This window comes from Mesorhizobium sp. WSM4884, assembly GCF_029625675.1.
Classification (GTDB): domain Bacteria; phylum Pseudomonadota; class Alphaproteobacteria; order Rhizobiales; family Rhizobiaceae; genus Mesorhizobium.
Genome location: NZ_JARTVO010000023.1, coordinates 1 through 56559 on the forward strand (window position 1 = coordinate 1; position 56559 = coordinate 56559).

The 56559-nt window shown below is 65.2% G+C and carries 55 protein-coding genes (1 of these 55 only partly in view); 40 read left to right on the top strand and 15 right to left on the bottom strand.

Going from position 1 to position 56559, the window contains the following annotated elements; genetic code table 11:
- Nucleotides 1-123: 123 nt before the first annotated feature.
- Nucleotides 124-1734 (bottom strand): phosphoenolpyruvate carboxykinase, encoded by a 1611-nt coding sequence (locus P9236_RS26185; RefSeq protein WP_278077532.1) that lies wholly within the window; start codon nucleotides 1732-1734, stop codon nucleotides 124-126.
- 340 nt (nucleotides 1735-2074) lie between these two features.
- Here P9236_RS26185 and P9236_RS26190 point away from each other — a divergent pair, with 340 nt between their 5' ends.
- The 15 genes from P9236_RS26190 to P9236_RS26260 all read left to right on the top strand — a co-directional run bounded on the left by P9236_RS26190 (nucleotide 2075) and on the right by P9236_RS26260 (nucleotide 20896).
- A complete protein-coding gene (locus P9236_RS26190) occupies nucleotides 2075-2776 on the top strand; it encodes a response regulator transcription factor (protein WP_006201274.1) in 702 nt (233 codons plus the stop codon).
- 116 nt (nucleotides 2777-2892) lie between these two features.
- On the top strand, nucleotides 2893-4677 hold the full coding sequence (locus P9236_RS26195; protein ID WP_278077533.1) for a sensor histidine kinase: 1785 nt from the start codon (nucleotides 2893-2895) through the stop codon (nucleotides 4675-4677).
- A 51-nt stretch (nucleotides 4678-4728) separates the two neighbouring features.
- Nucleotides 4729-5190: an HPr kinase/phosphorylase gene (locus P9236_RS26200; RefSeq protein WP_278077534.1), complete on the top strand. Its 462-nt coding sequence runs from the start codon at nucleotides 4729-4731 to the stop codon at nucleotides 5188-5190.
- Nucleotides 5191-5354: 164 nt separating this feature from the next.
- Nucleotides 5355-5756, top strand: a complete 402-nt coding sequence (locus P9236_RS26205; protein WP_126086530.1) for a PTS sugar transporter subunit IIA — start codon at nucleotides 5355-5357, stop codon at nucleotides 5754-5756.
- Nucleotides 5753-6049: an HPr family phosphocarrier protein gene (locus P9236_RS26210; RefSeq protein ID WP_278077535.1), complete on the top strand. Its 297-nt coding sequence runs from the start codon at nucleotides 5753-5755 to the stop codon at nucleotides 6047-6049. Before P9236_RS26205 ends, P9236_RS26210 begins: the two co-directional genes overlap by 4 nt.
- Nucleotides 6050-6314: 265 nt before the next feature.
- Entirely contained in the window at nucleotides 6315-7715 is a 1401-nt protein-coding gene (gene ahcY, locus P9236_RS26215) for an adenosylhomocysteinase (protein ID WP_278077536.1), read from the top strand.
- 189 nt (nucleotides 7716-7904) lie between these two features.
- Complete coding sequence (locus P9236_RS26220; RefSeq protein ID WP_278077537.1) at nucleotides 7905-10472, top strand: PAS domain-containing sensor histidine kinase; 2568 nt, start codon at nucleotides 7905-7907, stop codon at nucleotides 10470-10472.
- Between the two features lie 6 nt (nucleotides 10473-10478).
- The gene (gene tsaE / locus P9236_RS26225; RefSeq protein ID WP_278077538.1) at nucleotides 10479-11990 is read left to right on the top strand and encodes a tRNA (adenosine(37)-N6)-threonylcarbamoyltransferase complex ATPase subunit type 1 TsaE; all 1512 of its coding nucleotides are present in this window, start codon (nucleotides 10479-10481) and stop codon (nucleotides 11988-11990) included.
- On the top strand, nucleotides 11987-12709 hold the full coding sequence (locus tag P9236_RS26230) for a nucleotidyltransferase family protein (RefSeq protein WP_278077539.1): 723 nt from the start codon (nucleotides 11987-11989) through the stop codon (nucleotides 12707-12709). Before tsaE ends, P9236_RS26230 begins: the two co-directional genes overlap by 4 nt.
- The gene (addB, locus tag P9236_RS26235) at nucleotides 12706-15840 is read left to right on the top strand and encodes a double-strand break repair protein AddB (RefSeq protein ID WP_278077540.1); all 3135 of its coding nucleotides are present in this window, start codon (nucleotides 12706-12708) and stop codon (nucleotides 15838-15840) included. The genes P9236_RS26230 and addB overlap by 4 nt, the downstream gene beginning before the upstream one ends.
- On the top strand, nucleotides 15837-19349 hold the full coding sequence (addA, locus tag P9236_RS26240) for a double-strand break repair helicase AddA (protein WP_278077541.1): 3513 nt from the start codon (nucleotides 15837-15839) through the stop codon (nucleotides 19347-19349). The genes addB and addA overlap by 4 nt, the downstream gene beginning before the upstream one ends.
- A 74-nt stretch (nucleotides 19350-19423) precedes the next feature.
- Nucleotides 19424-19747 (top strand): thioredoxin, encoded by a 324-nt coding sequence (gene trxA / locus P9236_RS26245; RefSeq protein WP_278077542.1) that lies wholly within the window; start codon nucleotides 19424-19426, stop codon nucleotides 19745-19747.
- Between the two features lie 129 nt (nucleotides 19748-19876).
- On the top strand, nucleotides 19877-20158 hold the full coding sequence (locus tag P9236_RS26250; protein ID WP_095810622.1) for a cupin domain-containing protein: 282 nt from the start codon (nucleotides 19877-19879) through the stop codon (nucleotides 20156-20158).
- Nucleotides 20159-20237: 79 nt separating this feature from the next.
- On the top strand, nucleotides 20238-20486 hold the full coding sequence (locus P9236_RS26255) for a type II toxin-antitoxin system VapB family antitoxin (protein ID WP_278077543.1): 249 nt from the start codon (nucleotides 20238-20240) through the stop codon (nucleotides 20484-20486).
- Nucleotides 20483-20896: a type II toxin-antitoxin system VapC family toxin gene (locus P9236_RS26260; protein ID WP_278077544.1), complete on the top strand. Its 414-nt coding sequence runs from the start codon at nucleotides 20483-20485 to the stop codon at nucleotides 20894-20896. The genes P9236_RS26255 and P9236_RS26260 overlap by 4 nt, the downstream gene beginning before the upstream one ends.
- Before the next feature lie 81 nt (nucleotides 20897-20977).
- Here the strand turns inward: P9236_RS26260 and P9236_RS26265 are convergent, their stop codons facing one another.
- The 6 genes from P9236_RS26265 to P9236_RS26290 all read right to left on the bottom strand — a co-directional run bounded on the left by P9236_RS26265 (nucleotide 20978) and on the right by P9236_RS26290 (nucleotide 26587).
- Entirely contained in the window at nucleotides 20978-21397 is a 420-nt protein-coding gene (locus P9236_RS26265) for a VOC family protein (protein ID WP_278077545.1), read from the bottom strand.
- Nucleotides 21398-21428: 31 nt separating this feature from the next.
- Entirely contained in the window at nucleotides 21429-22754 is a 1326-nt protein-coding gene (locus P9236_RS26270; protein WP_278077546.1) for a folylpolyglutamate synthase/dihydrofolate synthase family protein, read from the bottom strand.
- A gap of 62 nt (nucleotides 22755-22816) precedes the next feature.
- Nucleotides 22817-23743, bottom strand: coding sequence for an acetyl-CoA carboxylase, carboxyltransferase subunit beta (gene accD, locus P9236_RS26275; protein ID WP_278077547.1), 927 nt, complete (start codon nucleotides 23741-23743; stop codon nucleotides 22817-22819).
- A 38-nt stretch (nucleotides 23744-23781) separates the two neighbouring features.
- Nucleotides 23782-24621, bottom strand: a complete 840-nt coding sequence (gene trpA, locus P9236_RS26280) for a tryptophan synthase subunit alpha (protein WP_278077548.1) — start codon at nucleotides 24619-24621, stop codon at nucleotides 23782-23784.
- A 2-nt stretch (nucleotides 24622-24623) separates the two neighbouring features.
- Entirely contained in the window at nucleotides 24624-25844 is a 1221-nt protein-coding gene (trpB, locus tag P9236_RS26285) for a tryptophan synthase subunit beta (RefSeq protein ID WP_278077549.1), read from the bottom strand.
- A gap of 83 nt (nucleotides 25845-25927) precedes the next feature.
- A complete protein-coding gene (locus P9236_RS26290; protein WP_278077595.1) occupies nucleotides 25928-26587 on the bottom strand; it encodes a phosphoribosylanthranilate isomerase in 660 nt (219 codons plus the stop codon).
- Between the two features lie 110 nt (nucleotides 26588-26697).
- On the opposite strand from P9236_RS26290, the gene P9236_RS26295 reads away from it, so the two are divergent.
- A complete protein-coding gene (locus P9236_RS26295; protein WP_278077550.1) occupies nucleotides 26698-26916 on the top strand; it encodes a hypothetical protein in 219 nt (72 codons plus the stop codon).
- Between the two features lie 201 nt (nucleotides 26917-27117).
- Here P9236_RS26295 and P9236_RS26300 read toward each other — a convergent pair whose 3' ends face one another.
- From P9236_RS26300 to P9236_RS26315, 4 genes are all read right to left on the bottom strand, one after another.
- Entirely contained in the window at nucleotides 27118-27876 is a 759-nt protein-coding gene (locus tag P9236_RS26300; RefSeq protein WP_278077551.1) for a M48 family metallopeptidase, read from the bottom strand.
- 120 nt (nucleotides 27877-27996) lie between these two features.
- Nucleotides 27997-28479: a DUF2852 domain-containing protein gene (locus P9236_RS26305; RefSeq protein ID WP_278077552.1), complete on the bottom strand. Its 483-nt coding sequence runs from the start codon at nucleotides 28477-28479 to the stop codon at nucleotides 27997-27999.
- Nucleotides 28480-28593: 114 nt separating this feature from the next.
- Entirely contained in the window at nucleotides 28594-29736 is a 1143-nt protein-coding gene (locus P9236_RS26310) for a benzoate/H(+) symporter BenE family transporter (RefSeq protein WP_278077553.1), read from the bottom strand.
- 3 nt (nucleotides 29737-29739) lie between these two features.
- A complete protein-coding gene (locus P9236_RS26315; protein WP_278077554.1) occupies nucleotides 29740-30510 on the bottom strand; it encodes an alpha/beta hydrolase in 771 nt (256 codons plus the stop codon).
- Between the two features lie 227 nt (nucleotides 30511-30737).
- On the opposite strand from P9236_RS26315, the gene infC reads away from it, so the two are divergent.
- The 8 genes from infC to P9236_RS26355 all read left to right on the top strand — a co-directional run bounded on the left by infC (nucleotide 30738) and on the right by P9236_RS26355 (nucleotide 37696).
- On the top strand, nucleotides 30738-31274 hold the full coding sequence (gene infC, locus P9236_RS26320; RefSeq protein ID WP_126057137.1) for a translation initiation factor IF-3: 537 nt from the start codon (nucleotides 30738-30740) through the stop codon (nucleotides 31272-31274).
- 210 nt (nucleotides 31275-31484) lie between these two features.
- A complete protein-coding gene (locus P9236_RS26325; protein ID WP_278077555.1) occupies nucleotides 31485-32132 on the top strand; it encodes an isoprenylcysteine carboxylmethyltransferase family protein in 648 nt (215 codons plus the stop codon).
- A 182-nt stretch (nucleotides 32133-32314) separates the two neighbouring features.
- Nucleotides 32315-32518, top strand: coding sequence for a 50S ribosomal protein L35 (gene rpmI / locus P9236_RS26330; protein ID WP_027166935.1), 204 nt, complete (start codon nucleotides 32315-32317; stop codon nucleotides 32516-32518).
- Nucleotides 32519-32554: 36 nt separating this feature from the next.
- The gene (rplT, locus tag P9236_RS26335) at nucleotides 32555-32956 is read left to right on the top strand and encodes a 50S ribosomal protein L20 (protein ID WP_071100686.1); all 402 of its coding nucleotides are present in this window, start codon (nucleotides 32555-32557) and stop codon (nucleotides 32954-32956) included.
- A 131-nt stretch (nucleotides 32957-33087) separates the two neighbouring features.
- Entirely contained in the window at nucleotides 33088-34215 is a 1128-nt protein-coding gene (gene pheS / locus P9236_RS26340; protein WP_278077596.1) for a phenylalanine--tRNA ligase subunit alpha, read from the top strand.
- On the top strand, nucleotides 34212-34649 hold the full coding sequence (locus P9236_RS26345; protein ID WP_278077556.1) for a GFA family protein: 438 nt from the start codon (nucleotides 34212-34214) through the stop codon (nucleotides 34647-34649). Before pheS ends, P9236_RS26345 begins: the two co-directional genes overlap by 4 nt.
- Entirely contained in the window at nucleotides 34646-37054 is a 2409-nt protein-coding gene (gene pheT / locus P9236_RS26350; RefSeq protein WP_278077557.1) for a phenylalanine--tRNA ligase subunit beta, read from the top strand. The genes P9236_RS26345 and pheT overlap by 4 nt, the downstream gene beginning before the upstream one ends.
- A 39-nt stretch (nucleotides 37055-37093) precedes the next feature.
- Nucleotides 37094-37696, top strand: coding sequence for a nucleotidyltransferase family protein (locus tag P9236_RS26355; RefSeq protein WP_278077558.1), 603 nt, complete (start codon nucleotides 37094-37096; stop codon nucleotides 37694-37696).
- A gap of 50 nt (nucleotides 37697-37746) precedes the next feature.
- Here the strand turns inward: P9236_RS26355 and P9236_RS26360 are convergent, their stop codons facing one another.
- Nucleotides 37747-38742 carry an aldo/keto reductase gene (locus P9236_RS26360; RefSeq protein WP_278077559.1) on the bottom strand — a complete coding sequence of 332 codons (996 nt, stop codon included), beginning with the start codon at nucleotides 38740-38742 and terminating at the stop codon, nucleotides 37747-37749.
- A 96-nt stretch (nucleotides 38743-38838) separates the two neighbouring features.
- Here P9236_RS26360 and P9236_RS26365 point away from each other — a divergent pair, with 96 nt between their 5' ends.
- The 5 genes from P9236_RS26365 (at nucleotide 38839) to P9236_RS26385 (ending at nucleotide 44018) form a co-directional block, all read left to right on the top strand.
- Entirely contained in the window at nucleotides 38839-39729 is an 891-nt protein-coding gene (locus P9236_RS26365) for a LysR family transcriptional regulator (RefSeq protein WP_278077560.1), read from the top strand.
- A 305-nt stretch (nucleotides 39730-40034) separates the two neighbouring features.
- Nucleotides 40035-40604, top strand: coding sequence for a cytochrome b (locus P9236_RS26370; protein ID WP_278077561.1), 570 nt, complete (start codon nucleotides 40035-40037; stop codon nucleotides 40602-40604).
- Between the two features lie 67 nt (nucleotides 40605-40671).
- Nucleotides 40672-41247, top strand: coding sequence for a YceI family protein (locus P9236_RS26375; protein WP_278077562.1), 576 nt, complete (start codon nucleotides 40672-40674; stop codon nucleotides 41245-41247).
- 93 nt (nucleotides 41248-41340) lie between these two features.
- Entirely contained in the window at nucleotides 41341-42327 is a 987-nt protein-coding gene (locus P9236_RS26380) for a Gfo/Idh/MocA family oxidoreductase (RefSeq protein WP_278077563.1), read from the top strand.
- A gap of 32 nt (nucleotides 42328-42359) precedes the next feature.
- Complete coding sequence (locus P9236_RS26385; RefSeq protein WP_278077564.1) at nucleotides 42360-44018, top strand: FAD-binding dehydrogenase; 1659 nt, start codon at nucleotides 42360-42362, stop codon at nucleotides 44016-44018.
- A gap of 32 nt (nucleotides 44019-44050) precedes the next feature.
- Here the strand turns inward: P9236_RS26385 and P9236_RS26390 are convergent, their stop codons facing one another.
- Nucleotides 44051-44416 carry a VOC family protein gene (locus P9236_RS26390; RefSeq protein WP_278077565.1) on the bottom strand — a complete coding sequence of 122 codons (366 nt, stop codon included), beginning with the start codon at nucleotides 44414-44416 and terminating at the stop codon, nucleotides 44051-44053.
- 146 nt (nucleotides 44417-44562) lie between these two features.
- On the opposite strand from P9236_RS26390, the gene P9236_RS26395 reads away from it, so the two are divergent.
- From P9236_RS26395 to P9236_RS26445, 11 genes are all read left to right on the top strand, one after another.
- Nucleotides 44563-44883, top strand: a complete 321-nt coding sequence (locus P9236_RS26395) for a hypothetical protein (RefSeq protein ID WP_278077566.1) — start codon at nucleotides 44563-44565, stop codon at nucleotides 44881-44883.
- Nucleotides 44884-44936: 53 nt separating this feature from the next.
- Nucleotides 44937-45821 (top strand): sigma-70 family RNA polymerase sigma factor, encoded by an 885-nt coding sequence (locus tag P9236_RS26400; protein WP_278077567.1) that lies wholly within the window; start codon nucleotides 44937-44939, stop codon nucleotides 45819-45821.
- 186 nt (nucleotides 45822-46007) lie between these two features.
- Nucleotides 46008-46598: a Pr6Pr family membrane protein gene (locus tag P9236_RS26405; protein ID WP_278077568.1), complete on the top strand. Its 591-nt coding sequence runs from the start codon at nucleotides 46008-46010 to the stop codon at nucleotides 46596-46598.
- A gap of 99 nt (nucleotides 46599-46697) precedes the next feature.
- On the top strand, nucleotides 46698-47279 hold the full coding sequence (locus tag P9236_RS26410; RefSeq protein ID WP_278077569.1) for a TMEM175 family protein: 582 nt from the start codon (nucleotides 46698-46700) through the stop codon (nucleotides 47277-47279).
- Nucleotides 47280-47518: 239 nt separating this feature from the next.
- Complete coding sequence (locus P9236_RS26415; RefSeq protein ID WP_278077570.1) at nucleotides 47519-47824, top strand: helix-turn-helix transcriptional regulator; 306 nt, start codon at nucleotides 47519-47521, stop codon at nucleotides 47822-47824.
- Nucleotides 47824-49839, top strand: coding sequence for a hydrogenase 4 subunit B (gene hyfB / locus P9236_RS26420; protein WP_278077597.1), 2016 nt, complete (start codon nucleotides 47824-47826; stop codon nucleotides 49837-49839). Before P9236_RS26415 ends, hyfB begins: the two co-directional genes overlap by 1 nt.
- The gene (locus P9236_RS26425) at nucleotides 49830-50786 is read left to right on the top strand and encodes an NADH-quinone oxidoreductase subunit H (RefSeq protein ID WP_278077571.1); all 957 of its coding nucleotides are present in this window, start codon (nucleotides 49830-49832) and stop codon (nucleotides 50784-50786) included. Before hyfB ends, P9236_RS26425 begins: the two co-directional genes overlap by 10 nt.
- Nucleotides 50786-51448, top strand: a complete 663-nt coding sequence (locus P9236_RS26430; protein ID WP_278077572.1) for a hydrogenase-4 component E — start codon at nucleotides 50786-50788, stop codon at nucleotides 51446-51448. The genes P9236_RS26425 and P9236_RS26430 overlap by 1 nt, the downstream gene beginning before the upstream one ends.
- On the top strand, nucleotides 51445-52896 hold the full coding sequence (locus P9236_RS26435) for a hydrogenase 4 subunit F (RefSeq protein ID WP_278077573.1): 1452 nt from the start codon (nucleotides 51445-51447) through the stop codon (nucleotides 52894-52896). Before P9236_RS26430 ends, P9236_RS26435 begins: the two co-directional genes overlap by 4 nt.
- A 19-nt stretch (nucleotides 52897-52915) precedes the next feature.
- Nucleotides 52916-54439, top strand: coding sequence for an NADH-quinone oxidoreductase subunit C (locus tag P9236_RS26440; protein WP_278077598.1), 1524 nt, complete (start codon nucleotides 52916-52918; stop codon nucleotides 54437-54439).
- 21 nt (nucleotides 54440-54460) lie between these two features.
- Entirely contained in the window at nucleotides 54461-54985 is a 525-nt protein-coding gene (locus P9236_RS26445) for an NADH-quinone oxidoreductase subunit B family protein (RefSeq protein ID WP_278077574.1), read from the top strand.
- 40 nt (nucleotides 54986-55025) lie between these two features.
- On the opposite strand, the gene P9236_RS26450 is transcribed toward P9236_RS26445, so the two are convergent.
- Nucleotides 55026-56087 carry an FAD:protein FMN transferase gene (locus tag P9236_RS26450; protein WP_278077575.1) on the bottom strand — a complete coding sequence of 354 codons (1062 nt, stop codon included), beginning with the start codon at nucleotides 56085-56087 and terminating at the stop codon, nucleotides 55026-55028.
- Nucleotides 56084-56559 carry the 3' portion of a nitrous oxide reductase accessory protein NosL gene (locus tag P9236_RS26455; RefSeq protein ID WP_278077576.1) on the bottom strand. The gene runs 103 nt beyond the window's last position, so only the last 476 of its 579 coding nucleotides appear in the window; its start codon lies off the right edge, out of view — the gene reads right to left on this strand; it ends in the stop codon at nucleotides 56084-56086. Before P9236_RS26455 ends, P9236_RS26450 begins: the two co-directional genes overlap by 4 nt.

A 56559-nucleotide genomic window follows, 5' to 3' on the forward strand; every position in this document is an offset into this window, starting at 1 on the left:
ACCGATTTGCCAAGCTCAATCAACCCCCAAAACAAAACCCCGCCGAAAATCGACGGGGTTCGTCAACAGTCTGAAGGGCCGGCTTGCGGCCGGGCCCTGGAAGAAAGATGCCTGCGGCTGTGATTATTCGGCCGCTTCCTGCAGGCGAGGAGCCGCGCCCATGATGGTTGCATCGACATACTTTTCGAACTTCTCGAAATTGACCGCGAACATGCCGACCAGCTTCGCGGCTTGCCGGTCGTAGGCCAGCTTGTCGGCCCAGGTCGAGCGCGGATCGAGGATGGCGCCGTCGACGCCGGGGACCGCCACCGGCACCTCGAAGCCGAAATTGGCGTCGGTGCGGAAAGCGGCGGCATTGAGCGAGCCATCAAGAGCGGCCCCGAGCAGGGCGCGCGTCTCCTTGATCGGCATGCGGCGGCCGGTGCCGTAGGCGCCGCCTGTCCAGCCGGTGTTGACCAGCCAGCAATCGACGCCGTGGCCGGCGATCAGTTCGCGCAGCAGCTTGCCGTATTCGGACGGATGGCGCGGCATGAAGGGCGCGCCGAAGCAGGTCGAGAATGTCGCTTCGGGCTCGGTGACACCCCTCTCCGTCCCCGCGACCTTCGCGGTGTAGCCGGAGAGGAAGTGGTACATCGCCTGCGCCGGCGTCAGCCTGGCGATCGGCGGCATGACACCGAAAGCGTCGGCGGTCAGCATGATGATGTTCTTCGGATGACCGGCGCGGCCGGTCCTCGAGGCATTGGGAATGTAGTCCAGCGGATAGGCGCAGCGGGTGTTTTCAGTGAGGCTGCCGTCGTCGAAATCCGGTACGCGGGCAGAGTCGAGCACCACATTCTCCAGCACCGTGCCGAAACGCTGCGTCGTGGCGAAGATCTCCGGCTCCGCCTCGGCCGACAGCCTGATGGTCTTGGCGTAGCAGCCGCCTTCGAAGTTGAAGATGCCGTGCGGGCCCCAGCCGTGCTCGTCGTCACCGATCAGCGTGCGCGCCGGGTCGGCGGAAAGCGTCGTCTTGCCGGTGCCCGACAGGCCGAAGAAGACGGCCGCATCGCCGGCGGGTCCCTCATTGGCCGAGCAATGCATCGGCATCACACCCTTTTGCGGCAGCAGGTAGTTCAGCACGGTGAACACCGACTTCTTCATCTCGCCGGCATAGGACGTGCCGCCGATCAGCACGATCTTGCGGGTCAGATCGACCGCGATCACCGTCTCGGCGCGGGTGCCGTGGCGGGCCGGGTCGGCGCGGAATGACGGCAGGTCGATGATGGTCATCTGAGGCAGGAAGCGTTCGAGTTCCGAAGCTTCCGGGCGGATCAGGAGATTACGGATGAACAGCGAATGCCAAGCGAGCTCGGTAACGACCCGGACCGGCAACCGGAACTCCGCGTCGGCACCGCCGACGAGGTCCTGCACATAGAGATCCCTGCCCGCAGCGTGGGCGCGGAAATCGGCATGGAGCGCCTCGAACTGCGCCGGCGAGATCGCCTTGTTGTTATCCCACCAGACATGCGGGCCGGTGTTGTCGTCGCACACCACGAACTTATCCTTCGGCGAGCGACCGGTGTGCTGGCCGGTCTCGGCAACCAGCGCGCCCTGCACCGTCAATTTCACCTCGCCGCGGCGGATCGCTTCCTCATAAAGCTCGGCGGCGCCGAAATTGTAATGCACCATGCCCGTGGTCTTCAGGCCGATGGCGCCAATGGCGCAGTCGGGGTTGCGTTTGCCGGCTTCCGACATCAAGTTTCCTCTCTGGATTTGGCCGCGTTCGACCGGTGGGTTTTCGGAGCCGCAGATGGGCCGATAAGGTTCAGAACCAGAAAAGCCAAATGATATCAAATCATTAATCGATTTAAAAAATTTGAAAGTTGTTTAAATCGTTTAGATGTGCAAAAACTCACTGAGGTTGCCCAAAGGATTGGCACGCTTTGTTCGTCCAATCCCGTGTCGGGTGCGATCGTATGTAGCGGCAGGCCGCCCGTGACTTCGGAGAGGGGCCATGCCACATTTTGTACCCAATTTGTCCACAAAAGCCCCTTCTCGACGACAGAAGGGACAGCTCATGAGGGAGCCGCTTGAAATGGCAACTATCGCGCTTGTCGATGACGACCGCAACATTCTGACTTCGGTCTCGATCGCCCTCGAATCCGAGGGTTACCGCGTCGAAACCTACACGGATGGTGCGTCGGCGCTGGAAGGCCTGGCGGCTCGCCCGCCGAACCTTGCCATCCTCGACATCAAGATGCCGCGCATGGACGGCATGGAGCTGTTGCGCCGGATGCGCCAGAAATCCGACCTGCCGGTGATCTTCCTGACCTCGAAGGACGACGAGATCGATGAATTGTTCGGCCTCAAGATGGGCGCCGACGACTTCATCCGCAAACCGTTCTCGCAGCGTCTTTTGGTCGAGCGGGTGCGCGCGGTGCTGCGCCGCACCAGCGCCCGTGAGGCAGCCGCCAAGGCGCCCAGCCAGCAGGCCCGCTCGCTCGAGCGCGGCCAGCTGGTGATGGACCAGGAGCGGCACACCTGCACCTGGAAGGGCGAGCCGGTGACGCTGACGGTGACGGAGTTCCTCATCCTGCATTCGCTGGCGCAGCGCCCCGGCGTGGTAAAAAGCCGTGATGCGCTGATGGATTCGGCCTATGATGAGCAGGTCTATGTCGACGACCGCACCATTGACAGTCACATCAAGCGGCTGCGCAAGAAGTTCAAGGCCGTCGACGACGACTTCGAGATGATCGAAACCCTGTACGGAGTCGGATACCGGTTCCGCGAAGCTTGAGATAGTGAATGGTCAATGGTGAATAGTGAATGGTGCGAGCGGCCCACTGGCTCTATCTTAAGCGCCCCATTTTTCCATTCACCATTCATCATTCACCAAACAGGGACTGCTAGTTGATGGCAGTGGAAGTAGAGCGAGGCAGGCGGGCGGGCGCGGCGAAGCGCCCGTCGCGGATCGTGCCCGCGTTCGTGTCGAAAATCACGGTGCCGATGCGCCGGTTTCTCGGCCACCACATCTTCTCCAGCCTGACGCGGCGCATCCTGTTCCTCAACCTGGCCGGCCTCGCCGTGCTGGTCACCGGCATTCTCTACCTCAACACCTTCCGCGACGGGCTGATCGACGCGCGCGTCGAAAGTCTGATGACGCAAGGCGAGATCATCGCCGGCGCCATCGCGGCCTCGGCGACGGTCGAGACCGACTCGATCAGCATCGATCCGGAAAAGCTGCTCGAGCTGCAGGCCGGCGAAAGCCTGGGGCCGGGTTCCGACCAGCTCGACAATCTCGACTTCCCGATCAATCCCGAGCGCGTGGCGCCGGTGCTGAGACGGCTGATCTCGCCGACCCGCACGCGCGCCCGCATCTATGACCGCGACGCCAACCTCCTGCTCGATTCGCGCCATCTCTATTCGCGCGGCCAGATCCTGCGTTACGACCTGCCGCCCGTCGACGACGAGCAGCCGGATCTGTTGGAGCGCGTCGAGAAATTCGTCTTCGACTTCTTCCGCAACAAGGACCTGCCCGTCTATCACGAACAGCCCGGCGGCAACGGCGCGGCCTTCCCCGAGGTGGTCAAGGCGTTGACCGGCAGCCCCTCGACCATCGTGCGGGTGAGCGAGCAGGGCGAGCAGATCGTCTCGGTGGCGGTGCCCATCCAGCGCTTCCGCGCCGTGCTCGGCGTATTGATGCTGTCCACCGAAGGGGGCGACATCGACAAGATCGTCGCGGCCGAACGCAAGGCGATCCTGCGCGTGTTCGGCATCGCGGCCCTCGTCACCGCCATCCTGTCGATGCTGTTGGCCTCGACCATCGCCAATCCGCTGCGGCGGCTCTCCGCCGCCGCCGTCCGGGTGCGGCGCGGCGTCAAGAGCCGTGAGGAAATCCCGGACTTCTCCGACCGGCAGGACGAGATCGGCAACCTATCGATCGCCGTGCGCGACATGACCAACGCGCTCTATGCGCGCATCGAGGCGATCGAAAGCTTCGCCGCCGACGTCTCGCACGAGCTCAAGAACCCGCTGACCTCGCTGCGCAGCGCCGTCGAGACGCTGCCGCTGGCCAAGAACGAGAATTCGCGCGGGCGGCTGATGGAGATCATCCAGCACGACGTGAAGCGGCTCGACCGGCTGATCACCGACATTTCCGACGCCTCGCGCCTGGACGCCGAACTGGCACGCGAGGATGCCTCCGCGGTCGATCTGAAGAAGTTCATCACCGATCTCATCGCGGTCTCGCGCGAGACGACGCGCAACAAGAAGGCGGTCGAGATCGAGCTCAAGGTCGCCAAGCTGCCGCAGGGCATCAAAGGCTATGTCGTGACCGGCCACGATCTCAGGATCGGCCAGGTCATCACCAACCTGATCGAGAACGCCCGCTCCTTCGTTCCCGAGGAACACGGCCACATCACCATCTCGCTGGCGCGCGCCGGCAAGTTCAACATCGTCACCGTCGACGACAACGGCCCGGGCATCAGGGCCGAAAAGATCGACCGCATCTTCGAGCGCTTCTATACCGACCGGCCCGCCGGCGAGGCTTTTGGCCAGAATTCCGGCCTTGGGTTGTCGATCAGCCGCCAGATCGTCGAGGCACATGGCGGCACGCTGACGGCGGAAAACATCCCCGGCACCAAGCCGGGCGAGATCAAGGGCGCGCGCTTCGTGGTGACGCTGCCGGCCGAAGGCTGATCTCCGGTTCCCCAGTCTTCACGATACCAAGGGAGATACCAGGACACGATCATGCCCGACCCTGCGGCGAAGCCTGAAAACATCCACGGAACGGCGATCCTGATCGGCGAGTGCGGCGTCCTCATCACCGGGCCGTCCGGCGCCGGCAAGACGACGCTGGCGCTGACGCTCATCGACCATTGCCGGATCCGTGGCCTGTTTTCGCGGCTGATCGGCGACGACAGGCTGCTTGCCGCCCCGCATCACGGACGGCTGGTCTGCCGGGCGCCGGCCACCATCGCAGGCCTAGCCGAAGTGCCGGGCTTCATTCCAAGTCCGCTGCCGTTCGAACCGGGCGGCGTGATCGACCTCCATATCCGGCTGGTGCCGAAAGGGGAAATGGCCCGTTTCCAAGAAGAGATCAGCGAGCCGGTCGCCGGCTGCGCGGTGCCGCGCATCGACCTTGCCGAACGCAATGCCGCCACGGCCGTGCCGGCCGTGATGGCGCGGCTCTCGATACAGCCTTTTTCATGAGGCGGTCCGGATTTTTTGCTGCAATGCGTCAAAATGGCCCGGGCCGTCGCAATTTTGGGCTTGTCAACCGGCCGTGCGTCGACAAGATAGCGCTCCCGCCGCCTGGAATGGTTGGCGAACATAAAATACGCCTGTGAAGCGGCGATGACGGGAGCCACCAAAGAATGATCGGACTCGTGCTCGTGACGCACGGTCAACTCGCCACCGAGTTCCGGCATGCCGTAGAACATGTGGTGGGGCCACAGGACAATTTCGAAACCGTGGCGATCGGCGCCGACGACGACATGGAGAAGCGCCGGGCCGACATCGTCGACGCGGTGGCGCGCGTCGACAGCGGCGCCGGCGTCATCGTGCTCACCGACATGTTCGGCGGCACGCCGTCCAACCTCGCCATCTCGGTGATGGAATCGGGCCGCACCGAAGTGATCGCCGGCATGAACCTGCCGATGCTGATCAAGCTTTCTTCGGTCCGCAAGGGCGACAACATGGCTGCCGCGCTCGACGAGGCGCAGGCCGCCGGCCGCAAATACATCAACGTCGCCAGCCAGCTTCTGAGCAGCAAATGAACGCCCAGGCACCGCAGAGGGACGAGGTGGTGCGGGAGTTTCCGATCGTCAACCAGCGCGGCCTGCATGCCCGCGCCTCGGCCAAATTCGTCCAGGTCGCCAGCGGCTTCGACGCCACCATCCATGTCGAGAAGGACGGCGTCAAGGTCGGCGGCACGTCGATCATGGGCCTCATGATGCTGGCGGCAAGCCCTGGTTATTCGATCCGCGTCACCGCCACCGGTCCGGAAGCCGGCCCGGCCATGGATGCGCTGGAGCAGCTGGTCGCCTCGCGCTTCGGCGAGGAAATCTGAGTTTTTAGTTATGCATGTCGTTGCCCCAAAACCGCTGGGCACTTTTGGGCGACATGCTGTTTTGTCTGTGCATGTCGTTGCCCCCAAAGACCGCTGCGCACTTTTGGGCGACATGCATTGATGCAAAGACATGCACGAATAAAGATTTCTTTATATCCCATTGTCGTTTGACGGCCGATCTGCTAGTCAGGCCGGCAATCCGCGCCCCTTCATGCGCCGTCCCGGCGCCGGCGCGCCTTTGAGACAATCACACCGGAGCACTGCCATGACGGGTAGCAAGGACTATGTGGTCGCCGACATCTCGCTTGCCGGCTGGGGCCGCAAGGAGATCGAGATCGCCGAAACCGAAATGCCGGGCCTGATGGCCTGCCGCGAGGAATTCGGCGACAAGAAGCCGCTCAAGGGCGCGCGCATCACCGGCTCGCTGCACATGACGATCCAGACGGCGGTGCTGATCGAGACGCTGAAGGCGCTGGGCGCCGATATCCGCTGGGCCTCCTGCAACATCTTCTCGACCCAGGATCATGCCGCCGCTGCCATCGCCGAGGCCGGCGTTCCCGTGTTCGCCATCAAGGGCGAGTCGCTGGAGGACTATTGGAACTACACCGACCGGATCTTCCAGTGGGCCGACGGCGGCACTTCCAACATGATCCTCGACGACGGCGGCGACGCCACCATGTACATCCTGCTCGGCGCCCGCGCCGAGGCCGGCGAGGACGTGCTGTCCGATCCCGGCAGCGAAGAGGAAGAGATCCTGTTCGCCCAGATCAAGAAGCGCATGAAGGCTTCACCGGGCTTCTTCACCAAACAGAAGGAAGCTATCCGCGGCGTCACCGAGGAGACCACCACCGGCGTCAACCGGCTCTATCAGTTGCAGAAGAAGGGCCTGCTGCCCTTCCCGGCGATCAACGTCAACGACTCCGTCACCAAGTCGAAGTTCGACAATAAATACGGCTGCAAGGAATCGCTGGTCGACGGCATCCGCCGCGGCACCGACACCATGATGGCCGGCAAGGTCGCCGTGGTCTGCGGCTATGGCGACGTCGGCAAGGGCTCGTCGGCTTCGCTGCGCGGCGCCGGCGCCCGCGTCAAGGTGACCGAGGTCGACCCGATCTGCGCGCTGCAGGCGGCGATGGACGGCTATGAGGTCGTCACGCTGGAAGACGCGGCCCCCACCGCCGACATCGTCATCACCACCACCGGCAATAAGGACGTCGTCACGCTCGATCACATGCGGGCGATGAAGGACATGGTGATCGTCGGCAACATCGGCCACTTCGACAACGAGATTCAGGTGGCGTCGCTGCGCAACCTGCAATGGACCAATGTCAAGCCGCAAGTGGACATGATCACCTTCCCGGACGGCAAGCGGATGATCCTTCTGTCCGAAGGCCGGCTGCTCAACCTCGGCAATGCCACGGGTCATCCGAGCTTCGTCATGTCGGCCTCGTTCACCAACCAGGTGCTGGCGCAGATCGAGCTCTTCACCAAGCACGGCCAGTACCAGAACCAGGTCTATGTGCTGCCCAAGCACCTCGACGAGAAGGTGGCGCGGCTGCATCTCGACAAGCTTGGCGCGCGCCTGACGGAGCTGTCTTCCGAGCAGGCGGCCTATATCGGCGTGACGCCGCAGGGTCCATACAAGCCGGAACACTACCGCTATTAACCAAAGCGAAAATATCTACAATATATTGAAGCCGGGTGTTGACATTCCGCCCGGCTTCACTTTTTGCGCCTATGATTCTTCACGCCGATTCCGGCAGGCGTTATTGTTGTGATTCGCGGTCCGGGGACATGAAGGGCCGGGGACGCATTCAGGGCGGTCCTGCATTCAAGCGGCGAAGAGGACCAAGACATGCCGGGGGATAACCCGCTACGCGCGGGAACGGCCGTTTCCGGCGGCCACGAGGATTCGATCACGACCGGCTCCGCCGCGACGGGCGGCGGTTTCCCGTGGCGTGCGGGCGCGCGCCTGGGCGCGTTTCTTGCCGCCGCCACGCTTGCCAGCCCATTGCTTGGCCTTGCGGCGCGTGCCGATACCGTCATGGCGCAAAAGGCAGCTCCGCCGCTCAGCACGGTCGAAGTGATGCAGCTAGCGATGTTCGCCGGTGTCATGGGGGCGGCACTTGTCTCGGCCATCTTCCTGATCCGCGAGCGGGCGCGGACGGCATCGCAAAATGTCCAGCTCAGGGCGCGCATCGCCGACGTGAACGCGGCCCTGCAGCGCTCGGAGGCCCTGCTCAATTTGCGCGACCAGCGCGTCGTCGTGTGGTCCTCCGAGAGCAAAAAGCCGGAGCTGATCGGCAGCCTGCCGCTGGAAAGCGGCGCGCCGGACGAGAGGTCCGCCTTCCTCGCCTTCGGCCGCTGGCTGATGCCGCGCTCGGCCGCGGCGCTCGAGAACGCCATAGCTGGGCTCCGCGACAAGGCGAAGGCCTTCGACCTCGTCATCGAAACGCAGGCGGGCATGCCGCTGGAAGTGCATGGCCGCAAGAGCGCCGCGCATGTGCTGGTCCGCTTCATCTCGCTGTCGGAAACGCTGCGCAGCCAGGCGCGGCTGACGATCGAAAACCAACGGCTCAGCGCCGACTACGACACCATGCTCGGTCTGCTCGATGCGCTGAAGATGCCGACATGGCTGCGCTCGGCCGACGGGCGGCTGACCTGGGTCAACCGCGCCTATGCCGAGGCGGTGGAAGCGGAAAGCGCGGGCGCCGCCGTGCGCGAAGCGAAGGAGTTCCTCGGCGGACAGGCGCGCGAGCAGATCACCGAGCAGCACAAGTCGCGTCCTGTCTTCGAGCAGAATCTGTCGACGGTGATCGACGGCGATCGCCGGATGTTTTCGGTCACCGATTTCGCCAGCGCCGACGGCTCGGCGGGACTGGCCTGCGACATCAGCGCCATCGAGACGATCCGCGCCGAATACGAGCGGACGGTGCGCAGCCACGCCGACACGCTCGACCAGCTCAACACGGCCGTGGCGATCTTCGATGCCGACGAGAAGCTGCGCTTCTTCAACCAGGCATTCCAGAAGCTGTGGGGTCTCGACAGCGGCTTCCTGCACAGCGCCCCGTCCAACGCGCTGCTGCTCGACCGGCTGCGCAGCGACGGCAAGATCGCCGAGCAGCCGGAATGGCGGCGCTGGAAGGAGAATTTGCTCGGCGCCTATCGCGCCGTCGAATCGCAGGAGCATTGGTGGCACCTGCCGGACGGCAAGACGATCCGCGTGCTGGCCAATCCGCAGCCCAAGGGCGGGGTCACCTGGGTATTCGAGAACCTGACCGAGAAGATCGATCTCGAAAGCCGCTACCAGACCGCCGTGCGCGTGCAGGGCGAGACGCTGGACAATCTGGCGGAAGGCGTGGCGGTGTTCGGGCCGGACGGTCGGCTTCGCCTGTCCAACCCCGCCTTCGTCGCGCTGTGGGGATTGTCGCCGGACGCGATCAAGCCGAACGTGCACGTCTCGGCGATCCGCGACCTTTGCGACCAGCGCGCTTCCGACAGCCCGTGGGGCGGCTTCGTCGCCGCCATCACCGGCTTCGACGACGAGCGCCGCGACCGCCACGGCCAGACCGAACTCGTCAACGGCACGGTGTTGAGCTATGCCGTAATCCACCTGCCCAACGGGCAGGTGATGATGACCTTCGTCGACGTCACCGACACCGTCAATGTCGAGCGGGCGCTGAAGGACAGAAACGAGGCGCTGGAGAAGTCCGACCAGTTGAAGAACGAGTTCGTGCAGCACGTCTCCTACGAACTGCGCTCGCCGCTGACCAACATCATCGGCTTCACCGAGCTTTTGTCGCTGCCCGCGACCGGGCCGCTGACGCCGAAGCAGCGCGAATATGTCGAGCATGTCGGCTCGTCGTCCTCGGTGCTGCTCACCATCGTCAACGACATACTGGACCTGGCGACGGTCGATGCCGGCATCATGCAGCTCGACATTTCCGAGATGAGCATCGACAGGACCATCGCGGCGGCCGCCGAGCTGGTCGCCGACCGGCTGGAGGAGCACCAGATCAAGCTCGAGGTCGACGCGGCGGCGGCGCCGAAGAGCTTCCATGGCGACGAGATCCGCGTCCGCCAAATCCTCTACAATCTCCTGAGCAATGCCGCGAACTATGCGCCGGAGGCGAGCACGATCAAGCTCACCTGCCGTCGGCTGACGGAAGGCGTCGAGTTCTCCGTCCACGACGACGGACCCGGCATGCCGCCGGACGTGCTGGAATCGGTCTTCCGCCGCTTCGAGCCGCGCGCCAATGGCGGCCGCCGGCGCGGCGCCGGGTTGGGGCTCTCGATCGTCAAGAGCTTCGTCGAGTTGCATGGCGGAACGGTGCGCATCGAGACCGGCATTGACAAGGGCACGACGGTCATCTGCACCTTCCCAGACACGCCCTTGGGCGGCATCCGCGAAGCGGCCGAGTAACGCGCTTTGGCAAAGACGATATTGGAACGTTTTCTCGCCGACGAGGCGGCGACGGCAAGGCTTGGCGAAGACCTTGCCATGGCGCTGCGGGCAGGCGACGCGATCGCGCTCAAAGGTGATCTCGGCGCCGGCAAGTCGACGCTGGCGCGAGCCCTGATCAGGGCGCTTGCCGATGATGCCAGCCTCGAAGTGCCGAGCCCGACCTTCACGTTGGTGCAAAGCTACGAGACGCGGATACCGGTCCATCATTTCGACCTCTATCGCCTCTCCTCGCCGGACGAGCTCGACGAACTCGGCCTCGACGACGCGCTTTCGCAAGGCGCAGCGCTGATCGAATGGCCGGAGCGGGCCGGAGACCAGCTGCCGGCGAAGGCGCTCGAGGTCGAGCTTGCCGAACAAGGCGCCGGCCGGTCGGCAAGGATCTCCGGGCAGGGACCCAGCTTCGAGCGCGTGGCGCGCTCGCTCGCCATGCGCGACTTTCTGACCTCGGCCGGATGGGGCGAGGCGAGCCGTCGTCATTTCGTCGGCGATGCGTCCGCCCGTTCCTACGAGAGCGTCTCGCTTCCGGGCCAGACGCCGCGCGTGCTTATGAACTCGCCGCGCCTCGTGCTCGGTCCACCGGTGCGCGACGGCAAGCCCTATGCGGTGATCGCCCACACCGCGCAATCGGTCACCGCCTTCGTCGCCATCGACCGGGCACTGCTCGCCGCCGGCATCAGCGTGCCGGTGATCCATGCCCAGGACCTCGACCAAGGCTTCCTGCTGCTCGAACATCTCGGCTCGGAAGGTTTCCTGGGCAGCGACGGCCAGCCGATCGCCGAACGCTACGAAGCAGCAGCGGAACTGCTCGCCATAATGCATGGCAAGGTGTGGCCGGGCCGCATGGAGGCCGCACCGGGCGTGTTCCACGACGTGCCGCCTTTCGACCGTGAGGCGATGCTGATCGAGGCCGACCTTCTGGTCGACTGGTATGTGCCGATGGTCACCGGCAAACCGGCAAGCGATCAATTGCGGGCCGGCTACCACAAGGAATGGAGCGCGCTGCTCGACCGGCTTGCGGGCAAGGAACACACGCTGATGCTGCGCGATTTTCATTCGCCCAACATCATCTGGCGTGAAGAGCGTTCGGGCCTCGATCGGCTGGGCATCGTCGACATCCAGGACGCGCTGATCGGGCCAGCCGCCTATGATGTCGCCTCTTTGGCCATGGACGCGCGCGTCACGGTCTCACCGGCAATCGAGCGGCGGACGGTCGCGGCCTATGCCGCGGCGCGGCGCGCGGCAGGTCCATTCGACGAAGCAGGCTTCGCGGAGGCCTATGCGATCATGGCGGCGCAGCGCAATTCGAAGATCCTCGGCATCTTCGTGCGGCTCGAAAAGCGCGACGGCAAGCCTTACTATCTCAAACATCTGCCGCGCATCCGCGATTATCTGAGGCGGGCGCTGGCGCACCCGGCGCTTGGCCAGTTGAAGGAGTTTTACGTGGCCCACGGCCTACTGGAGGAACGCTCGCCATGAAGCCGAAGACGGCGATGGTGCTTGCCGCGGGCCTCGGCAAGCGCATGCGGCCGATCACCGACACGATGCCGAAGCCGCTGGTGAAGATCGCCGGCAAGACTTTGCTCGACTGGGGGCTGGACAGCCTGGAAGCTGCCGGCGTGACCAGGGCCATCGTCAATGTCCACTATCTGCCTGAGCAGATCATCGCCCATGTCGCCGGCCGCCGGGTGCCGAAGATCGTCATTTCCGACGAGCGCGAAGCCTTGCTGGAATCGGCGGGCGGCATCGTCAAGGCGCTGCCGCTCTTGGGCAGCGAGCCCTTCTATATCATCAATGCCGACACCTTCTGGATCGACAGCGGCGAGCCCAGCCTCGATCGCCTTGCCCTTGCATGGGACGCCGCCAGAATGGATATTCTGCTGATGCTCACCGATCTCGACTCAGCGACAGGACACTGTGTCGGCACCGACTTCCTGGTGGCGCCGGATGGCACGCTCCGGCGTTCGAAGGGCGATCCGGCCGGCCTGATCTATGCCGGCGCCGCAATCATTCATCCGCGCATCTTCAAGGACGCGCCGACGGGCTCGCACTCGCTCAACGTCTATTTCGACAAGGCGATCGCCGACGGCCGCCTGTTCGGGATGGCGATGCAAGGCCGCTGGATCACCGTCGGCACGCCGGATGCCATTCCAGCGGCCGAAGCGGCGGTTACCGGCGCCCTAGCGAAAGCGGTATGAGCGGCTCGCGCCGCGTCTTCTCCATCCCGCCCGGAGCGCCGTTCCTGCCGACGCTGGCGGAGGCGTTGCTCGATGGCCGCCTGATCCCCGGTTTCCGCTTCGACGGCGACCCGCTGGCACTGGCCGACGCGACTATCTATGTGCCGACGCGGCGCGCCGCGCGAGCGTTGCGCGGCGTCTTCGTCGAGGTGCTTTCCCAATTGGAAGGCGGGCGTCGTTCGGCCATCCTGCCGACGGTGCGGCCGCTCGGCGAGTTCGACGAGGACCAAGCGGCTTTCGATGCCGAGGCGGCGCCGGCGATAGACCTTGCGCCGCCCATCGCCGCGCAGGAGCGATTGCTGTTGCTGGCACCTTTGGTGCGCGCCTGGAAGGAGAGCCTGCCGGCGCATGTCAGGGCCCGTTTCAACGAGGAATTCGTCGTCCCGACCTCTGCCGCCGACGCCATCTGGCTGGCGCGCGACCTCGCGCGACTGATGGACGAGATCGAGACCGAGGGGACGGATTGGGCCAAGCTTGCGACGCTGGTCACCGGCAACCTCGCCGGCTGGTGGCAAGTGACGCTCGATTTCCTCGGCATCGTCACCGACAACTGGCCCAAGCTGCTTGAGGAACGCAACCGCTCCAATTCGGCCGCGCACCGCAGCGCGCTGATCCGGCTCGAAGCGGCGCGGCTGAAGCGCAAACCGCCGGCCGGGCCGGTGATCGCCGCCGGCTCGACCGGTTCCATTCCCGCCACCGCCGAATTGCTTGCCGTGATCGCCGGCCTGCCCAATGGCGCCGTGGTGCTGCCCGGGCTCGACGGCGAGCTGGACGACGCGTCCTTCGCTGCGATAACGGCGACCGGCGCGCGGCCGGCCACGCTCGGCCATCCGCAATACGGCCTGGCCAAGCTGATCGGCAGCATCGAGGTCCAGCGCCGCGACGTCGAAGGGATCGGCGCGGTGGCGAGGCCGCTCGCGCTGCGCGCGGCCCTTGTCGGCGAGGCGCTGCGGCCGGCCGAAACCACGGAGCGCTGGACCGAGACGCGCCCGCGATTCTCGGCGTTTGATGTCGAACAAGCATTGGCCGGCGTGACGCTGGTGGAAGCGGCCAATGAGCGCGACGAGGCGGCGGCGATCGCCATTGCGCTGAAGCGGGCCGTGGACGTGCCGGGTAAGCGCGCGGCGCTCGTCACCGGCGACCGCGCCCTGGCGCGGCGTGTCTCGGCCGAACTTCTGCGCTTCGGCGTCGTCGCCGACGATTCCGGCGGCACGCCGCTGGCCAACACGCCGGCAGCCAGCCTGCTCAGGCTCGCGCTGAGCGCCGCGTTCCGGCCAGGCGATCCGGTGGGCCTGCTGTCGCTGCTCAAGCATCCGCTGCTTGGTCTCGGCCTCGAACGCCAGACCGTGCGCAAGGCGGCCGAACTGATCGAACTGGTGGCCTTGCGCGGCGGCACCGGCCGGCCGGATATCGCTTCCCTCGGCGAGCTTTTCGAGACGCGGCTCGTGGACCTTAGCGGCGACAGGCGCCAACCATTCTGGTTCCCCCGTCTCACCGTGCGTGGCATCGAGCAGGCACGGGATGTGCTTAGCCGCCTTAGCGATGCGCTCTCCTTGCTCGTGGCGATGCGCGGCGAGGAGCACGCGGACATCGCGACGCTGACGCGGGCAAGCGTCATGGCCCTGGAAGATCTTGGCCGCGCGGCCGACGGCAGCGTGACCGAGCTCTATGCCGGCGACGCCGGCGAGAAGCTCGCCGAGGCGCTGCGCGGGCTGGTCGCCGCGTCATCGCCCTTCACTTTCGCGGCCAACGAGTGGCCTGACGTGATGGAGGCGCTGATCGCGCCGGAGACGGTCAAGCCGGGGCAAGGCACCGACCGAAGCATCGCCATCTGGGGCGCGCTGGAGGCCCGGCTGCAGAGCGTCGACACGCTCGTCATCGGCGGGCTCAATGAAGGTGTGTGGCCGCGCAAACCGGAGAGCGACCGCTTCATGTCGCGGCTGATGAAAACCGGCATCGACCTCGAGCCGCCGGAGCGGCGCATCGGCCTTGCCGCGCATGACTTCCAGATGGCGATGGGCACTGAAACGGTAGTGCTGACGCGCTCGGCACGGTCCGGCGACGCGCCGGCGGTGCCGTCGCGCTGGCTGCAGCGCATCCTCACCTTCATCGGCAAGGACCAGGCGACGACACTTAGCCGGCGCGGCGATGCGCTGCTCGCCTGGGCGCGCGCGCTCGACGCCGGCGAAAGACAAGAGTTCGCGGCCCGCCCGCAGCCGAAGCCGCCGCTGCACCTCAGACCACAGCATTTCTCGGTCACCGAGATCGAGACGCTGCGCCGCGACCCTTATGCGATCTATGCCCGGCGGATCCTCGGCCTGATGCCGCTCGACGCGGTGATCCGCGATCCGGGTGCCGCCGAGCGCGGCACCCTGTTCCACGCCATCCTGCATCTGTTCTCGCGGCGGGTCGAAGACCCAAGGGCGCCGGACGCGCTGGCAGGCCTCATCGAGGCCGGGCGAGTTTGTTTTGCTGACGCGGCGCTGCCGCCCGACATCGAGGCGGTGTGGTGGCCGCGCTTCGAAAAGCTCGCCGAAAACATCATCGAATGGGAGCATACCCGCGCCGACGCCGTCGCCAGGCGCCATGCCGAGGAACATGCCGAGAAGACCATCGTCGGTCGCACCGGCGTCACGCTCTCCGGCTATGCCGACAGGGTCGACCTGCTCGCCGGCGGCATGGCCGACATCCTCGACTACAAGACGGGCTCCTCGCCCTCGAAGGCACAGGCGCACACGCTTCTGTCGCCGCAGCTTGCGCTCGAAGGCGCGCTGCTCAGACGCGGCGCCTTCAAGGAGCTCGGCATTTGCGAGCCCTCCCAGCTTGCCTTCGTGCGGCTGAAGCCGAATGGCGAGGTTTTCGAGGAATCGATCCTCGAATACAACCGCAAGCCGAAAACCGCCAACGAGCTTGCCGAGGAGGCCTGGGCGCGGCTGGAGCGGCTGCTCTTCCATTACGCCGACCCGACGACCGGCTATCTGTCGCGCGCGCTGCCCTTCCGCGAAGGCGAGGCCGATGGCGACTATGATCATCTTGCCCGCGTGCTCGAATGGTCGGCCGGCGGCGCAAGCGAGGACGAGGCGGAAGGATGAGATATCCGATCCCCTCCGATACCGCCGCCAGCCAGGCGCGCGCCTCCGACCCGCAAAATTCGGCCTGGGTCTCGGCCAATGCCGGATCGGGCAAGACGCATGTCCTGGCGCAGCGTGTCATCCGGCTTCTGCTCAACGGCACCGATCCGTCGAAGATCCTGTGCCTGACCTACACACGCGCCGCCGCCGCCAACATGTCGAACCGCGTGTTCTCGACCCTGTCGGAATGGACGGCGCTGCCCGACCCCGAACTCGCGGTGAGGATCGCCGCGCTCGACGGGCGCGGCGCCGACCGCGACACCATGCGGCGCGCGCGCCGATTGTTCGCCGAGGCGCTTGAGACGCCGGGCGGGTTGAAGATCCAGACCATCCACGCCTTCTGCGAATCGGTGCTGCATCAGTTCCCGCTCGAGGCCAACATCCCCGCGCATTTCGAGATGCTCGATCCGCAGATGGAGGCCTCGCTGTTCGCGGATGCGCGCCGCGACATGATCTCAGGGGCCGGCGCCGGCGTCGAAGGCCTGGCGGAAGCCTTTGCCATGGTGCTGGAGCGCGGCGGCGAATTCGGGCTCGACACGCTGCTCGCCGAGATCGTCGGCAAGCGCGACGAGTTGCGCGGCTTCATCGCCAAGATCGGCAAGGACCGGGATTTCCGGCCGCTCTTTGTCGAATTCGGCTTCAGGCCGGGGCAGACTGGCGAGGACATCGCCGGTTCGGTGTGGCCGCTGCCGGGCTTCACGCCAGGCCAGTTCGCCGAGTTCGTGCGCGCCGCGGAAGCCGCCGACGCGCGGCAGGTGCTGAACAACGTGCTGCCTTACGCGCAGAGCGCCTTTGCCGAGGCCGATCCGATCCGGCGGCTGCGACTGCTCGCCAAGGCATTCCTGCGCTCCGACGGCGATCCTTACGATCCGCCGAAGATCTTCAAGAAAGCGCTGGTCGACCGGCTGCCCGAACTGCCCGAGCGCTACCTTGCGGCGGCCAAGGCAATCCTCGACGTGTCGGACCGGCTGGCGCTCTTCCGCATGCTCGAAGGGACAGCGGCGGCGCTCACCGTCGCCGGCTGGCTGATCGCGCGCTATGAGCAGTTGAAGCGTAGCCGCGGCTTCCTCGACTTCAACGATCTGATCACCCGCACGGTCAGTCTCTTGTCTCGGCCCGATGCCGGCCCCTGGGTGCAGTACAAGCTCGACCAAGGCATCGATCACATCCTGCTCGACGAGGCGCAGGACACCAGCCCCGACCAGTGGGAAGTGGTGAAGAAACTGACGGAGGAGTTCTTTGCCGGGCTCGGCCAGCGCGAGGCGGTGCGGCGCACGGTGTTTGCCGTCGGCGACGAGAAGCAGTCGATCTACTCCTTCCAAGGTGCTGCACCCGATTCCTTTGCCGAAAGCCGGCTTTTGTTTGCCGGGCGCGTGCGCGACGCCGAAGCCTCCTTCGCCGACTTGAAACTCACCTGGTCGTTCCGCTCGAGCGACGACGTGCTGGCCGCCGTCGACCGCGTCTTTGCCGAGCCGGGCGTACGACGCGGCATCAGCCACGATCCGGATCCGCTCAGCCACAAGGCGATCCGCACCGACGCGCCGGGCTATGTCGAGCTGTGGCCCTCGATCGGCGCCGAGATGGTCGAGGAGCCGGACGACTGGACCTTGCCGGTCAACCACGCCAGCGCGCCGGCCGTGCGCGTGGCCGAGCATGTGGCCACGACCATCCAGACCTGGCTGCGCAACGGCGAAATCATCGAGGGCAAGGGCCGGAAGCTGACGGCCGGCGACATCCTCGTCCTGGTACGCAAGCGCGACCGCTTCGTGCATGCGCTGTCGCGAAGCCTGAAAAACCGGCAGATCCCGGTCGCCGGCGCCGATCGGCTCAGCCTGCCCGGCCATATCGCCGTGCAGGATCTGATCGCGCTCGGCCATTTCTTGATCCAGCCGGAAGACGACCTGTCTTTGGCCGCCGTGCTGCGCAGCCCGATCTTCGAGATTTCCGAGGAGACCCTGCTGGCGCTCGCCGGCGAGCGGCCAAAGGGCCAGTCGCTGATCGGCTCGTTGAGGCAGCATGCGGCGGGCGACGAGGCCTTGGCCGCTGTCGTCAGCCGGCTCGATGCCTGGGCGAACGAGGTGGCCTTCAAGCCGGTCTTCGAATTCTACGCCGCCACGCTGGCGCGCGACGGTCTGCGGCGCAAGATGACGGCGCGGCTCGGGCCGGAAGCCGGCGACATCCTCGACGAATTCCTGAGCTTCTGCCTGGCCGAGGAGCGCACCGGCCTGCCGGGGCTGGAATCCTTCCTCTCGACGCTCGAAAACAATGGTCCCGAGATCAAGCGCGAGATGGACCAGACGCGCGACGAGGTGCGTGTCATGACCGTGCATGCCGCGAAAGGCCTGGAAGCGCCGGTGGTCTTCCTGGTCGATGGCGGCTCGGCGCCGTTCAGCGATCAACATCTGCCGCGACTGATGGCCTTCGAAAGCTCGGGCGTCGAGTGGAAGGGCAAGGGCTATCTCTGGCGCTCGGCCAGCGACGTCGCCAATGGCGTTTCGCGGGCGGCCTCGGCGCGGGCGCGCGAGCTGGCCGACGACGAATACCGGCGGCTGCTCTATGTCGGCATGACGCGCGCCGAGGACCGGCTGATCGTCTGCGGCTATCACGGCAAGCGGGCGCCGAGCACCGGAACCTGGCAGTCGATTGTCAGCCGGGCGCTGCTCGGAGCTCCGGAAAGCGCGGAGCGCCGGCATCCTGCGACGGCCGAGGTGGCGGTGCATCGCTTCCACATGACCAATCTGCCGCCGGTGACTCTCACCGGAACGGATGAGGCAGCACCTTTCGAGCACGCCGCGCCTTTGCCGGACGGCCTGTTCCGTCCGCTGCCGCCTCATGAGGAATTGCCGCGGCCATTGTCGCCTTCCGGCGCTTCGGCGCTGATCGACGAGACGACTGAAGCTCTGCCCGACACGCGCTCGCCGGTGCTCGACGCTCAATCCGAGCCCGGCTTTGCGGTGATGCGCGGACTGGCCCTGCACAAATTGCTGCAGATGCTGCCCGGCATCGGCGAGGATGAAAGGCGAGACGCCGCCGAGCGCTATCTGGCGCGCGCCGGCGCCGATTGGCCGGCAGGCGAGCGCGACAAGGCGCTGGACGCGGTGCTCTCGATCCTGTCCGACAGCCGCTTCGGGGCGCTGTTCTCACCATCCTCGCGCGCCGAGGTCGCCGTCATGGGCAGCCTGGAGGTGAAGGGCAAGCTGCGCTCCATCTCCGGCAAGATCGACCGGCTGGCCGTCGCCCAAGAAAAGGTGTCGATCGTCGACTACAAGACCAACCGGCCGGCGCCGGCCAGCCTGGCCGAAGTGCCGCCAGCCTATCTGCTGCAGCTTGCGCTCTACCGCGCGCTGCTTAAGCCGCTCTATCCGGGCCGCGAGGTGACGGCCGCACTGCTCTTCACCGAAGCGCCGCGGCTGATCGAGTTGCCGGCACGGGCCATGGACGATGCCCTTGCCCGACTCACGGGAGCGTGACACAAGAACTGCTTGAACATCACCGCCACAACCACCACATTTGGTGCAACCCGAGTTTTCGAAAGGATTTCAGCATGGCTACCGTCAAGGTCGACAAGGGCAATTTCCAGACCGATGTGCTCAACGCCAAGGAGCCGGTCGTGGTGGATTTCTGGGCGGAATGGTGTGGTCCTTGCAAGATGATCGCACCGGCGCTGGAAGACATCGCCAAGGAACTCGGCTCGAAGATCAAGGTCGCCAAGCTCAACATCGACGAGAATCCCGAGTTGGCCGCGCAGTACGGCGTGCGCTCGATCCCGACGCTGATGATCTTCAAGGGCGGCGAAGTGGCCGACATGAAGGTGGGTGCCGCGCCGAAGACCGCGCTGTCGCACTGGATCAACGGCAGCCTCGCCTGAGCCAATCCAAAGATTCGACGAATGAGCCCGGCCATCGCGCCGGGCTTTTCTTTGGCGCCATCGCTGGCGGCGATCTGGCCCTCGCACGCGGGCACGTCATGCCCTCTGCTTCAGAAAAAGGAGAGCGCCATGACCGGAACAGCCAAGGCCACCGTCTTCGTCGACAATGAGCGGGTGATCGTCACCGAATACCGCTTCGCGCCCGGCGCCAACACCGGCTGGCACCGCCACGGCCACGACTATGTCGTGGTGCCCTTGATGGACGGCAAGGTAAAGCTGGTGACCAAGGACGGCGAATCCTTCGCCGAGATGAAGCAAGGCGCGCCCTATTTCCGCAGGGAAGGCGTCGAGCACGACGTCATCAACGCCAACGACGGGGAATACGCCTTCATCGAGATCGAGCTGAAATGAATTAAGATGGCGAGCCACCAGCTGCCATCTTGATGGCAGGAGCCTGTCGGCTTATATCTCCCTCAAGCGGAGTTTTCAGATGGCCGAACCGCAGCTCTCAGTCCGAAGTGCAAAGGCACGGGACCTTGCTCATCGACTTGCGCGTCGCGAAAATCGCTCCATAGCCGATATCGTCGAACGCGCGCTTGAATCCTATGAGATCCGTGAAGCGGGGCGCGAACCCGCATCCACCTTCTATGCCCGCCTGGCGGCAAACTATGGCGCAGACCTTGATCTGGAGAAAATCATCCGCGAAGGCCGCCGAGTTCATACCGGACCCGAGCTTTGATTTTCGTCGACACCAATGTGATTTCGGAGACCCTCAAGAAGGTGCCGGACGCGGCCGTCATGGCTTGGCTCGTCCGGAACGATGCCGAACTGGCTCTTCCCACAGTGGCGATTGCTGAAATCGCCTTTGGCATTCAGAAGATACGACCCGACGAGCGTGCCGATCGCCTTGACCAGGGGCTCTCTCAATGGCGTCACCGCTTTGCCGACCGCATTTTCGGACTGACCGAGGAGGCAGCCCTGGCCTATGGCGAGATCATGGGGAGCGCCTGGCGGCAAGGCCGGGGCATGTCGGCCCCCGACGGCATGATTGCAGCCATCGCACGCGCGAACGGTAGTCGGCTGGCGACACGCAATCTGAACGACTTCGGTTCTGTCGGCCTCGACTTGGTCTCACCGTGGGATTTCTGAACGGCATTTCAGACTGATCCACGAAAGCGCTGCTTGGATATCGTTTCCCAAACCGCTGCGCATTTTGGGCGACATGCATGATCACCAGTCGGCGACGCGGTCGCCGCCGGCAAATTGCGCGCTTTTGCCGGTATATTCGAACAGCTCGATCCTCACGCCGTTGGGATCTGTGATCCAGGCCTGAAAAGTGTCGTCGCAGGCGAGCTTTTTCGGCGTCACCTCGACGCCTTTCGACCGGATGTGGGCGATCGCGGCATCGATGTCTTCCACCTCGAGGCAGAAGTGGTTGATCTGATTGCGCTCGCTGTAGCTCGCCTCGCTCTTCTCGAACACCTCGACATGGCTGCGGCCGCCGCAATCGAGGTAGAAACCGAAGACCTTGCCGTCGCGGAGGAAATTGAACCGCGTGTCCATTCCGAGGACGTCGCGGTAGAAGCTGCGCGTCACCTCCAGCTCATGCGCGAAAATGCAGACATGGGCGAGCTGCTTTACCTTGATCATGGCAGGCTCCTTACGGCTCGGCAACCTTCGCTCAGGTCGGCGGCGTGCCGTTCTCGTCCAATACAGCGCCGGCGAAATAGAGCGAGCCGCCGATAAGTATGCGCGGCGCAGGACCGTCCCAGCTGTCGCGCAACAGCATCAGCGCATTGGCGACGGAGCTGACCGGCTCGGCCGACAGGCCGGCTTCGGTGGCGCGCAACGCCAGTTCGTCATTTGGCACCCCAGAGTCGCTCTTGCTCACCGGCACAGTGTAGACATGCCGGGCCAGCCCCTTGAAGGCGCTGAAATAACCGGTCTGGTCCTTGGTGTTGATCATGCCGGAGATGAGGATCAGCGGCCGCGGGTTCTTTTCCTCCTGCTCGGCGAGCGCTTCGGCGATGACCACTCCGGCACCCGGATTGTGGCCGCCGTCGAGCCAGATCTCGGCGCCCTTTGGCGCCAGATCGACCAGCTTGCCTTGCGTCAGCTTCTGCATTCGGGCCGGCCAGGCGACATTGGCCATCGCCCGCTCGGCGGCGCGGTGACCGATCTCGAAGCCGGCGGCCTTGACCGCGGCGATCGCCGCGGCGGCATTGGCGAACTGGTGCCGTCCCGGCAGGCGTGGCAGCGGCAGGTCCATCAGGCCGTCCTCGTCCTGATAGACCATGCGGCCGTTCTCCTCGAAGGCGAGGAAATCCTGGCCGTAGACGGCGGTCGGACAATCCAGCCGCTCGGCGGTCTCGATCATAACTTCGAGCGCCGTCTCGCTTTCCTGCGCGCCGATCACCACCGGGCAGCCGCGTTTCATGATGCCGGCCTTCTCGGCGGCGATCACCTCGACCCGGTCGCCGAGATAGGCTTCGTGGTCCAGCGACACCGGCATGATCACGGATACCGCCGGCCGCGCGATGACGTTGGTGGCGTCGAAGCGGCCGCCGAGGCCGACCTCGATGATCGCGGCTTCGGCCGGATGCTCGGCAAACAGAATGAAGGTGACGGCGGTCAGGATCTCGAAGACGGTGATCTTCTGGCCCTGGTTGGCCTCGGCGACGCGCGCGATGGCCTCGGCGAAGATCTTGTCATCGACAAGCTTGCCGCCGCCCTCGGCGGCCAGCCGGTATCGCTCGTGCCAGTTCACCAGATGCGGCGAGGTGTGCACGTGGACGAGGTGCCCCGCCGCTTCGAGCAGCGCCCGCGCAAAGGCGGCACAGGAGCCCTTGCCGTTGGTGCCGGCAACATGGATGACCGGCGGCAGCCGCTCCTGTGGGTTGCCGAGGCGGTCGAGCAGGCGGGTGATGCGGTCCAGCGAAAGGTCGAAGCCTTTCGGATGGAGCGTCATCAGATGTTCGATTGCGCGATCGGCGGCGAGCGTTGTCATGGCGGAATCCTAGGCTCGCTCGAGGCGAGCCGCAATCGCGGTTCGCGGCGGACGATGTCGCGTCAGACCTGCGGCCGCGCTTCCGGTTGTGTCAGGGCCGGCGGCAGGATCTCCGGCTCGATCGGCTTCTCAGCCGCTGGAACCTTGAGCAGCATCTTCAGGAGCCGCGCGATCGTTGAGCGCATCTCAAGACGCGAGACCACCATGTCGACCATGCCGTGCTCCATCAGATATTCGGCGCGCTGGAAGCCGTCGGGCAGCTTCTCGCGGATGGTCTGTTCGATGACGCGCGGGCCGGCGAAGCCGATCAACGCGCCGGGTTCGGCAATGTGGACGTCGCCGAGCATGGCGTAGGACGCGGTGACGCCGCCCGTCGTCGGATTGGTGAGCACGACGATGTAGGGCAGGCCGGCTTCCTTCAGGCGGTCGACGCCGACCGTGGTGCGCGGCAATTGCATCAGCGAGAGAATGCCTTCCTGCATACGGGCGCCGCCCGAGGCGGCGAACAGGATCAGCGGCCGCCTGCGCTGCAGGGCGACCTCGAAGGCGTGGACAATGGCTTCGCCGGCGGCCATGCCGAGCGAGCCGCCCATGAAAGCGAAATCCTGCACGGTGACGATGACCGGCAGCCCGTCGATGGTGCCCGCGGCATTGAGGATAGCGTCTTCCAGGCTGGTCTTGGCCTTCGCCTCCTTCAGGCGGTCGGTGTAGCGCTTCTCGTCGCGGAACTTCAGCGGGTCCTGGACGACCTTGGGATTTTCCAGCGTCTCGTATTTGCCGTCGTCGAAGAAATATTTCAGCCGTTCCTTGGCCGAAATCTTCATGTGGTGGCCGGAAGCCGGGATGACGAACTGGTTGGATTCGAGGTCCTTGTGGAAGATCATCTCGCCGGTCTCGGGATCCTTGATCCAGAGGTTTTCCGGCATATCGGTGCGCCGGCCGAGCATCGAATTGATCTTCGGACGGACGTAGTTGGTGATCCAGTTCATGGCTTCGGCTCCTGTCCTGGAAGATAGACTTAAGAAGACTATTCGGCGGCAGCAAGGCGGGCCGAACGGACGCCCTGGGCAAGGCCGCTGACCAAGGTCGCGACGGCCTCGGCCGGATCGGCGGTCTTCTCGCCCTTGGGTCCGAGCACATTGGCGACCGCGTTGACGATCGCGGTGCCGACGACGACGCCGTCGGCCGAGGCGCCGATCACCCGGGCCTGCTCGGCGGTCTTGACGCCGAAGCCGACGCAGACCGGCAGCGCGGTATGACCCTTGATGCGCTTGACCGCCGCCGCGACCTTGGCGGTGTCGGCAAGGGCCGAGCCGGTGATGCCGGTCATCGATACGTAATAGACGAAGCCGGAGGTGTTTTCCAAAACCTTGGGCAGGCGCTTGTCGTCGGTGGTCGGCGTCGCCAGCCTGATGAAGTTGACGCCGGCCTTCAGCGCCGGGATGCAGAGCTCCTCGTCCATTTCCGGCGGCAGGTCGACGACGATCAGTCCGTCGATGCCGCTGGCCTTGGCATCGGCTAGGAAGCGATCGACGCCGTAGATGTAGATCGGGTTGTAGTAGCCCATCAGCACGATCGGCGTCTCGTTGTCGCCGGCGCGGAATTCGGCCGCCATCTTCAGCGTCTTGACCAGCGTCTGGCCGCCTTTCAGCGCCCTGAGGCCCGCCGCCTGGATGGCCGGACCGTCGGCCATCGGATCGGAGAACGGCATGCCGAGCTCGATGACGTCGGCGCCGGCGCCCGGCAGCGCCTTCATGATGGCCAAGGAGGTGCCGTAGTCCGGGTCGCCGCCCATGATGTAGGTGACCAAAGCCGGACGGCCCTCGGACTTGAGCTTCGCCATGCGGCGGTCGATGCGGGTCGTCATCGTCAGATCTCCATACCCAGCATCTTGGCCACCGTATGCACGTCCTTGTCGCCGCGGCCGGACAGGTTGACGATGACGATCTGGTCCTTGTCCATGTCCGGCACGATCTTCATGGCGTGGGCGATGGCGTGCGCCGATTCCAGGGCCGGGATGATGCCTTCGACGCGGGTCGTGAGCTGGAAGGCTTCCAGCGCCTCGTCATCGAGGATCGGCACATATTGGACGCGGCCCGAATCGCGCAGCCAGGAATGCTCGGGCCCGACGCCCGGATAATCGAGGCCGGCCGAGATCGAATGGCCGTCGAGGATCTGGCCGTCCGAGTTCTGCAAGAGATAGGTGCGGTTGCCGTGCAGCACACCGGGAGAGCCGGCGCTCATCGAGGCGCAGTGCTCGACGCCGTCGAGGCCGCGGCCGCCGGCCTCGACGCCGATGATGCGAACCTCACTGTCATCGAGGAAGGGATGGAAGAGGCCGATGGCGTTCGAGCCGCCACCGACGGCGGCGATGATGACATCCGGCAGCCGGCCTTCCTGCTCCAGCACCTGGGCACGCGCTTCCGTGCCGATCACCGACTGGAAGTCGCGCACCAGCTCCGGATAGGGATGCGGGCCGGCGGCGGTGCCGATCAGGTAATAGGTGTCCTCGACATTGGTGACCCAGTCACGAAGGGCTTCGTTCATGGCGTCCTTCAGCGTGCCGTGGCCGGCGGTGACCGGCCGCACCTCGGCGCCGAGCAGCTTCATGCGGAAGACGTTGGGGCTCTGGCGGGCAACGTCGGTGGCGCCCATGTAGACGACGCAAGGGTAGCCGAAGCGCGCCGCGACGGTTGCCGAGGCGACGCCGTGCTGGCCGGCACCGGTCTCGGCAATGATGCGCCGCTTGCCCATGCGCTTGGCGAGCAGGATCTGGCCGAGGCAATTGTTGATCTTGTGCGAGCCGGTATGGTTCAGGTCCTCGCGCTTGAAATAGACCTTGGCGCCGCCGAGATGCTTGGTCAGGCCCTCGGCGAAATAGAGCTTCGACGGCCGCCCGGCATAGTGCGTCGACAGATTCTGCAGCTCGGCCTTGAACTCCGGATCGTTCTTGGCCTTGTTCCATTGCCCTTCGAGATCGAGGATCAGCGGCATCAGCGTCTCGGCGACGAAGCGCCCGCCGAAAATGCCGAACATGCCCTGCTCGTCGGGCCCGGTGCGGAAGGAATTGGGCATAGCCGGCTTGTTCATCGCCGATCTCCTGGCATCTTATGTTTGAGCATGTCCCTATTGGAACCGGATTCTATTTTCCGGGACATGCTCGGTTAGGTTCCTCAGGCGGCGCGCTCGTCGCGCGCGGCCCTGACGGCCCGGAAAAACTGCTCGATCAGCGCCGGATCCTTGACGCCGGGAGCGCTTTCCACGCCCGACGAGATGTCTATTGCGGGCGGATTGGCCAGTCTCAGGGCATCGCCGACATTGGCGGCGTTGAGCCCCCCGGAAAGCATGTAATCGAGCCCGGCGTCAAGGCCGGCAAGGAGGCGCCAGTCGAAAGCGACGCCGTTGCCGCCCGGCAATTGCGATCCCTTGGGCGGCTTGGCGTCGAACATGAACCGGTCGGCAATGCCGATATAGGGCTTTATCCGGTCGAGATCCGCCGCGTCGCTGACCGACAGCACCTTTATCACCGGCAGGCCGTAGCGAGCCTTGAGCTCCGCCACCCTCTCGGGTGTTTCGCAACCGTGCAGCTGCAGCATATCCGGCTGCATCTTGGCGACGATCTCGTCGAGGAAGGCGTCGTCAGCGTCCACGGTGACGGCGACCGCCTTGGCCTTGCCGACGGCCGCGTGGCGCAGGCGGCCAGCTTCAGCCGGATCGACAAAGCGCGGGCTCTTGGTGAAGAAGATGAAGCCGACATGGCTGGCGCCGCCGGCCAGCGCGGCAGCCATCGCAGCGTCGGTCTTCAATCCGCAGATCTTGATGTCGAGCGTCATGGCGCGGAATTGGCACGAAACGGCCGAAGAGTCGAGAAAAAGCATGCTGTTGCCGGATGATCAGAAAGCGCTAACTTGAATTCAAGGCAATCCAGGCGGGAGCAGGAACCATGGCCGACCGAACCGTCGCCGAACTCAGGCAGAAGATCGCACAGGCGCGCGAGGTGATCGCGCATCTGATGGAGAATTCCGACTTCAACGGCGCCGAAGCGCACCGGGCGCTGGAATATTTCGGCAGCGACGGCTTCGACCAGAATTTTTTGCCCTGGCCGCATCCGGGGAAGGAAGGGCTGCGGCCGGAGGAACTCAACGCCGCGAATGACGATTGAGCGGTCAACGCCGGCGCGACCCCAGCACATCGTGGAAGGCCAGCGGGACAGCACCCCCCTCTGGCCTGCCGGCCATCTCCCCCGCAAGGGAGGAGATCAACAGCTTCGGCGCTTAGCCCTTCCTGCAACGCTTGAGATTGGCGAAAGCCGTGGCGATAGCCGATGAGGGGGGTGTGAAGGACCGCGACCTAGCCGTTTAAGCTACTCGAACACGATCGCCTGCAGCGCCCCGCCGTTGCGCTTCAGCCAGTCCTTGCAGCGGTCGGTGTCGGGGCAGAGCTTTTCGCACAATTTCCAGAATTTCGGACCGTGGTTCATCTCTTTCAGATGCGCCACCTCATGCGCCACCAGGTAATTGATGACCGGCGGCGGCGCCATCATGATGCGCCACGAGAAGGAGAGATTGCCCTCCGAGGTGCATGACCCCCAGCGGCTGGAGGTATCCTTGTAACGGATCGCCTTGGCGCGCTTGCCGATCGCCTCGGTGTGTTTCACCACCAGCTTCTCGATCTCGCGCTTGGCCTCGCGCTTGAGGTGATCGGCGATGCGGCGCGGCAGGTGAATGCGCTCGCCATGGACGATCAGCAGCGGGCCGCGATCATCACGCGCGATGGTGACCGTGCCGCGCTTTGCCGGCTCATGGACGATGCGATGCGGCACGCCCCGGATCGGGATCTTGATGCCCGGCCGCACCTGCGGACGCATCGGCACCTTGGCCAGACGCTGCTCCAGCCAGTCCTGATGGCGGTCGAGGAATTTCTCGACCTCGCCGCGCCGCAGGCCGGGCGGCACGGTGATGCGCAGGCCCTGGCCGCCGGAATCGATGCGCAGCGTCAGCCGCCTGGCCCTGGCGCTCTCGACGATCTTGAGCGGCAGCGTGCGGCCGGCGACGCAATGCTCGCGCTCCACGACGGGCGCGGGCTTGGGCTTGGTCAGATTGCGAAAGAAGCCGAGGGACATGGCTGGACGATACGCGATTCGAGGAAAACGGCCAGTGGAGTGAAGTTACATGGAGAACAAAAAAGAAACGGCGCCGCTCGCGCGACGCCGTTTTATCACGCCGAAACCTGTCGCGCGGCCTCAGTCGTCGAGCAGGTTCGTGCCCTTGCCGCGCTTCGGCCCTGTCGCTCCGGTCGAGCCGCCCGTGGCGGTCGGCGCGGTCGGCTTGTTGCGCTGAGCCATGAAGCGGTCGAACTCTTCCTGGTCCTTGGCGCGGCGCAGTTCGCGGGCATACTCGTCGAACTCGGTCAGCATTTCGTCGAGCTTGCGGCGCTCCTCGGCGAGGCGCTCGAGCTCCTTCTCGCGCCAGTCGTCGAAGGCGACGTTACCGGTGCGGGACGAGCCGTGGCCCCAGCGGGCGGCCTTGTCGGAGCCGCGGCGGCAGCCGGCGAAGATGCCGTCGGTGGCGCGGTTGACGTCACGCTTGAAGCCATCGAGCCGGTCGCCCCAGATGATGTAGGCGAGCATGGCGAAGCCGAGCGGCCAGAACACCATGAAGCCGATCACCATCAGCGCGATGGTCGCCGGCGTCCAGGCCGGACGGATCAATGCGGTTGTGTTCATTCTCCCAATCCTTCCGTTGGAGACAGCCAAACCGGCTGCGTGGAATCGAAATGGGAAGGCGAAATCGGCGATTCAAGGCAAGTCCGTCCAAAACCGGCGAAGCGGCTGAAATGATTATCGCTTTTTGAGTTTTTCGAGGAAAAGCACCACCATTCCGGCAACCAGGCCCCAAAACGCCGCGCCGACACCGAACAGCGTCAGGCCCGAGGCGGTCACCGCGAAGGTGACGGTGGCCGGCATGCGCTCGCCCGTGTCATGGAGAGCGATCGAAAGCGCGTTGGCCAAAGGCGCCATCAGCGCCAGTCCGGCGACCAGCACGATCAGGCTCTGCGGCAGGACGGCGAAGATCGCCACCAGCGAGGCGCCGAAGATGGCGAAGACCAGGTAGGCGAGCGCATAGAACGGCCCGGTCTTCCAACGCTCGGCGGGGTCGGGATGGACGTCCGGGCCGGTGCAGATCGCCGCCGAGATGGCCGCCAGATTGGTGGTCGAGGCGCCGAACGGCGCCGAGAGCAGCGAAAACAGGCCGGTGACGCCGATCAGCGGGCCGGGCTCCGGGTGGTAGCCGGCGGCTTTCAGGACGGCGAGGCCGGACAGGTTTTGCGAGGCCATGGTGACGAGGTAGAGCGGCAAGGCCAGCCCAACGATCGCCGAGGCGGTGAACTGCGGCGCAACCAGTGTCAGCGTCGACAGTTCAGGCGCCGGCAGGCCGCCGACGCGCCCGGTGAGGAAGGCGGCGAGGCCGCCGCCGATCAACACCACCAGCACCGACAATGCCGGATTGAACAGCCGGATGACGAAGAAGGCGGCGATCAGCGGCAAGATCAGCCACGGATCGGCGGGGATGGCCTTCACCGCATTGACGGCGAAGCCGACCAGGATGCCGGCGAGCATGCCGGAAGCCACCGAGGCCGGAATCATCGCGATCAGCCGGGTCAGCGGCTTGAACAGGCCGGTGGCAATCAGAAGGATGCCGGTGACGATGAAGGCACCGACGGCTTCCGCCATGGTGAAGCCGCTGGAGGCGGCAATCAGCGCCAGTCCCGGCGTCGACCAGGCGGTGATGACCGGCATCTTGGTGCGCCAGGACAGCCACAGGCATTCGATCGCCATGGCCAGGCAGATCGCCGTCACGCCGCTTGCGGTCTCGATCTGCGTGGCGCCGACCGCCTTGGCCGCGGCGATGACGATGGCTAAAGTGCCGCCAAAGCCGACGATCGCCGCGACGAAGGCGGATATGGGGATGGAAATGCGCATGGTTCAAGCGACCCGCTTGACCATGTCGCCGACGGCGCGGAGCAGCATGTCGAGATCCTCGGGGCGGGACAGACGATGATCGCCGTCGGGAATCAGCGACAGCGTGACGTCGTCGGCCGGCAAAAGCGCGGCGAGCTTCAGCGCATGGCCGGACGGCACGTCGGGATCGGCCAGGCCCTGCAGGATGTGTACCGGGCAGTGGGTGTCGATCGGCCCGGCCATCACCCGGTTCGCCCGGCCGTCCTCAATCAGCGCGCGCGTGTAGATATAGGGCTCGTCCGAATAGTCGGACGGTTCGGCGAAAAATCCCTTTTTCGAAAGATCGCGCTTCTGCGCCTTGGTCAGCACCGGTTCGATCAGCTCGATCGTGAAGTCCGGCGCCGGCGCAAGCAGCACGAGGCCGGCCACGCGATCCTCGCCCGCCTTGCGCAGTTCCTGAACCATGCGCAACGCTATCCACGCCCCCATCGAGGAGCCGACCAGGATCTGCTTGCCCTTGCTGAAGCGGCGGAAGACTGCAAGGCTCTCGGCCAGCCATTTCGAGATCGTGCCGTCGGCGAAATCGCCGCCGGATTCGCCGTGGCCGGAATAGTCGTGGCGCAGATAGGCGCGGCCTTCGCGGACCGTCCAGGCCGACAGCGCCTCGGCCTTGGTGCCCAGCATGTCGGACCTGTAGCCGCCCAGCCAGACGATGCCCGGTGCCGAGCCCGGCACCTGCCTGACGGCGATCTCTGCCCCGTCCACGTCGATGAAAACTGGTGCGCTGGCGTTCATGACATCATCCTTCCCGGGCGGTCTTTTGGCACGACCGGCGGTTCGTGGAAAAGTGCTCGCGACGTTTCTTTGCTTGGTGCAGACGATGGCGGCTTCCAGGTCAAGCTTTGAGGTGATTTCCTGGTGAGGCTGTGCTATTGACTCCGGCCGCGCGCTCACCACATAGGCGCGTCCAAGGACTTGAATCCAAAGAAACCCTGAACGAAACGGCCGAGGAGACCACGACCATTCGCAGACCTTTCAAAGCAGCGGCCCCCACCAAGGACGGTCCGCGCTCCAACCGAGACATCCGGGTTCCCCGGGTCCAGCTCATCGACGCCGAAGGCCAGAACCGTGGCGAAGTTTCCATCAACGACGCATTGCTGCTCGCCGAAGAGGCTGGGCTCGATCTCGTCGAGATATCGCCCAACGCGCAGCCGCCCGTCGTAAAAATCCTCGATCTCGGCAAGCTGAAATACGCCAACCAGAAGAAGGCGGCCGAAGCGCGCAAGAACCAGAAGGTCATCGAGATCAAAGAGATCAAGATGCGCCCGAACATCGACAGCCATGACTACGAGACCAAGATGAAGGCCGTGCGGCGCTTCTTCGAGGAAGGCGACAAGGTCAAGCTGACGCTGCGCTTCCGCGGCCGCGAGATGGCGCATATGGAGCTCGGCATGCAGCTCCTGAACAAGGTCCGCGAGGAAGTGGCGCCGATCGCCAAGGTCGAGGCCGAGCCGAAGCTCGAAGGCCGCCAGATGATGATGGTGCTGGCGCCCCGCTGACAGGGCGCCTTCCTTTTCATCCAGGAACCATTCCGGCGCGACCGATGCAATCCGTCGCGCCGATCACGGTTTCGAGAAAGAGAATTGACCGGCCGGCGCGGCTTCGGGCTCTAAAATCCGCCCGAATTGCCGCGCACGGCGACCCGACGATCGGCGGGGCGCCCGTTTTCTATCCGATCGCCGGCAAAGAAAGCGACGATCGGATTGGCCATGGTCGATGAAACGAAGGTCCCGCCCGACAACCAGATGGAGGGGTTGGGCGGCTATCAATATATGCGTCGCGTCGTGCTGGCCGTGCTCATCGTGGTGCTGTTTGCGGCACTCTTGTTCGGCCAGTCGACGTTCCCTCCCGACACACCGATGCACGAGTCGATCGAGATGTTCGGCGTGCTGCTGATCTTCCTCGGCGTCGTCGGGCGCTTGTGGTCCACGCTCTATATCGGTGGCCGCAAATCCTCCGAGGTGGTCACCGGCGGGCCCTATTCGATCACCCGCAACCCGCTTTATCTGTTTTCGACCGTGGCGGCCGCCGGTGTCGGCGCGCAGATCGGCTCGTTCTCCGGCATCATCCTCTTCGCGCTCCTGTGCGCCGGCGCCTTCCACATCGTCATCCTGCGCGAGGAGCGCTATCTCAAGGAAGTGCTCGGCGCTCCCTACAAAGCCTATCTGGCGAAGGTGCCGCGCTTCTTTCCCAACCTTTCGCTCTACCAGGAAGGCGATACCGGCAGCTTCAAGCCGCGCCTGCTGTTGAACACGTTGCTCGACGGATTGGTGTTCCTGGTGGCGCTGCCGGCCTTCGAACTGATCGACGGCGCGCAGCAATCAGGTGTGCTGCCGGTGCTCTTCCGCCTACCCTGATCACGGACAGCGCGTCGCATCCTTGCAGGTGTTGCGCGCAAGCCGTCTTTGATCTATAGGACCGCCGTCTAAAGAAAACCGCCCGGCAGGGCATGCCGTGGCGGTTTCATTTGCTTTTCGGGCTTTGGTCGGCCCGAAGCGATATCGGCTCGATCGTGAGCCACCATGAAAGGATAAGCAAAATGCCCAAGATGAAGACCAAATCGGCCGCCAAGAAGCGGTTCAAGATTACTGCCACCGGCAAGGTGCTGTCGGCTGCCGCCGGCAAGCGCCATGGCATGATCAAGCGTTCCAACAAGTTCATTCGCGATGCCCGCGGCACGATGGTTCTGGCTGAACCGGACGGCAAGAAGGTCATCAAGAATTTTCTGCCGAACGGCCTCTAAAGCATTCGGTCTGGATAAGTTTAAGGAGATCATGACATGGCACGCGTAAAGAGAGGCGTCACCGCCCACGCCAAGCACAAGAAGGTTCTGAAAGCCGCCAAGGGCTTCTACGGCCGCCGCAAGAACACCATCCGCATCGCCAAGCAGGCGGTGGAGAAGTCGCTGCAGTATGCCTATCGCGACCGCAAGAACCGCAAGCGCTCGTTCCGCGCGCTGTGGATCCAGCGCATCAACGCGGCGGTGCACGAGCATGGCCTGACCTATGGCCGCTTCATCGACGGCCTCAACAAGGCCGGCATCGAGATCGACCGCAAGATCCTTTCGGACATGGCCATCCACGAGCCGCAGGCTTTCGCAGCCCTGGTCGCCAAGGCCAAGGTCGCGCTCGAATATCTGAAGAACACCACGCCGAATGCTTTTGAGAGCGCTGTCGCCTAAGCCAGCGCTTCCCAAGCATACGCAAATCTGATTTTGGGGAACCCGCGCTGGCACGGCTGGCGCGGGTTTTTCTTATGCCTGATGCAACCAAATTTGTTCCTGATGTAACCAAGATGGCACCGCACAGCGCGATGCCGGTTACCCATCGAGAGAGTTTCGCCGTGAACGCCACCGCTGGAAATCTTGAAACCCTTGAAGCTTCCCTGCTTGCCGACATCGCGGCCGCGGCCGACGAGCAGGCGATCGAGGCGGTGCGCGTCTCGGCGCTGGGCAAGAAAGGCTCGGTCTCCGAAATGCTGAAGACGCTCGGCGCCATGAGTGCCGAGGAACGGCAGGTGAAAGGCCCCGCGATCAACGGGCTGAAGAACCGCGTCACCGAGGCGCTGACGGCGCGCAAGGCGGAGCTGAAGGACGTGGCGATCGCCGCACGGCTCGCCGCCGAGACGGTCGACGTGACGCTGCCTGTGCGGCAATCGCCGGCCGAGCGCGGCCGCATCCATCCGATCAGCCAGGTGATCGACGAGATCGCGGCGATCTTCGGCGACCTCGGCTTCTCGATCGCCGAAGGTCCCGACATCGAGACCGACTATTACAACTTCACGGCCCTGAACTTCCCGCACGGCCATCCGGCGCGCGAGATGCACGACACCTTCTTCTTCCAGCCGGACGAGAAGGGCGAGCGCAAGCTGTTGCGCACGCACACCTCGCCGGTGCAGATCCGTACCATGGAGGGGCAGAAGCCGCCGATCCGCATCGTCATCCCCGGCAAGACCTACCGGCAGGATTCAGACGCCACGCACTCGCCGATGTTCCATCAGGTCGAGGGGCTGGTGATCGACAGATCAGCCAACATCGCCAACATGAAGTGGGTGCTGGAGGAGTTCTGCAAGGCCTTCTTCGAGGTGCCGAGCGTCAAGATGCGCTTCCGGCCGTCCTTCTTCCCGTTCACGGAACCCAGCCTCGAGGTCGACATCCAGTGCGACCGCTCGCGTCCGGGCGAAGTGCGCTTCGGCGAAGGTTCCGACTGGATGGAGATCCTGGGCTGCGGCATGGTGCACCCCAACGTGCTGCGCCACGGCGGGCTCGATCCCGACGAATACCAGGGCTTCGCCTGGGGCATGGGCATCGACCGCATCGCCATGCTGAAATACGGCATGCCGGACCTGCGCGCCTTCTTCGACGCCGACGTGCGCTGGCTCACGCATTACGGCTTCCGTCCGCTCGACCTGCCGACGCTGTTCGGGGGGCTCTCGACGTGACCGCCCCGCACACCGGCGGCTGCCGCTGCGGCGCGGTGCGGTTCGAGGCGTCAGCCGAGCCGCACCACATCAGCTATTGCCATTGCGGCGATTGCCGGCGCGCCAGCGGCGCGCCGGTGTCGGCCTTCGTCGGCTTCATGGCCGACCAGGTCGCTCTCGAAGGCAAGTCGCTGAAGGCCTACCGGAACGGCCCGGTGGAGCGCTCCTTCTGCGGCATCTGCGGCTCGCCCGTCGCCTATAGCGACGAGCGTCTCAACGGCCACATCTACTTCATGCTCGGCGCCATGGACATGCCGGCCTATTTCAAGCCGACCCTGCATGCCTATGTGCGCGAGCAACTGCCCTTCCTGCATATGCCTGACGACCTGCCGCGGCATCTCAAGACCAGCGTGCCCAGGCCATCATCGTCTAACCCAGACGGAACACAGTCATGAAATTCACCCTCTCCTGGCTCAAGGACCATCTCGAGACCGACGCTTCGCTTGCCGAGATCGTCGAAAGGCTGACAGCGATCGGCCTCGAAGTCGAACATGTCGACGACAAGGCGAGCCTGAAGCCCTTCGTCATCGCCAAGGTGCTGACGGCAGTCCAACACCCGGACGCCGATCGCCTGCGCGTGCTCACCGTCGACACCGGCGACGGCAAGCCGCCGGTGCAGGTGGTGTGCGGGGCGCCGAATGCGCGGGCCGGCCTGATCGGCGCTTTCGCCGCGCCCGGCACTTATATCCCTGGCATCGACGTGACGCTCTCGGTCGGCAAGATCCGCGGCGTCGAGAGCCACGGCATGATGTGCTCGGAGCGCGAGCTGCAGCTGTCCGACGAGCACACCGGCATCATCGATTTGCCTGAGGACGCTCCAATCGGCACCAGCTTCGCGGCTTACGCGCATCTCGACGATCCGGTGATCGAGATCAATCTGACGCCGAACAGGCCGGACGCGACCAGCGTCTATGGCATCGCGCGCGACCTCGCGGCGAGCGGGCTCGGCCGCCTCACCGGCGGCGCGATCATGCCGCATGCCGGCAACGGCATGTGCCCGGTCAAGGTCAAGATCGAGGCGCCGGAACTCTGCCCCGGCTTCGCGCTGACGCTGGTGAAGGGCGTGAAGAACGGCCCGTCGCCGAAATGGCTGCAACAGCGGCTGATCGCGATCGGGCTGCGCCCGATCAGCGCGCTGGTCGACATCACCAACTACGTCACCTTCGACCGCGGCCGGCCGCTGCATGTCTTCGACGCCAACAAGGTCGCCGGCAACCTCGTCGTGCGCCGTGCCAGGGACGGCGAGAAGGTGCTGGCGCTCGACGGGCGCGAATACGCGCTGACGCCGGAAATGTGCGTGATCGCCGACGACAACGGCGTCGAATCGATCGCCGGCATCATGGGCGGCGAGCATTCGGGCTGCGACGAGAACACCATCAACGTGCTGATCGAATCGGCGCTCTGGGACCCGATCACGACGGCCCGCACCGGCCGCACGCTCGGCATCGTCAGCGATGCCCGCTACCGCTTCGAGCGCGGCGTCGATCCCGAATTCATGGTGCCGGGCGTCGAGCTCGCGACCAAGCTGGTGATCGATTTCTGCGGCGGCACGCCGACGGAAATCGAAGTGGCGGGCTATGCCGGCCACAAGCCGAAGATCATCTTCTTCCCGCTCTCGGAGGTGAAGCGGCTGACCGGCATCGAGGTGCCAAGGGAGGAAGCGCTCGCTATCCTGACCCGCCTCGGCTTCGAGCCGCGCAGCTCGGGCGACGCCGCCGAGGTGAAGGTGCCGTCCTGGCGGCCGGATGTCGACGGCAAGGCCGACCTCGTCGAGGAGGTGATGCGCATCCACGGCGTCGACAACATCCTGGCCCAGCCGCTGACCTCGCATGACGCGGTCAACGGCAAGATCCTGACCACGCTGCAAGTGCGCACCCGCGCGGCGAAGCGCGCGCTTGCGGTGCGCGGCATGATGGAGGCGGTCACCTGGTCGTTCATCCCGGCGAAGCACGCCGAACTGTTCGGCGGCGGCCAGAATGCGTTGAAGCTCGCCAACCCGATCGCCGCCGACATGTCCGACATGCGGCCCTCGCTGCTGCCGGGGCTGATCAGCGCCGCGCAGCGCAACGCCGATCGCGGCATCGGCGACGTGGCGCTGTTCGAGGTCTCCGGCACCTATGAAGGCGACATGGCCGACCAGCAGCGGCGCGTTGCCGCCGGTGTCAGGCGCGGCACGGCCAAGCTCGACGGTTCCGGCCGCAGCTGGGCCGGCAATGCCGGACCGGTCGGCGTGTTCGACACCAAGGCGGATGCGATCGCGGCGCTCGAAGCCTGCGGCGCGCCGGTCGACCGACTGCAGATCGAGCCCGGCGGCCCTGCCTGGTATCATCCCGGACGCTCCGGCACGATCAAGCTCGGGCCGAAGACCGTGCTCGGTACCTTCGGCGAATTCCATCCGAAGACGCTCGAAGTTCTCGACGTTGCCGGACCGCTGTGCGGCTTCGAGGTCTATGTCGATGCCGTGCCGGAACCGAAGGCCAAGCCGACGCGCACCAAGCCGAAGCTCGAGCTTTCTCCCTTCCAGGCGGTGAAGCGCGACTTCGCCTTCGTCGTCGACAGGTCGGTCGAAGCCGGCACGCTGGTGCGGGCGGCTTTAGCCGCCGACAAGAAGCTGGTCACCGGCGTTTCGGTGTTCGACGTCTTCGAAGGCGCTGCGCTGGGTGCGGCCAAGAAGTCGATCGCCATCGAGGTGTCGATCCAGCCGGTCGAAAAGACTTTGACCGACGAGGATTTCGAGGCGCTCGCAAAACGCATCATCGAGAACGTCAACAAGCAGACAGGCGGCGTGCTGCGCGCGTAGAGCATTGCGGAGCGATCGCGAATCGCCCTCCAAAGGGCGATGAACCATCTCCGCTATTCCGGCCTTGCCTTCGAAGAGCAGCGCGCAGCCTTCCTCGCCATCGTCGCGGCCGACCCGCTGCTCAATGAGACGCTGGCGCGCGTGCGCGCGCTGGCGCTGCCGGATTGGCTGGTGGTCTCGGGCGCGCTCTACAACAGCGTCTGGAACCACCTGACCGCCAAACCGCCGGGCTACGGCATCAAGGATGTCGACCTGTTCTATTTCGACGACGCCGACCTCTCCTACGAGGCCGAGGACGCGGTGATCCGCCGCGCGGCGCGGCATTTCGAGGGGCTGGCGCTGCCGGTCGAGGTGCGCAACCAGGCGCGCGTGCATCTGTGGTATCCGGTGAAGTTCGGGCAGGAATGCCCGCGCTACACGAGCGCGAGAGAATCCATCAGCTATTTCGCCTCGAAGACGCATGCGGTCGGGGTGCGTTATGGCGAGGACGGCGGGCTGGAACTCGTTGCGCCGTTCGGGCTCGACGACATTTTCTCGTTCCGCATCGTGCCGAACCGGGTGCTGGACAATCGGCGGACCCATGAGGCGAAGGGGAGAAGGGCGCAGGAGTACTGGCCGGAGATTGAGGTGGTGCCTTGGTAGGGATGTCGGCGCGACCTCTCGACAGCAGGAGCGCTATGCGCCCCTGCTGCTCACCCGTTCACCAGCGCCAGCAGTTCTTCGGTATAGCGCTTGCCGACCACCTTGTCGGGCGACAGCGCGTCGCCGATCGCCGCAACCTCGGCGGCGCTCAGCTCGATCCCGGCCGTCGCCGTGTTCTGCTCCAGATGGCGGATCTTTCGCGCGCCGGGGATCGGCACGATGAAATCGCCCTGGTGCAGCACCCAGGCGAGCGCCAGCTGCGCCGGCGTCACGCCCTTCTCGGCCGCCATCTTCTCCAGCACCGCGATGACGGCGTTGTTGGCTTCCATGGCTTCGGCCTGGAAGCGCGGCAGGCCGAGCCGCCAGTCGCCGGCGCCGAGCACATCCGGTTTGGCGATGGTGCCGGTGAGCAGGCCGCGGCCGAGCGGGCTGTAGGGGACGAAGCCGATGCCAAGCTCGCGGCAGATGGCGAAGACCTCGTCCTCCGGGTCGCGGCTCCACAGCGAATATTCGCTCTGCACGGCGGCTATCGGATGCACGGCATGCGCACGACGCAGCGTCGCTCCGCTCACTTCCGACAGGCCCAGCGCCCGCACCTTGCCTTCGCGCACCAGTTCGGCCATGGCGCCGACCGTGTCCTCGATCGGGACGTTCGGATCGACGCGATGCTGGTAGTAGAGGTCGATCACGTCGGTATCGAGGCGCTTCAGCGAGGCTTCCGCCACCGCCTTGACGTGCTCGGGGTGGCTGTCGACGCCGATCATGCGGTCGGTGCCCGAACCGTGCTCGGAAATCTTGAAGCCGAATTTGGTGGCGATGGTGACCTTGTCACGCACCGGCTTCAGCGCCTTGCCGAGCAGGATCTCGTTCTCGAAAGGCCCATAGACCTCAGCAGTGTCGAAGAAATTGACGCCGATCTCGACGGCGCGGCGCAGCGTGGCGATCGCCTCAGCCTCGGGCTGGCCGCCATAGCCGAAGCTCATGCCCATGCAGCCAAGGCCGACGGGGAAGACTTCGAGTTCAGTTCCTAGCTTGCGGGTTTGCATAGCGCATCTCCTTGTTGCGATATGCAGGAGATAGCGCCTCGCAGAGCGTTCGATAATTCTGTCTCTTTTGCACGACTTGCTCTATAAAACAGATCAATGAACCGCGCCAACCTATCCCAACTCGCCGTGCTCGCCACCGTCGCGCAATGCGCCAGTTTTCGCGGTGCCGCGCGCGAGCTCGGCGTTGCGCCGTCGGCGGTCAGCCACGCGGTGTCGAGCCTGGAAGCAAGGCTCGGCGTGCGTCTTCTGGCACGCAGCACGCGCAGCGTAGCGCCGACCGAAGAAGGCGCGCAGCTGCTCGAACGGCTGCGGCCGGCGCTGTCCGAGATCGACCTGGCGCTGGAGAGCGCGGTCGAGGCGCGCGACCGGCCTGCCGGCAACCTGCGGCTGACCGTGCCGCGCACCGCCGCGCATCTGGTGCTGACGCCACGACTCGCCGCCTTTGCCGCCGCCTATCCCGACATCGTACTGGAGATCGCCATAGAAGACCGTTTCACCGATATGGTCGAGGGCGGCTTCGACGCGGGCGTGCGGCTCGGCGAGAGCCTGCAGCGCGACATGATCGCGGTGCGCATCGGGCCAGACATTCGTGGCGCGGTGGTCGGCGCGCCCTCCTATTTCGCTGCCATGCCGAAACCGCGTCATCCGCGCGAGCTCGCCGACCATCGCTGCCTGCGCTTTCGCTTCTCCAGCGGCATTCTTTACCGCTGGGAATTCGAAAAGGATGGCGAGGAGATCGAAATCGCGGCGCAGGGGCCGCTGATCCTCGACGAGGACCATCTGATCGCGCAAGCGGCGGTCGACGGCGCCGGGCTTGCCTTCGTCTTCGAGCCCTATGTCCGGGCTGCACTTGCCGACGGAAGGCTGATCCGGGTGCTGGAGGACTGGTGTCCGGCCTTCGACGGCTTCTTCGTCTACTATCCGAGCCGCCGCCAGATGCGGCCGGCGCTCAGGGCCTTCGTCGATTTCTTCAGGGTGAGCGGATAGTGGGGCGATCGCAAAACAAAGCGGTCACTTCGGTTTGCATTCAACTTTACCGACGTTTGTGCTGCCCCTCACCTGCCTGCCGGCATCCTCTCCCCGTATAGTGACGGGGAGAGGGGCGCTCTCTTCGATGATTTCGCCAATTTCGAACGTTGCAAGAAAGGCGCCGAGGCTGCAGTCCATCCCTTCTCCCCGTTCTTCACGGGGAGAAGGTGCCGGCAGGCGGATGAGGGGCAGCGCCTACATCGACAATAGCTCCTCTGGGATGCAGGTTGGACGAAAGCGATCATCACTGGCGTTCTTCGACCATGCAGTCCATCATCAACACCACCACCCGCTACGGCTGGGCCGCAATCATCCTCCACTGGCTGATTGGCATCATCTTCATCGGCCAGTTCGTGCTCGGCTTCGCGATGATGCGGATCGAAAGCCAGCGGACGTCCTTCGAGCTGATCCAGCTGCACAAATCCTTCGGCTTCCTGCTGCTTGGCCTCATCATCTTGCGCATTGCCTGGCGGCTCGGCAATGCGGTGCCGGCACTCCCGCCTTCGGTGGGAACATTGGAGCGCAAGGCGGCGCCGCTAGCGCATTTCGCGCTCTATGCCTTCCAGGTCGCCCTGCCGCTCTCCGGCTGGGCGCTGGTTTCGGTCTCGACGCTGGAAATCCCGACAATGCCGTTCAACCAGTTCGTCATGCCCAACCTGCCGCTCACCGAATCCGACGCCGCCGAGAGCTTCTGGTCGGCAACGCATTGGTATCTCGCCTATGCCGGCATCGCGCTGGTGGCGTTGCATATGGCGGCGGCGCTTCGCCACCATTTCCTGCTGCGCGACAGCGTGCTCACGCGTATGATCACACCTTCGTCAGCCCGGGAATAGAGCGGGCCGCCCGTTCGTTGGTGGCGGGAAGACAGCAATGCGCTGGCTCAGGATAGGATACATTTCCATGCATACGCGCATCCTCGGATTGGCGGCTGTTGCCGCTTGCCTTGCCATGCCCGTCTACGCGGCAGTGGCGCTCAGCGAGGCCGCCGGCAGCTACACGATCAGCCCGTCGGCCTCCTCGATACGCTTCACCATCGGCAAGGCCGGCGGCGGCGGCTTCGACGGCGCTTTCGGCCGCTTCAAGGGCACGATCCGCATCGACAACGGCGATGTCAGCCGCTCGAAGGTTGACCTCACCATCTATCCCGAAAGCGTCGGCACCGGCCAGGGCCGCATCGACGCGTTCCTGCGCTCCGACGCGGTCTTCGACGCGGCCAACAGCCCGGAGATCCAGTTCCGCTCCACAAACGTGACACGCACCGGCGACACGACGGCCCTGGTCACCGGCCGTCTGACAGCCCGCGGCAAGACGTTTTCGGAAAAGTTCACCGCCGAGCTGGGTGGATTGAAGTCAGGGACCATCAAGTTCCACGTTACCGGCAAGGTGCTGCGCTCGCGCTACGGCATGGATGTCGGCACGCCGCTTTATTCCAACGTCGTCGACTTCGACATGACGCTGACGGGCAGAAGGGGTTAGCCGCTGCAGGACGTTCCTCGCTGGCGCACTGCATTGGCTTTTCTCCAGAATTGGGGCACACCTCCATCGACGTAACCGAGATGGAGAAGCACAATGTTCCGATGGGGTGTTCTGTCGACCGCCAAGATCGGCCGCGAGCAGCTTTTGCCGGCGATCGTGGACTCGGAAAACGGCGTGCTCTCGGCGATCGCCAGCCGCGATCTGTCGAAGGCCCGCGCGCTTGCCGACCGCTTCGGCGCCCGCCATGCTTTCGGTTCCTATGAGGAATTGCTCGCTTCCAAGGAGGTCGACGGCGTCTATATCCCACTGCCCACCTCGCAGCATGTCGAGTGGACGGCGAAGGCGATCCAAGCGGGAAAACATGTGCTGGTCGAAAAGCCCCTGGCGCTCGACGCCAAGGACATTCCGCCGCTGATCAAGCTGCGCGATGAGAAGAAGGTGCTGGTCTGCGAGGCCTTCATGGTCACCTACCATCCGCAATGGATCAAGGTGCGCGACCTCATCGCCAGCGGCGCCATCGGCCGGCTGCGCCATGTGCAGGGCGCGTTTTCCTACTACAATGTCGACCCGAAGAACATGCGCAACCAGCTCGATCTCGGCGGCGGCGCGCTGCCCGATATCGGCGTCTATCCGACGGTGTCGACACGGTTTTCGACCGGCAAGGAGCCGATCCGCGTTCAGGCCAATATCGAGCGCGACAAGACTTTCGGCACCGACATCTATTCCTCGATCCGCGCCGATTTCGGCGACTTCGAACTGTCCTTCTATCTTTCGACGCAGATGGCGGCGCGCCAGGTGATGGTGTTCCACGGGGAGAAGGGTTTCATCGAGGTGTTTGCTCCATTCAATGCCGGGCTCTACGACCATCACCGCATCGAATTGCACAACCAGAACCACACCGAGGCGCAGGTGTTCCGCTTCCCCGGCACGCAGCAATACCGGCTCGAGTGCGAAGCCTTCGTGCGCGCCGCCCAAGGCGGCAAGGACCGCGTCTTCACGCTGGAGGAATCGGTGCTCAACCAGAAGGTCATCGACGCCATCTTCCGCGCCGGCAACAAGGACGGCTGGGAACCAGTCTGAGAGCTCGCCAAAGGACGGCTGGGGGAGAAAATATGGCTGACGACGCGGACGTCATCATCGTCGGCGCGGGGCTTGCCGGCCTCGTCGCCGCGGCCGAGCTCGCAGAAGCGGGCAAGACAGTCATCATCGTCGACCAGGAGCCGGAGCAATCGCTGGGCGGCCAGGCCTTCTGGTCGTTCGGCGGGCTTTTCCTGGTCGATTCGCCCGAGCAGCGGCGCATGCGCATCCGCGATTCCCACGACCTCGCGCTCGAGGACTGGATGGGCACCGCCGCCTTCGACCGGCCGGAGGATTTCTGGCCGCGCAAATGGGCGGAGGCCTATGTCGGCTTCGCCGCCGGAGAAAAACGCTCCTGGCTGATCGAGCGGGGCTTAAAATTCTTCCCCGTGGTCGGCTGGGCCGAGCGCGGCGGCGGCAATGCCGTCGGCCACGGCAATTCGGTGCCGCGCTTCCACGTCACCTGGGGCACCGGACCCGGCGTGATCGAACCTTTCGTCCTGCGCGTGCGCGAAGCGGAAAAGCGCGGGCTGGTCCGGTTCAAGTTCCGCCACCGGGTCAACGAGATCGTCCGCTCCGGCAACACCGTCACCGGCGTGCGCGGCGACGTGCTGGAGGCAAGCAATGTCGACCGCGGCCGCAAGAGCTCGCGCGACGTCGTCGGCGATTTCGAGCTTCACGCACAAGTGGTGATCGTCGCTTCCGGCGGCATCGGCGGCAATCACGAGCTGGTGCGCAGGAACTGGCCGCAGCGCTTGGGCGCGCCCCCGAAGCGCATGATCACCGGCGTGCCGGACCATGTCGACGGCCGCATGCTGGCGATCGCGGAAGCGGCGGGTGGTTCGATCATCAACCGCGACCGCATGTGGCACTATGTCGAAGGCATCAAGAACTGGGCGCCGATCTGGACCGAGCACGCGATCCGCATCCTGCCAGGCCCGTCTTCGCTCTGGCTCGACGCGCGTGGAAAACGGCTGCCGGTACCGCTCTATCCCGGCTTCGATACGCTGGCCACGCTCAGCCACATCATAGGAACCGGCTTCGACTATTCCTGGTTCATCCTGACCAAGAAGATCATCCAGAAGGAGTTCGCGCTGTCGGGCTCCGAGCAGAACCCTGACCTCACGGGAAAAAGCTGGCGCCAAGTGCTGGGCCGCGCCACCAGCGGCATTCCGGGACCGGTGAAAGCCTTCATGGAGAAGGGCGAGGATTTCATCGTCGAGGCCGAGCTGCCTAAACTGGTGGCACGGATGAACGCGCTTGCCGGCGGCGAACCGCTGCTCGATGTGGCGCAGGTCGAACGCGAGATCCGCGCCCGCGACACGCAGCTCGACAACCCGTTCTCCAAGGATGCGCAGATCACCGCGCTGCGCGGCGCCCGCGCCTATCTCGGCGACAGGCTGATCCGCACCGCCAAGCCGCACAAGATGCTCGATCCGGAAAACGGCCCGCTGATCGCAGTCCGCCTCAACGTGCTCACCCGCAAGACGCTGGGCGGTCTGCAGACCGATCTCGACAGCCGCGTGCTCGATGCCGCCGGACAGCCGGTGCCGGGGCTCTATGCCGTCGGCGAGGTGGCCGGTTTCGGCGGCGGCGGCGTGCATGGCTACGCGGCGCTGGAAGGCACTTTTCTGGGCGGCTGCATCTTTTCCGGCCGCAGCGCAGGAAGGGCCGCGGCCAGGGCGGTCGCCTGACCGTATGGGCCCGCGACCGCGAGGCGACGTTGCTACCTGTTAGCCAGCACCATGCGGTTGCCTTCGCTGTCGAGGAATTCGGCGACGATGCGGCCCGGCTGCCATGGCGCTTCCTGCGGCTCCGTGACGATCTCGACGCCCTTGGCCTTGAGCGAAGCGACCGTTGCCTCGACATCATCGTCGACCAGGACGAGCACCGGCTCGGCACTTGGCGTCGCATCGCCACGCCGGATGAAATGCAGGTTGGTGACCGCATGGGGGAACGCCAGCTCCACCCAGCGCCAGCCGCCATCGCCCATCGACTGGTCGGCTATCACCTGGCACGCAAGGTTTTGGGTATAGAACGCCCTGGCGCGATCCTGGTCGGATACGGGCAGTTCGGCAAACTGGATATGCATGATGTCTCTCCTTGTCGCAGCCGCGGGCGCGGCCTCTACGCGCGGAAGACGTTTGCCCTGGGCAAAAAGATTCGCGAGCCGATGAGGATCTTTTCGGCGACGCGAAACGTCTTCCTCACGCAGACACGTCAAACAGGAGACGACAAATGAACTACAACCTCATCCGCTACGGCGTGAAGGACGCCGGTATCGCCGAGAACCGGACGCTGGTGGCAAAGGTGTTCGAGGCGCTGGATGAAACCGAGCCTCAGTCAGTGCGCTACCTGGTGCTCGAACTGGAGAATGGCGAGTTCGTCCATATCGTCGGCTACGAAGAAGACAGTTCGGCGCTGACCGGGCTCGAGGCTTTCAAGGCTTTCGGCGCGGATCACGCCGCGCGGCGCTCGACACCGCTTGCTAGGTCGGCCGCGAAGATCGTCGGCAATTATCATATGCTGGCCAACGCCGGCGAGGCGGTCCCGACCTGACAAGGGCGCGACGCGGCCGGGCAGGACAGGCCGGCGATGCGAGAGTGAGGCGAATGAGCACAGCGAAATTCGACCGCGCGGCGCTTGAAGCCATGCTTGTCGACCTGCGGCCGAAATTGCACCGCTATGCCGCACGCATGGCCGGCTCGGCGATCGAGGGCGAGGACATCGTGCAGGAGGCGGTGGTGAAGGCACTCGCAGCGCATGATGGCGGCGCCACGGTCGAGCGTCCCGAGCAGTGGCTGTTCCGCATCGCCCATAATGCGGCGCAGGATCATCTGCGCCGCCGCCAGCGGGAGCGCTCGCGCATGACGGAAGCCGACATGACCGAGATAGAAGACCTCTCCGCCAGCGCGGAGACGCGGCTCGCGGCGGCGGCGAGCCTGCGCAGCTTCATGCGGCTTACGCCGGCGCAGCGCAGCGCAGTGATCCTGATCGATGTGTTCGGCCTCAGCTTGCATGAGGCGTGCGAGGTGACGGGCGCGACGCTTGCCGCCACGAAGGCGGCACTGCATCGCGGCCGGGCGGAGCTGAAGGCGCTGGCATCGGTGCCGGATGACGTGGCCATCCCGAAGCTCGATCCGGAAGAAGAGCGCCGGCTGCGCCGCTACATCGACCTGTTCAACGCGCGCGACTTCGACGCCGTCAGGGCGCTGATCGCCGAAGACATCGAGCTCGAGGTCGTGAACCGCACCCGGCTCAGCGGCAAGAAGCAGGCCTCGACCTATTTCGGCAACTACGACCGCGCCAGCGACTGGGCGCTGTCGCTCGGCTTCGTCGACGGCCAGCCGGCGATCCTGATCCGCAACCCGCAGACGGACTATACGGTGCGCGGCTTCGTGCTGATCGACTGGCGCGGCGATAAGGCCGTCAGCATCCGCGATTTCCGCTATGCACCTTATTGTGCCGCGGAGGCGGATATCCGCCTCGCCGATTGACTTTATCGGCGGCCGGGGTGCTTTCCGGGCGCAATCGGCGTAGCTTCACCCGGCGTTGGAAGAACATCGTCCTGAGAGCTGCCGACGACGCCTGCGCCGATGGGACCCATCAATGATCGATGTGGTGAACGACAGCCGGGCCAAACGCAAGGCGGATGGGCGCGCGCCTTTGCGGCGCTCATCGCATTGGCGGCCTGGGCCGGGATCGCCGTGCATTTTCATGCGCTCGCCGACGGGGCGGCGTCCTGGCCCGCGGCGCTCTGGACATTGCTCGGCTATTTCACGATCACCACCAATCTTCTGGTCGCGATCGTGTTCACCGGCGTCGCGGCGAAGGCGCGGTTCGCCACGCCTTGGCTGCTGGGCGCGACGTTGCTCAACATCCTGCTCGTCGGCGTCATCTACGGGCTTCTTCTTCAGGGCCTGCGCAAGCTCACCGGCGGCTCCGAGCTCGCCAATGTCCTGCTGCACCGGGTAACGCCAGCGCTGACCGCTGTGTTCTGGCTCGCCTTCGCGCGCAAGGGAACGCTGACCTGGCGGGCGCCATTTTTCTGGGCACTCTATCCGCTCGGCTACCTCGCCTACGTCCTGGTTCGCGGCGCGGCGGAAGGACATTACCCCTATCCGTTCATCGACGTCACTCGGATCGGCTGGGAGCAGACCCTCATCAACGGCGCCTTGATCGCTCTTGCCTTCGTGTCGGCGGGAGAGGTGCTGGTCTGGCTCGACCGGTCGCTCGGCCGAGAGGCAGGGCCGTTGGCAGGCCGCCGAAGCTGAAACAGCGATCTCCGTGGTAGTAGGCGTTGACATCCGCAATCGATATTTCGGCTGGCGAAGTTATACTCGACTTGACGGCACCAGCGGCAGGGTTGCCACATGCTTCCTTCAGCAGGGCTCGAGCGGTTGAACGCGTTCTCGGACGGCGTGTTCGCCGTGCTCATAACCGTGCTGGTGCTGGAATTGCGGCCGCCGGAAATTCCGACCTTCATGGCGCTGCTCGGTCTCTGGCCGACATGGCTGAGCTATGGCGTCAGCTACCTCTTCATCGCCATCGTCTGGACGAACCACCATCACCTGCTGCGCCACGCCAAGGAAGCCACGGCTCGCCTGACGTGGTATAATTTTGCGCATCTGTTTTCTGTTTCACTGCTGCCGCTGGCCACCGCCTGGATGGCCGTCAGCGAGCTGTCGCCGCAGCCGGTCGCCTTCTACGCCGGCGTCTTCTTCCTGGTGAACCTGACCTACATCTTCCTCATCCGCGAATTGATCGAGCCGATGCCGGTCGAGGCCATCCCGCTCAACGTCCGAAAGGCCATGCGCATCCGCTCGATCGCGACGCTTTGTCTGTTCGGGCTCGCGGCACTCGTCGCGCTGAAATACCCGATCTTCGGACTGGCCATCTGTTGCTGCTGTTTGGCCGTGTATCTCAGGCCAGAGGCGCCCGGGGCGCGGAATTAAGCGCGTCGCTGAAAGACCAAGCGACGCACCTAATCCTGGTTTTGATGCATGCCGCACGCTGCGCACCCTTGGGCGGCATGCATTTGGCCGATGGCAACCAAGAGATCCTGCGGCGCAGCCAACCTCACCTACAACACCATCAACATCCATGTCTGAAACATCATTTATTGACGATGAAGCTTTTTAATGTATGCTACAGATTCGAGACCTCATATTCAAACTGAGCGAGAGGATCGCCGGTGATAACCGCACCGCAATTGCGTGCCGCCAGATCGCTGCTCGGCATCGATCAGCGCCGGCTTGCCGAATTGTCCGGCCTGTCGGTGCCGACGATCCAGCGCATGGAAGCCAGCGGCTCGATCATCCGCGGCAACGTCGATTCGCTGATGAAGCTGATCGCGGCGCTCGAGGTGGCCGGCATCGAACTGATCGGCGAAGGCGCGGTCAGCCAGAGCGGCGGACGCGGCGTGCGGCTGAAGGCCGGGGTCGACCCGGCCAGGGCGCCAGACGCCGACGCGATCGATCTCGGCGGGAGCCTGCCGTGATTTCGACCGTCGCGCTTCTGTTGTGCGGCCCCGCCGCGCTTCTGACGACGGCCATCCTGGCCGGAGCCGCCAGCCGGCGCGCTTCGGCGACGCGTCTGGTCTATGGCGCTGCGCTCGCCATCTCGGCCGCGTTGCTGGCAATCGTCGCCGGCCATCTCGCGGGCAGCCACGGCGAGGCGTCCGCCATAACCTTGCCGCTCGGCCTGCCGTGGACCGGCGCCCGATTCCGCCTCGACGGCCTGTCGGCCTTCTTTCTTGTCGTCGTCAACCTGGGCGGCGGCATCACCAGCCTCTACGGTCTCGGCTACGGCCAGCACGAATCTCAGCCGCATCGCGTGCTGCCGTTCTATCCGGCCTTCCTTGCCGGCATGAACCTCGTCGTGCTCGCCAACGACGCCTTCAGCTTCCTGTTGTCGTGGGAATTCATGTCGCTCGCCTCCTGGGCGCTGGTCATGGCGCACCATCGCGACGACGCCAACCGGCGGGCCGGCTACATCTATCTGGTCATGGCAAGCTTCGGCACGCTGGCGCTGCTGCTTGCCTTCGGCCTGCTGGCTGGACCGGCGGGAACCTATGCGTTCGACGCGATGCGGACGGCGCAGCCCGGCCGGTTCGCCGCCGGCGCGGTGCTCGCCCTCATGCTGCTCGGCGCCGGCTCCAAGGCCGGCCTCGTGCCGCTGCACGCCTGGCTGCCGCTTGCCCATCCGGCGGCACCGAGCCACGTCTCGGCGCTGATGAGCGGCATCATGACCAAGGTCGCCATCTACGGTTTCATCCGCGTGGTGTTTGATCTGCTTGGCGCACCTGCATGGTGGTCCGGCGTCGTCATGCTCCTGCTTGGCGGCGCGACGGCGGTGCTCGGTATTCTCTACGCGCTGATGGAAAAGGACCTCAAGCGGCTGCTCGCCTACTCGACGATCGAGAATATCGGCGTCATCTTCGCCAGCCTCGGCCTTGCGCTTGCCTTCAAGGCGAACGCCATGCCGTCGGCCGCGGCGCTGGCCTTCACCGCGGCGCTCTTCCACGTGCTGAACCATTCCTTCTTCAAGAGCCTGCTTTTCTTCGGCGCCGGCGCCGTACTCTCGGCGAGCGGCGAGCGCGACATGGAGAAGCTCGGCGGCCTCATCCATCGCATGCCGGTGACCAGCTTCGTCTTCCTCGTCGGCTGCGTCTCGATCTCGGCGCTGCCGCCCTTCAACGGCTTCGCGTCCGAATGGCTGGCGTTCCAGGCCATATTGCAGAGCCCCGAGTTGCCGCAATGGGGGCTGAAGGTCATCGTGCCCGCCGTCGGCGGCATGCTGGCGCTGGCGGCCGCACTTGCCGCGGCCTGCTTCGTCAAGGCATTCGGCATCACCTTCCTTGGCAGGGCGCGATCGGCAGCGGTGGAACGAGCGGATGAGGTCGACCGCTGGTCGCTGGCGGCGATGGTCGTGCTCGCGGCCTTGTGCCTCCTCGCTGGCATCCTGCCCGGTTTCGTCATCGATAGCCTGTCGCCGGTTGCGCTTTCGCTCATCGGCGACCGCATGCCGGTTCAGACGGCGCAGCCCTGGCTGTCGATCGTGCCGATCGCCGAGAGCCGCAGCTCCTACAACGGCCTGCTGGTGTTCGTCTTCATCACCATCTCGGCCTCGCTCGCGGCCTTCTTCATTCACCGCTTCGCCTCGCACGCGTTGCGCAGAGGCCCGGCATGGGGATGCGGCTTCGCGGAAGCGACGCCTGCCGCGCAATATACCGCCGTCAGCTTCGCGCAGCCCATTCGCCGGGTCTTCGGCAGCTTCGCGTTCCGGGCCCGGGAGACGGTGGACATGCCGGCGCCGGGTTCCCTCGAACCGGCGCGCCTCGAGGTGGATTTCCACGATGTGGCCTGGGAGACGTTCTACCAGCCGATCGCCGGCGCGATCGATTTTGCCACCGAGCGGCTGAACTACCTGCAGTTCCTGACGATCCGCCGCTATCTGACGCTGGTCTTCCTCTACCTCGTCATCCTGCTCCTGGTGCTTGCGCTATGGCCATGATCTTCCAGCTGGCCGTCCAGGGCGCGCAGATGCTCCTGGTGCTTTTGCTGGCGCCGCTGCTGATCGGTTTCGTGCGCAAGGTGAAGGCAAGACTGCTGAGGCGGCAGGGGCCGTCCCTGGTCCAGCCCTATCGCGACCTGGTCAGGTTGATGCGCAAGGAGGTCGTGCTGGCCGACAACGCGTCCTGGCTGTTCCGCGTCACGCCCTATCTGATCTTTGCCGCCACCTGGGTCGCGGCGGCGCTGGTTCCGACATTCGCCGCCGGCCTCCAGTTCAGCTGGACCGCCGACCTCATCGTCATCGTGGCGCTGCTCGGCAGCGCGCGCTTCTTCCAGGCGCTGGCCGGCATGGACGTCGGCACAAGCTTCGGCGGCATCGGCGCCAGCCGCGAGGTGATGATCGCCTCGCTGGCCGAGCCCGCCATGCTGCTCATCGTGTTCAGCCTGGCGCTGGTCGCCGGCGCCACGCAGCTTTCGACGGTCGCAGCCTTCATGAGCTCGCCCGAGGTCGGACTGCGGGTGTCGCTCGGCATGTCGGCGATCGCCCTGGTGATAGTGGCGATCGCCGAGAATGCGCGCATCCCGGTCGACAATCCGGCCACGCATCTGGAGCTCACCATGGTGCACGAGGCGATGATCCTGGAATATTCCGGCCGCCATCTGGCGATGATCGAACTCGCCACCTTCCTCAAGCTCGTGCTCTATGTGTCGCTGATCTCCTGCGTCTTCCTGCCCTGGGGGCTGGCGAGCGCCGGGGCGGGGCCGACAGCACTGGCCATCGGCGCCGCCACCTATCTCGCCAAGCTTGCGGTGCTTGCCATCCTGCTGGCCGTGTTCGAGACCGCGGTCGCCAAGATGCGCGTCTTCCGCGTGCCGGACTTCCTGGGCGCGGCGCTGATGCTGGCGCTGCTCGGCACGCTCTTGCTGTTCGTCTCGCGGAGCCTGTGATGAACGGTCTCACCTTCGACATCGCCCATGTGCTCGCCGGCAGCCTGGTGCTGGTCTCCTTCATGATGCTCTACCAGGACCGCCTGTTCGCGCTGATCAACGTCTTTGCCCTGCACGCGGTCGTGCTTGCTCTGTCGGTGGCCTGGCAGGCCTACATCCAGGGGGCGCATCATCTCTACATCACCGCGGCAATAGCACTGGTCTTCAAGGCGATCGTCATCCCCGTCGGGCTGCATCGCATCATCCAGCGGCTCGGCATCCATCGCGACATCGAGACCGCAGTCGGCATCGGCCCGACCATGCTCGCGGGCATTGGGCTGGTGACGCTCTCCATGGTGCTGATGCTGAGGGTGACGCCCGAAGCCGACCCGCTTGCCCGCGAGGATCTCGCCTTCGCGCTGTCGATCATATTGCTGGGGCTGCTGGTGATGGTCACCCGGCGCAACGCCGTCAGCCAGGTCGTCGGCTTCATGTCGCTGGAAAACGGGCTGGTGCTGGCCGCCACCGGCGCCAAGGGCATGCCGCTGGTCGTCGAGATCAGCGTCGCCTTCTCGATCCTGATCGCCTTCATCGTCATCGGCGTCTTCCTGTTCCGCATCCGCGAGCGGTTCGATTCGGTCGATGTCGGCGCGCTCGACGATTACCGGGGAGAGCGCCAGTGACGGCCCTCTCCTTCGATGCCGTGGCCGCGATCCTTTTCGTCCCGGCAGGTGCCGCAGCCATCCTGGCGGCATTGCCGAACTACAAAATGACGGCGGTCGTGAACGTCGTAGCGAGCCTGCTCACCTTGCTCGCCGCACTGTCGCTGTTCGTCACCGAGCGGCCGGTGCCGGGGCAATATCTCATCGTCGACGACCTCAACATCGTCTTCATCGTCCTCAACACATTCGTCGGCTTCACCACCAGCGTGTTCAGCGCCTCCTATATCGCGCATGAGCTGGAGACCGGCCGGCTGAGCGCGCCGAACCTCCGGTTCTACCACGCGATGTACCAGATCATGATGTTCGGCATGAACCTGGCCTTCGTGTCGAACAATATCGGCCTGATGTGGGTCGCCGTGGAGCTCGCCACGCTGACCACCGTGCTGATGGTCGGCATCTACCGCACCCATGAGGCGCTAGAGGCGGCCTGGAAGTATTTCATCCTGGGAAGCGTCGGCATCGCGCTCGCTCTCTTCGGCACCATCCTCGTCTACATGGCCGCCCAGCCGGTTGTCGGCGCCGGCACCAACGCCATGGTCTGGTCGGTGCTGATCGACAAGGCGGCGCATTTCGACCCAGCCCTGCTCAGCGTCGCCTTCATCTTCCTGCTGCTCGGCTACGGCACCAAAGTCGGGCTCGCGCCCCTGCATGCCTGGCTGCCCGACGCGCATGCCGAAGGCCCTACGCCGATCTCGGCGGTGCTGTCGGGGCTGCTTCTCAACGTCGCGCTCTACGCGGTGCTGCGCTTCAAGCTCTTGCTCGCCGCCAGCCCGGAGGCGATCGGCCCGGGACCGCTGATGGCCACGATGGGACTGACCTCGCTGATCTTCGCGGCCTTCATGCTCTACCGCCGCCGCGACATCAAACGCCTGTTCGCCTATTCCTCGATCGAGCATATGGGCATCATCGTCTTCGCCTTCGGCATGGGCGGCCCGCTCGCCAACTTCGCCGGTCTGCTGCACATGGTCATGCACAGCCTGACCAAGTCGGCGATCTTCTTTGCCGTCGGCCATATCGCGCAGGTCAAAGGCACACAGAAGATCTCCGAGATAAGGGGGTTGACGGAAAGCCATCCCGGGCTCGGCTGGGCGCTCGTCATCGGTGTCGTGGCAATAGCCGGCCTGCCGCCGCTCGGCATCTTCATGAGTGAATTCCTGGTCGTCAGCTCGACTTTCGCCAGGTATCCGTGGCTGGCGATCCCGCTGGTGTTCGGTCTGCTCATCGCCTTCGGCGCGCTGCTTTTGCGGCTGACCGGCGTCGCCTTCGGCCAGCCGCGCGGCGGCACGGCGCCGGTCGAGGCATCCTACGTGCCGATGTATTCGCACCTTGCTTTAGTGTTTGCCGCCGGCATCTATCTGCCGGCGCCGCTGGTCGCATGGTTCCAGCATGTCGCCGGTATCCTGGGGTGATGCCATGAGCAGGAAAAACATGCCCGCGCTCAGTGATCTCGTCGAGACCGGCCGCCCGGTCGAGCATCACGCCCCTTGGCACCGTGCCAAGGTGGCCCCGAAGGTCTGGAACCTTGCCGTCGAACAGCTCGCCGCAGGCCGCTGGAGCCTGCTCGGCCTGTGGGGGGAGCCGGAAAGAGTGCACATGGCGCTTCTCGACGAAGAGCGGAATCTCGGCGTGATCAGCCTGGACTGCCGCGGCGGCCGCTACCCGTCGGTTGGCCAGTACCATCCGCCGGCGCTACGGCTGGAGCGCGCCGCGGCGGATCTCTTCGGGCTGGCGCCGCAGGGCCTCCCCGACACCCGCCGCTGGCTCGACCATGGCCAGTGGGGCATCAGCCATCCGCTCGCGGCACAGCCCGGCGAACGGTCGGCCGCGTCCTCCTACCGGTTCCTCACGGCGGAGGGCGAGAGTCTCCACCAGATTGCGGTCGGGCCGGTGCATGCCGGCATCATCGAGCCGGGGCATTTCCGCTTCACCGCAAGCGGCGAAACGGTGGTGCGGCTGGAGGAGCGGCTGGGCTATGTGCACAAGGGCATCGAAGGCCTGATGGCGGGCGCGCCGATCGATCGCGCGGCAAAACTCGCGGGTCGGACGTCGGGCGACAGCACGGTCGCCTACTCGCTTGCCTTTGCCCGCGCAGCGGAAGCGGCGCTCGGCGTCGCCGTGCCGCCCCGCGCCGTCTGGCTGCGCGCCCTGATGGCCGAGCTGGAGCGCCTTGCCAATCACCTCGGTGACATCGGCGCCATCTGCAATGACGCCGCCTTCGCGCTGATGCACGCGCATTGCGGCGTGCTGCGCGAACGCGTGCTGCGCGCCGCCGACGCGGCCTTCGGTCACCGCCTGATGCGCGACCGCATCGTGCCCGGCGGCGTGACAAGCGATCTCAACGAGGCCGGGACGAGCGCCGTCCGGTCGCTGGTCGCGGAGATCAGGCAGCGCTTTCCGCATCTGGTCGAGCTCTATGACAACACAGCCTCGCTACAGGACCGCACGGTGACGACCGGCCGGCTCAAGTTCGAGCTTGCCCGGCAATACGCGGCCGGCGGCTATGTCGGGCGGGCGTCGGGCCGCGATTTCGATGCGCGACGCAATCTTGCCTACGCGCCCTACGACCAGCTCGCCTTCGACGTGCCGGTCCTGCAGGAGGGCGACGTCAACGCCCGGGTCTGGATTCGCGTGCGGGAGGTCGAGCAGAGCCTGTCGCTCGTCGAGCAGATTCTGGGGCGGTTGCCCACCGGCCCGACCCGCGCCGAGGTCGCCGCGGCGGACGATGCCACGGACGGCCCGCGCGAGGGCATGGCGCTGGTCGAGGGTTTTCGCGGCGACATCCTGGCCTGGCTGCGCATTGGCAAGGATAGCACCATCGAGCGCTGCCACCTGCGCGATCCCTCATGGTTCCAGTGGCCGCTCCTGGAAGTGGCGATCGAAGGCAACATCGTCGCCGACTTCCCGATCTGCAACAAATCGTTCAACTGCTCCTATTCCGGCCATGATCTCTAAGCTGGTCGAAGGCATCTCGTCATGCGCAAGCTCCTGTTTGAAAGCCTGATCCGCCCGCCGCTGACGGAGCGTTCGCCGCAGGTGAGCGACGCGGCGGTCGACGAGCTGGCGCGCGCCCTCGACGGTGCCGCCCGCAAGCGGCTGGGCCGGAGCCTGTCCATCCGCGCCGTCGATGCCGGCTCCTGCAATGGCTGCGAGCTCGAGATACACGCGCTCAACAATGCCTTTTACGACATCGAACGCTTCGGCTTCCGCTTCGTCGCATCGCCCCGCCATGCCGATGTGCTTCTAGTCACCGGGCCGGTCACCAAAAACATGCGCGAGGCATTGAAGCGGACCTGGGACGCGACGCCCAACCCGAAATGGGTGGTCGCGCTCGGCGACTGCGCAAAAGACGGCGGCTGCTTCGCCGGCAGCTATGCGGTCGTCGGCGGCGTGTCGGACGTGGTGCCGGTCGACCTGCACATTCCAGGCTGCCCGCCGCGGCCGATCGAGATCCTCAAGGGATTGATCGCGCTGCTCGACGGCGCGAACGGGAAGGGCTGAAACCAGCGCCGCCGTTTCTCCCGCCCGCCGTGGCCCGCGATCAGACGCTGCGCTCTATCATCGATCCGTCCGTCAAGACGAAGCAGGTTCGCGTTGCCCCGAGCTCCTGGAGGGCGGAAACGGCACGGTCCACAGGCATGACGGAAAAGGCAGTCGAAAGCGCGTCGGCGCAGGTCGCGGTCGGCGCAACGACCGAGACGCTGAGATAGCGGCCCGCGCACAGACCCGTCGCGGGGTCGAAGATGTGATTGAATCTCCCCGCCGGACCGAATTCCGTGCCGTAGCCGCCCGAAGTGGAGACGGCCTGGTTGTCGAGGGCAAGCGTCGCGAGCAGGCGGTCCTCGGCACGCGGATCCTTTATCCCGACCGACCAGGCCCGGCCCGTCGGATGAACATCGAGCGCACGCGTCTCTCCCATATCGACCAAGGTGTGCGTGACCCCGCGAGCGCGCAGAAGCTCGGCGACGCGATCGGTGATGTAGCCTTGCGCGACGCCGTTCAGGGTGAGCGCCATGCCGGGTTGCGCGAACGCCACTTTTCCGATGTCGACGATCACGCGCTGGTAGCCGCATTTGGCCACGACGTCACCGATGTCTGCCGGCGACGGACCATTCGGATCGGCGCCAGCCGTGCTGAAATGCTTCGCATAAAGCGTCCAGAGCGGCTGCACCGTCGGGTCGAAGGCGCCGCCGGTTGCGCGGGCATAGCGCTCGCTCGTCGCCAAAAGCTCGACGAGTTCCTGTGGCGGATCGACCAGCTCACCGTCGCGGTTCAACCGGGAAAGCGCGGAGCTATCGTCGTAGAGGCTGAACACGCGCTCCAGTCGATGCACCTCGGCGAGCGCATCCGTGATCATGCGCTGGGCCTCGGTGGCATCGGGGTGGTATATCCGCAGCGAGGCATCGGCGCCGAGCGCGACACCGCGCCATTCATGAAACAGTGGTGACGCCCGACCCGGCCGCGGGAAGCCCGACCCGAGCGCCGCAAGGCTGAGGCCTGTCACAGCGCCGCTGATACGGATGAAGCGGCGTCGGGTCATCGGGCCAGCCGGCTCGCCGGCCGATTTCATTCCGTCGCGCGGGATCGTCGAAAGCTCCGTCATTGCTTCACCACGGCGTTGGGCAGTTCGGCTTCGCTGTCCGAAATTTCGGCGGCGGCATCGCTCTCATCGCTTTCCAGGATGTATTTCTCCGGGATCTCGTTGAAGCGCACGACGGTTCCGCCATGCGCGGCCGTGAACGACCGAGCGGCCTTTTCATCGGAGAAAGGCACGGCGTCCTTGCCGCCCATGCCGGCGTTGTAGTCGCTGCCGATAGCATACCAGGCGTCGTGCGCCTCGACCCAGGCTCCTGCCTCGGGGCGATTCCAATTCCTGGCCTTCGCCATGTCGTTGACGTAGATGGCGACGACGTCCTTCGGCTCTCCGGGCAGCATCGAGAAGGCGACGGCGTCGCGAACGGACGAGAACCAGACCGGCTCGGATTTGCCGGCACGAAAGGCCTGCCCCTTCGGGCCGCCATGTTCGAGCAGGCCCATCGAACAGAAATAGGCGACCGAAGTGGCCGTCGGCTCCT

Coding starts and splice junctions, on each gene's coding strand:
- P9236_RS26310 (WP_278077553.1), bottom strand. CDS start 29,736: ATGCGCATTTCCATCCCCATATCCGCCTTCGTCGCGGCGATCGTCGGC.
- P9236_RS26265 (WP_278077545.1), bottom strand. CDS start 21,397: ATGATCAAGGTAAAGCAGCTCGCCCATGTCTGCATTTTCGCGCATGAG.
- trxA (WP_278077542.1), top strand. CDS start 19,424: ATGGCTACCGTCAAGGTCGACAAGGGCAATTTCCAGACCGATGTGCTC.
- P9236_RS26190 (WP_006201274.1), top strand. CDS start 2,075: ATGGCAACTATCGCGCTTGTCGATGACGACCGCAACATTCTGACTTCG.
- P9236_RS26390 (WP_278077565.1), bottom strand. CDS start 44,416: ATGCATATCCAGTTTGCCGAACTGCCCGTATCCGACCAGGATCGCGCC.
- P9236_RS26250 (WP_095810622.1), top strand. CDS start 19,877: ATGACCGGAACAGCCAAGGCCACCGTCTTCGTCGACAATGAGCGGGTG.
- P9236_RS26210 (WP_278077535.1), top strand. CDS start 5,753: ATGAACGCCCAGGCACCGCAGAGGGACGAGGTGGTGCGGGAGTTTCCG.
- P9236_RS26205 (WP_126086530.1), top strand. CDS start 5,355: ATGATCGGACTCGTGCTCGTGACGCACGGTCAACTCGCCACCGAGTTC.
- rplT (WP_071100686.1), top strand. CDS start 32,555: ATGGCACGCGTAAAGAGAGGCGTCACCGCCCACGCCAAGCACAAGAAG.
- addB (WP_278077540.1), top strand. CDS start 12,706: ATGAGCGGCTCGCGCCGCGTCTTCTCCATCCCGCCCGGAGCGCCGTTC.
- trpB (WP_278077549.1), bottom strand. CDS start 25,844: ATGAACAAGCCGGCTATGCCCAATTCCTTCCGCACCGGGCCCGACGAG.
- P9236_RS26375 (WP_278077562.1), top strand. CDS start 40,672: ATGCATACGCGCATCCTCGGATTGGCGGCTGTTGCCGCTTGCCTTGCC.
- P9236_RS26185 (WP_278077532.1), bottom strand. CDS start 1,734: ATGTCGGAAGCCGGCAAACGCAACCCCGACTGCGCCATTGGCGCCATC.
- P9236_RS26370 (WP_278077561.1), top strand. CDS start 40,035: ATGCAGTCCATCATCAACACCACCACCCGCTACGGCTGGGCCGCAATC.
- P9236_RS26230 (WP_278077539.1), top strand. CDS start 11,987: ATGAAGCCGAAGACGGCGATGGTGCTTGCCGCGGGCCTCGGCAAGCGC.
- P9236_RS26195 (WP_278077533.1), top strand. CDS start 2,893: ATGGCAGTGGAAGTAGAGCGAGGCAGGCGGGCGGGCGCGGCGAAGCGC.
- addA (WP_278077541.1), top strand. CDS start 15,837: ATGAGATATCCGATCCCCTCCGATACCGCCGCCAGCCAGGCGCGCGCC.
- P9236_RS26315 (WP_278077554.1), bottom strand. CDS start 30,510: ATGAACGCCAGCGCACCAGTTTTCATCGACGTGGACGGGGCAGAGATC.
- P9236_RS26305 (WP_278077552.1), bottom strand. CDS start 28,479: ATGAACACAACCGCATTGATCCGTCCGGCCTGGACGCCGGCGACCATC.
- P9236_RS26360 (WP_278077559.1), bottom strand. CDS start 38,742: ATGCAAACCCGCAAGCTAGGAACTGAACTCGAAGTCTTCCCCGTCGGC.
- P9236_RS26290 (WP_278077595.1), bottom strand. CDS start 26,587: ATGACGCTCGACATCAAGATCTGCGGATTGAAGACCGACGCTGCGATG.
- P9236_RS26295 (WP_278077550.1), top strand. CDS start 26,698: ATGGCCGACCGAACCGTCGCCGAACTCAGGCAGAAGATCGCACAGGCG.
- P9236_RS26270 (WP_278077546.1), bottom strand. CDS start 22,754: ATGACAACGCTCGCCGCCGATCGCGCAATCGAACATCTGATGACGCTC.
- P9236_RS26220 (WP_278077537.1), top strand. CDS start 7,905: ATGCCGGGGGATAACCCGCTACGCGCGGGAACGGCCGTTTCCGGCGGC.
- P9236_RS26355 (WP_278077558.1), top strand. CDS start 37,094: ATGAACCATCTCCGCTATTCCGGCCTTGCCTTCGAAGAGCAGCGCGCA.
- ahcY (WP_278077536.1), top strand. CDS start 6,315: ATGACGGGTAGCAAGGACTATGTGGTCGCCGACATCTCGCTTGCCGGC.
- P9236_RS26385 (WP_278077564.1), top strand. CDS start 42,360: ATGGCTGACGACGCGGACGTCATCATCGTCGGCGCGGGGCTTGCCGGC.
- pheS (WP_278077596.1), top strand. CDS start 33,088: ATGCCGGTTACCCATCGAGAGAGTTTCGCCGTGAACGCCACCGCTGGA.
- P9236_RS26325 (WP_278077555.1), top strand. CDS start 31,485: ATGGTCGATGAAACGAAGGTCCCGCCCGACAACCAGATGGAGGGGTTG.
- P9236_RS26255 (WP_278077543.1), top strand. CDS start 20,238: ATGGCCGAACCGCAGCTCTCAGTCCGAAGTGCAAAGGCACGGGACCTT.
- rpmI (WP_027166935.1), top strand. CDS start 32,315: ATGCCCAAGATGAAGACCAAATCGGCCGCCAAGAAGCGGTTCAAGATT.
- trpA (WP_278077548.1), bottom strand. CDS start 24,621: ATGACGACCCGCATCGACCGCCGCATGGCGAAGCTCAAGTCCGAGGGC.
- P9236_RS26425 (WP_278077571.1), top strand. CDS start 49,830: ATGGCCATGATCTTCCAGCTGGCCGTCCAGGGCGCGCAGATGCTCCTG.
- P9236_RS26365 (WP_278077560.1), top strand. CDS start 38,839: ATGAACCGCGCCAACCTATCCCAACTCGCCGTGCTCGCCACCGTCGCG.
- P9236_RS26380 (WP_278077563.1), top strand. CDS start 41,341: ATGTTCCGATGGGGTGTTCTGTCGACCGCCAAGATCGGCCGCGAGCAG.
- P9236_RS26200 (WP_278077534.1), top strand. CDS start 4,729: ATGCCCGACCCTGCGGCGAAGCCTGAAAACATCCACGGAACGGCGATC.
- P9236_RS26445 (WP_278077574.1), top strand. CDS start 54,461: ATGCGCAAGCTCCTGTTTGAAAGCCTGATCCGCCCGCCGCTGACGGAG.
- pheT (WP_278077557.1), top strand. CDS start 34,646: ATGAAATTCACCCTCTCCTGGCTCAAGGACCATCTCGAGACCGACGCT.
- P9236_RS26450 (WP_278077575.1), bottom strand. CDS start 56,087: ATGACGGAGCTTTCGACGATCCCGCGCGACGGAATGAAATCGGCCGGC.
- P9236_RS26300 (WP_278077551.1), bottom strand. CDS start 27,876: ATGTCCCTCGGCTTCTTTCGCAATCTGACCAAGCCCAAGCCCGCGCCC.
- P9236_RS26400 (WP_278077567.1), top strand. CDS start 44,937: ATGAGCACAGCGAAATTCGACCGCGCGGCGCTTGAAGCCATGCTTGTC.
- P9236_RS26395 (WP_278077566.1), top strand. CDS start 44,563: ATGAACTACAACCTCATCCGCTACGGCGTGAAGGACGCCGGTATCGCC.
- P9236_RS26430 (WP_278077572.1), top strand. CDS start 50,786: ATGAACGGTCTCACCTTCGACATCGCCCATGTGCTCGCCGGCAGCCTG.
- P9236_RS26410 (WP_278077569.1), top strand. CDS start 46,698: ATGCTTCCTTCAGCAGGGCTCGAGCGGTTGAACGCGTTCTCGGACGGC.
- P9236_RS26440 (WP_278077598.1), top strand. CDS start 52,916: ATGCCCGCGCTCAGTGATCTCGTCGAGACCGGCCGCCCGGTCGAGCAT.
- accD (WP_278077547.1), bottom strand. CDS start 23,743: ATGAACTGGATCACCAACTACGTCCGTCCGAAGATCAATTCGATGCTC.